General features: G+C 56.6%; 59 protein-coding genes and 1 pseudogene (1 of these 60 cut by a window edge). 21 read left to right on the forward strand and 39 right to left on the reverse strand.

What is annotated here, in order from left to right; translation table 11 throughout:
- Positions 1-958, reverse strand: partial view of a class I SAM-dependent RNA methyltransferase gene (locus tag GPK94_RS07005; RefSeq protein ID WP_193538650.1) — the 5' portion only. The gene continues 167 nt to the left of window position 1, outside the view; 958 of the gene's 1125 nt are visible here — the first part of the coding sequence; its start codon is at positions 956-958; its stop codon lies off the left edge, out of view.
- A 538-nt stretch (positions 959-1496) separates the two neighbouring features.
- Between GPK94_RS07005 and GPK94_RS07010 the strand changes: the two genes are divergently transcribed.
- Complete coding sequence (locus GPK94_RS07010) at positions 1497-1955, forward strand: NfeD family protein (RefSeq protein ID WP_101691798.1); 459 nt, start codon at positions 1497-1499, stop codon at positions 1953-1955.
- 57 nt (positions 1956-2012) lie between these two features.
- Positions 2013-2927, forward strand: coding sequence for an SPFH domain-containing protein (locus GPK94_RS07015; RefSeq protein ID WP_101691797.1), 915 nt, complete (start codon positions 2013-2015; stop codon positions 2925-2927).
- Between the two features lie 60 nt (positions 2928-2987).
- Here GPK94_RS07015 and GPK94_RS07020 read toward each other — a convergent pair whose 3' ends face one another.
- On the reverse strand, positions 2988-4259 hold the full coding sequence (locus tag GPK94_RS07020) for a hemolysin family protein (RefSeq protein ID WP_215655319.1): 1272 nt from the start codon (positions 4257-4259) through the stop codon (positions 2988-2990).
- 463 nt (positions 4260-4722) lie between these two features.
- Between GPK94_RS07020 and GPK94_RS07025 the strand changes: the two genes are divergently transcribed.
- Complete coding sequence (locus GPK94_RS07025; protein WP_193538629.1) at positions 4723-5148, forward strand: hypothetical protein; 426 nt, start codon at positions 4723-4725, stop codon at positions 5146-5148.
- A gap of 122 nt (positions 5149-5270) precedes the next feature.
- On the opposite strand, the gene GPK94_RS07030 is transcribed toward GPK94_RS07025, so the two are convergent.
- Positions 5271-7358: a glycosyltransferase family 87 protein gene (locus GPK94_RS07030; RefSeq protein WP_215655321.1), complete on the reverse strand. Its 2088-nt coding sequence runs from the start codon at positions 7356-7358 to the stop codon at positions 5271-5273.
- 310 nt (positions 7359-7668) lie between these two features.
- Between GPK94_RS07030 and GPK94_RS07035 the strand changes: the two genes are divergently transcribed.
- Both GPK94_RS07035 and GPK94_RS07040 read left to right on the forward strand, forming a co-directional pair.
- On the forward strand, positions 7669-8439 hold the full coding sequence (locus tag GPK94_RS07035; protein ID WP_186963476.1) for an SDR family oxidoreductase: 771 nt from the start codon (positions 7669-7671) through the stop codon (positions 8437-8439).
- Between the two features lie 13 nt (positions 8440-8452).
- Positions 8453-8785: a hypothetical protein gene (locus tag GPK94_RS07040; protein ID WP_101691793.1), complete on the forward strand. Its 333-nt coding sequence runs from the start codon at positions 8453-8455 to the stop codon at positions 8783-8785.
- Between the two features lie 277 nt (positions 8786-9062).
- Here the strand turns inward: GPK94_RS07040 and truA are convergent, their stop codons facing one another.
- Together truA and GPK94_RS07050 are read right to left on the reverse strand one after the other, a co-directional pair.
- On the reverse strand, positions 9063-9800 hold the full coding sequence (gene truA / locus GPK94_RS07045) for a tRNA pseudouridine(38-40) synthase TruA (RefSeq protein ID WP_215655323.1): 738 nt from the start codon (positions 9798-9800) through the stop codon (positions 9063-9065).
- 70 nt (positions 9801-9870) lie between these two features.
- Entirely contained in the window at positions 9871-10110 is a 240-nt protein-coding gene (locus GPK94_RS07050; RefSeq protein ID WP_101691791.1) for a polya polymerase, read from the reverse strand.
- A gap of 317 nt (positions 10111-10427) precedes the next feature.
- On the opposite strand from GPK94_RS07050, the gene GPK94_RS07055 reads away from it, so the two are divergent.
- The gene (locus GPK94_RS07055) at positions 10428-10631 is read left to right on the forward strand and encodes a hypothetical protein (protein ID WP_101691790.1); all 204 of its coding nucleotides are present in this window, start codon (positions 10428-10430) and stop codon (positions 10629-10631) included.
- A gap of 74 nt (positions 10632-10705) precedes the next feature.
- On the opposite strand, the gene ptsP is transcribed toward GPK94_RS07055, so the two are convergent.
- The 8 genes from ptsP to GPK94_RS07095 all read right to left on the reverse strand — a co-directional run bounded on the left by ptsP (position 10706) and on the right by GPK94_RS07095 (position 17209).
- The gene (gene ptsP, locus GPK94_RS07060) at positions 10706-12328 is read right to left on the reverse strand and encodes a phosphoenolpyruvate--protein phosphotransferase (protein WP_101691789.1); all 1623 of its coding nucleotides are present in this window, start codon (positions 12326-12328) and stop codon (positions 10706-10708) included.
- Between the two features lie 66 nt (positions 12329-12394).
- Positions 12395-13249: a PTS system mannose/fructose/sorbose family transporter subunit IID gene (locus GPK94_RS07065; RefSeq protein ID WP_215655325.1), complete on the reverse strand. Its 855-nt coding sequence runs from the start codon at positions 13247-13249 to the stop codon at positions 12395-12397.
- Positions 13239-13997 carry a PTS sugar transporter subunit IIC gene (locus GPK94_RS07070; RefSeq protein ID WP_101691787.1) on the reverse strand — a complete coding sequence of 253 codons (759 nt, stop codon included), beginning with the start codon at positions 13995-13997 and terminating at the stop codon, positions 13239-13241. Before GPK94_RS07070 ends, GPK94_RS07065 begins: the two co-directional genes overlap by 11 nt.
- A 134-nt stretch (positions 13998-14131) precedes the next feature.
- Positions 14132-14605, reverse strand: a complete 474-nt coding sequence (locus GPK94_RS07075; RefSeq protein ID WP_101691786.1) for a PTS sugar transporter subunit IIB — start codon at positions 14603-14605, stop codon at positions 14132-14134.
- Positions 14602-15015: a PTS mannose transporter subunit IID gene (locus GPK94_RS07080; protein WP_101691785.1), complete on the reverse strand. Its 414-nt coding sequence runs from the start codon at positions 15013-15015 to the stop codon at positions 14602-14604. Before GPK94_RS07080 ends, GPK94_RS07075 begins: the two co-directional genes overlap by 4 nt.
- A 33-nt stretch (positions 15016-15048) precedes the next feature.
- The gene (locus GPK94_RS07085) at positions 15049-16101 is read right to left on the reverse strand and encodes a zinc-binding dehydrogenase (RefSeq protein ID WP_215655328.1); all 1053 of its coding nucleotides are present in this window, start codon (positions 16099-16101) and stop codon (positions 15049-15051) included.
- A 17-nt stretch (positions 16102-16118) separates the two neighbouring features.
- A complete protein-coding gene (locus GPK94_RS07090) occupies positions 16119-16892 on the reverse strand; it encodes a fructose-bisphosphate aldolase (protein ID WP_193538619.1) in 774 nt (257 codons plus the stop codon).
- A gap of 59 nt (positions 16893-16951) precedes the next feature.
- Positions 16952-17209, reverse strand: a complete 258-nt coding sequence (locus GPK94_RS07095) for an HPr family phosphocarrier protein (RefSeq protein WP_180956748.1) — start codon at positions 17207-17209, stop codon at positions 16952-16954.
- Positions 17210-17516: 307 nt separating this feature from the next.
- Between GPK94_RS07095 and GPK94_RS07100 the strand changes: the two genes are divergently transcribed.
- Positions 17517-19163, forward strand: coding sequence for a PucR family transcriptional regulator (locus GPK94_RS07100; protein WP_215655330.1), 1647 nt, complete (start codon positions 17517-17519; stop codon positions 19161-19163).
- Between the two features lie 332 nt (positions 19164-19495).
- On the opposite strand, the gene GPK94_RS07105 is transcribed toward GPK94_RS07100, so the two are convergent.
- The 15 genes from GPK94_RS07105 to GPK94_RS07175 form a co-directional block, all read right to left on the reverse strand.
- The gene (locus GPK94_RS07105) at positions 19496-20245 is read right to left on the reverse strand and encodes a DUF364 domain-containing protein (RefSeq protein WP_215655332.1); all 750 of its coding nucleotides are present in this window, start codon (positions 20243-20245) and stop codon (positions 19496-19498) included.
- Positions 20242-21045: an ABC transporter permease subunit gene (locus GPK94_RS07110; RefSeq protein WP_101691780.1), complete on the reverse strand. Its 804-nt coding sequence runs from the start codon at positions 21043-21045 to the stop codon at positions 20242-20244. The genes GPK94_RS07105 and GPK94_RS07110 overlap by 4 nt, the downstream gene beginning before the upstream one ends.
- On the reverse strand, positions 21029-21850 hold the full coding sequence (locus tag GPK94_RS07115) for a substrate-binding domain-containing protein (protein ID WP_215655334.1): 822 nt from the start codon (positions 21848-21850) through the stop codon (positions 21029-21031). The genes GPK94_RS07110 and GPK94_RS07115 overlap by 17 nt, the downstream gene beginning before the upstream one ends.
- A gap of 47 nt (positions 21851-21897) precedes the next feature.
- Positions 21898-22575 carry a Crp/Fnr family transcriptional regulator gene (locus GPK94_RS07120; protein WP_215655336.1) on the reverse strand — a complete coding sequence of 226 codons (678 nt, stop codon included), beginning with the start codon at positions 22573-22575 and terminating at the stop codon, positions 21898-21900.
- Positions 22576-22838: 263 nt separating this feature from the next.
- Positions 22839-23597 carry a class I SAM-dependent methyltransferase gene (locus tag GPK94_RS07125; RefSeq protein ID WP_215655338.1) on the reverse strand — a complete coding sequence of 253 codons (759 nt, stop codon included), beginning with the start codon at positions 23595-23597 and terminating at the stop codon, positions 22839-22841.
- Positions 23598-24284: 687 nt separating this feature from the next.
- A complete protein-coding gene (locus GPK94_RS07130) occupies positions 24285-24644 on the reverse strand; it encodes a hypothetical protein (protein ID WP_087334825.1) in 360 nt (119 codons plus the stop codon).
- A gap of 116 nt (positions 24645-24760) precedes the next feature.
- Positions 24761-25150 (reverse strand): recombinase family protein, encoded by a 390-nt coding sequence (locus tag GPK94_RS07135; RefSeq protein ID WP_215655340.1) that lies wholly within the window; start codon positions 25148-25150, stop codon positions 24761-24763.
- Positions 25151-25192: 42 nt separating this feature from the next.
- On the reverse strand, positions 25193-25504 hold the full coding sequence (locus tag GPK94_RS07140; protein ID WP_215655342.1) for a hypothetical protein: 312 nt from the start codon (positions 25502-25504) through the stop codon (positions 25193-25195).
- Positions 25504-25728, reverse strand: a complete 225-nt coding sequence (locus GPK94_RS07145) for a hypothetical protein (protein WP_087936973.1) — start codon at positions 25726-25728, stop codon at positions 25504-25506. Before GPK94_RS07145 ends, GPK94_RS07140 begins: the two co-directional genes overlap by 1 nt.
- Positions 25721-26605, reverse strand: a complete 885-nt coding sequence (locus GPK94_RS07150; protein WP_215655344.1) for a hypothetical protein — start codon at positions 26603-26605, stop codon at positions 25721-25723. Before GPK94_RS07150 ends, GPK94_RS07145 begins: the two co-directional genes overlap by 8 nt.
- Positions 26602-27165, reverse strand: a complete 564-nt coding sequence (locus tag GPK94_RS07155; RefSeq protein ID WP_087937003.1) for a metallophosphoesterase — start codon at positions 27163-27165, stop codon at positions 26602-26604. The genes GPK94_RS07150 and GPK94_RS07155 overlap by 4 nt, the downstream gene beginning before the upstream one ends.
- Entirely contained in the window at positions 27162-28406 is a 1245-nt protein-coding gene (locus GPK94_RS07160) for a hypothetical protein (protein ID WP_022288938.1), read from the reverse strand. Before GPK94_RS07160 ends, GPK94_RS07155 begins: the two co-directional genes overlap by 4 nt.
- Entirely contained in the window at positions 28403-28753 is a 351-nt protein-coding gene (locus GPK94_RS07165) for a hypothetical protein (RefSeq protein ID WP_087937020.1), read from the reverse strand. Before GPK94_RS07165 ends, GPK94_RS07160 begins: the two co-directional genes overlap by 4 nt.
- Positions 28750-29469, reverse strand: a complete 720-nt coding sequence (locus tag GPK94_RS07170; RefSeq protein ID WP_022289420.1) for a metallophosphoesterase — start codon at positions 29467-29469, stop codon at positions 28750-28752. Before GPK94_RS07170 ends, GPK94_RS07165 begins: the two co-directional genes overlap by 4 nt.
- A 160-nt stretch (positions 29470-29629) precedes the next feature.
- Entirely contained in the window at positions 29630-30007 is a 378-nt protein-coding gene (locus GPK94_RS07175; protein ID WP_022289419.1) for a helix-turn-helix transcriptional regulator, read from the reverse strand.
- 140 nt (positions 30008-30147) lie between these two features.
- Here GPK94_RS07175 and GPK94_RS07180 point away from each other — a divergent pair, with 140 nt between their 5' ends.
- The 7 genes from GPK94_RS07180 to GPK94_RS07210 all read left to right on the forward strand — a co-directional run bounded on the left by GPK94_RS07180 (position 30148) and on the right by GPK94_RS07210 (position 36128).
- Positions 30148-30507: a helix-turn-helix transcriptional regulator gene (locus GPK94_RS07180; RefSeq protein ID WP_022289418.1), complete on the forward strand. Its 360-nt coding sequence runs from the start codon at positions 30148-30150 to the stop codon at positions 30505-30507.
- Between the two features lie 144 nt (positions 30508-30651).
- A complete protein-coding gene (locus GPK94_RS07185) occupies positions 30652-31257 on the forward strand; it encodes a recombinase family protein (RefSeq protein ID WP_101691772.1) in 606 nt (201 codons plus the stop codon).
- Positions 31250-33130: a recombinase family protein gene (locus GPK94_RS07190; RefSeq protein WP_148337054.1), complete on the forward strand. Its 1881-nt coding sequence runs from the start codon at positions 31250-31252 to the stop codon at positions 33128-33130. Before GPK94_RS07185 ends, GPK94_RS07190 begins: the two co-directional genes overlap by 8 nt.
- Entirely contained in the window at positions 33131-33937 is an 807-nt protein-coding gene (locus tag GPK94_RS07195; RefSeq protein WP_204246273.1) for a hypothetical protein, read from the forward strand.
- Complete coding sequence (locus GPK94_RS07200; protein ID WP_087936991.1) at positions 33927-34325, forward strand: hypothetical protein; 399 nt, start codon at positions 33927-33929, stop codon at positions 34323-34325. Before GPK94_RS07195 ends, GPK94_RS07200 begins: the two co-directional genes overlap by 11 nt.
- Positions 34306-35259, forward strand: a complete 954-nt coding sequence (locus GPK94_RS07205; protein WP_215655346.1) for a hypothetical protein — start codon at positions 34306-34308, stop codon at positions 35257-35259. Before GPK94_RS07200 ends, GPK94_RS07205 begins: the two co-directional genes overlap by 20 nt.
- Complete coding sequence (locus GPK94_RS07210; protein ID WP_130848597.1) at positions 35259-36128, forward strand: DUF6551 family protein; 870 nt, start codon at positions 35259-35261, stop codon at positions 36126-36128. The genes GPK94_RS07205 and GPK94_RS07210 overlap by 1 nt, the downstream gene beginning before the upstream one ends.
- 43 nt (positions 36129-36171) lie before the next feature.
- Here the strand turns inward: GPK94_RS07210 and GPK94_RS07215 are convergent, their stop codons facing one another.
- From GPK94_RS07215 to GPK94_RS07255, 9 genes are all read right to left on the reverse strand, one after another.
- Positions 36172-37428: a type II toxin-antitoxin system HipA family toxin gene (locus GPK94_RS07215; protein WP_148337060.1), complete on the reverse strand. Its 1257-nt coding sequence runs from the start codon at positions 37426-37428 to the stop codon at positions 36172-36174.
- 3 nt (positions 37429-37431) lie between these two features.
- Positions 37432-37752: a helix-turn-helix transcriptional regulator gene (locus tag GPK94_RS07220; protein WP_071430674.1), complete on the reverse strand. Its 321-nt coding sequence runs from the start codon at positions 37750-37752 to the stop codon at positions 37432-37434.
- 69 nt (positions 37753-37821) lie between these two features.
- Positions 37822-39465, reverse strand: a complete 1644-nt coding sequence (locus tag GPK94_RS07225; RefSeq protein WP_195640796.1) for a recombinase family protein — start codon at positions 39463-39465, stop codon at positions 37822-37824.
- Entirely contained in the window at positions 39422-40327 is a 906-nt protein-coding gene (locus GPK94_RS07230; protein ID WP_215655348.1) for a recombinase family protein, read from the reverse strand. Before GPK94_RS07230 ends, GPK94_RS07225 begins: the two co-directional genes overlap by 44 nt.
- Before the next feature lie 17 nt (positions 40328-40344).
- Positions 40345-41886, reverse strand: coding sequence for a recombinase family protein (locus GPK94_RS07235; RefSeq protein ID WP_215655351.1), 1542 nt, complete (start codon positions 41884-41886; stop codon positions 40345-40347).
- A 194-nt stretch (positions 41887-42080) separates the two neighbouring features.
- Positions 42081-42239, reverse strand: coding sequence for a hypothetical protein (locus GPK94_RS07240; RefSeq protein WP_215655352.1), 159 nt, complete (start codon positions 42237-42239; stop codon positions 42081-42083).
- Between the two features lie 553 nt (positions 42240-42792).
- Positions 42793-43200: a hypothetical protein gene (locus GPK94_RS07245; RefSeq protein WP_215655354.1), complete on the reverse strand. Its 408-nt coding sequence runs from the start codon at positions 43198-43200 to the stop codon at positions 42793-42795.
- Positions 43201-43692: 492 nt separating this feature from the next.
- Positions 43693-44427 (reverse strand): ImmA/IrrE family metallo-endopeptidase, encoded by a 735-nt coding sequence (locus GPK94_RS07250; RefSeq protein WP_215655356.1) that lies wholly within the window; start codon positions 44425-44427, stop codon positions 43693-43695.
- Complete coding sequence (locus GPK94_RS07255) at positions 44424-44681, reverse strand: hypothetical protein (RefSeq protein ID WP_195494783.1); 258 nt, start codon at positions 44679-44681, stop codon at positions 44424-44426. Before GPK94_RS07255 ends, GPK94_RS07250 begins: the two co-directional genes overlap by 4 nt.
- 201 nt (positions 44682-44882) lie before the next feature.
- Between GPK94_RS07255 and GPK94_RS07260 the strand changes: the two genes are divergently transcribed.
- The 5 genes and pseudogenes from GPK94_RS07260 to GPK94_RS07280 all read left to right on the forward strand — a co-directional run bounded on the left by GPK94_RS07260 (position 44883) and on the right by GPK94_RS07280 (position 48055).
- Positions 44883-45296 carry a helix-turn-helix transcriptional regulator gene (locus GPK94_RS07260; protein WP_215655358.1) on the forward strand — a complete coding sequence of 138 codons (414 nt, stop codon included), beginning with the start codon at positions 44883-44885 and terminating at the stop codon, positions 45294-45296.
- A 67-nt stretch (positions 45297-45363) separates the two neighbouring features.
- Positions 45364-45873 carry an ImmA/IrrE family metallo-endopeptidase gene (locus GPK94_RS07265; RefSeq protein ID WP_215655361.1) on the forward strand — a complete coding sequence of 170 codons (510 nt, stop codon included), beginning with the start codon at positions 45364-45366 and terminating at the stop codon, positions 45871-45873.
- A 32-nt stretch (positions 45874-45905) separates the two neighbouring features.
- A complete protein-coding gene (locus GPK94_RS07270; RefSeq protein ID WP_130870522.1) occupies positions 45906-46220 on the forward strand; it encodes a carboxylate--amine ligase in 315 nt (104 codons plus the stop codon).
- 64 nt (positions 46221-46284) lie between these two features.
- Positions 46285-46686, forward strand: a pseudogene (locus GPK94_RS07275) (DNA methylase); the annotation flags it as partial.
- A gap of 727 nt (positions 46687-47413) precedes the next feature.
- Positions 47414-48055 (forward strand): hypothetical protein, encoded by a 642-nt coding sequence (locus tag GPK94_RS07280; RefSeq protein ID WP_215655363.1) that lies wholly within the window; start codon positions 47414-47416, stop codon positions 48053-48055.
- 363 nt (positions 48056-48418) lie between these two features.
- On the opposite strand, the gene GPK94_RS16420 is transcribed toward GPK94_RS07280, so the two are convergent.
- Positions 48419-48757, reverse strand: a complete 339-nt coding sequence (locus tag GPK94_RS16420) for a helix-turn-helix transcriptional regulator (RefSeq protein ID WP_075703393.1) — start codon at positions 48755-48757, stop codon at positions 48419-48421.
- 125 nt (positions 48758-48882) lie between these two features.
- On the opposite strand from GPK94_RS16420, the gene GPK94_RS07290 reads away from it, so the two are divergent.
- Together GPK94_RS07290 and GPK94_RS07295 are read left to right on the forward strand one after the other, a co-directional pair.
- A complete protein-coding gene (locus GPK94_RS07290; protein ID WP_101691742.1) occupies positions 48883-49242 on the forward strand; it encodes a hypothetical protein in 360 nt (119 codons plus the stop codon).
- 92 nt (positions 49243-49334) lie between these two features.
- Positions 49335-49712 (forward strand): hypothetical protein, encoded by a 378-nt coding sequence (locus GPK94_RS07295; RefSeq protein ID WP_148337085.1) that lies wholly within the window; start codon positions 49335-49337, stop codon positions 49710-49712.
- A gap of 44 nt (positions 49713-49756) precedes the next feature.
- Here the strand turns inward: GPK94_RS07295 and GPK94_RS07300 are convergent, their stop codons facing one another.
- Complete coding sequence (locus tag GPK94_RS07300) at positions 49757-50962, reverse strand: hypothetical protein (RefSeq protein ID WP_215655365.1); 1206 nt, start codon at positions 50960-50962, stop codon at positions 49757-49759.
- Between the last annotated feature and the right edge of the window lie 670 nt (positions 50963-51632).

Below are 51632 nucleotides of genomic sequence, written 5' to 3' on the forward strand. Positions count from 1 at the left end.
GGTAGAGCTCCTCGGCCTCCTGCTTCTCCAGGATGCGCTCGCCGTAGGGCGGGTTGGTGACGATGCGCCCGTATGGGTCGCTCCGGTGGAAGGTGCGGGCGTCGGCCACCTCGAAGCGGACCAGGTCCTCCACGTCGGCCTTGACCGCGTTGTCCCGGGCGATGGCCACGGCGGCGGGGTCCATGTCCCCGCCCCAGATGTCGTAGTGCCCGTCAAACTCCTTGTCCATGGCCTCGTCGGCCCCCTCCATCCACACCTTGGCGGGGAGCCAGTCCCACTTCTGGGCGGCGAAGGAGCGGCTCAGGCCGGGGGCCCGGTTCTTGGCGATGAGGGCGGCCTCGATGGGGATGGTGCCGCTGCCGCAGAAGGGGTCGCAGAAGGGGTCCCTCCCCCGGTAGCGGGAGAGGAGCACCATGGCGGCGGCCAGGGTCTCCCGCAGGGGGGCCGCCACGCCCACCGCCCGGTAGCCCCGCTTGTGGAGCCCGGCGCCGCTGGTGTCCAGCATGAGGGTGACCTCGTCCTTGAGGATGGAGAACTGGATCTGGTGGAGGGCCCCGGTCTCGGGGAGCTTCTCCAGGCCGTACTTGGCCCCCAGGCGGGCGCACACGGCCTTTTTCACGATGGACTGGCAGGCGGGGACCGAGTGGAGGGCCGAGTTCAGGGAGTGGCCCTTCACCGGGAAGGCGCCCTCCCGGGGAATGAATTCCTCCCAGGGCAGGGCGCGCACCCCCTCAAAGAGGGCGTCGAAGTCCCCGGCGTAAAAGCGGCCCAGGACGATCAGCACCCGCTCGCCGGTGCGCAGGTTCAGGTTGACCCGGGCGATGTCGGCGGGGGTGGCGTCGCAGAAGACCCGGCCGTTCTCGGCCCGGACGTTGGGCAGGGAGAGGCGGCGCAGCTCCTCCGCGGCCAGGCCCTCCAGGCCGAAGAGGGTGGGGACGACAAGTTGCAGGTTGGTCATCATCGAGACATACTCCATTTCCTATACAAAATACAAATACCGGTCTGTCAATTCAAGTGCACTCTTTTGATTTCAGGCACTATCGCCTCGCAGAGTTCCGCCGGGCGCAGACGGCGGAAGAGGGTCAAATCGTGTTTTCCGGCGGCGTGTACGTCGGAAAACACTCTGCTCAGGCCGCAAGTGTGTGGCCCTTCGGGCCATGCGCGCGGCGGCCTGCATCCCCTCGAAAAAATGCTTGCATTTTTGAGAAGCGTGTCGAACCCAGTTCGACACGCAGCTATGTTTCCCGTCCAGTATATCTGATTTTCCCCCGCAAGGCAAACCCTTTTGGACCGCGGACGCGAAAAGAGGCGATTTCACGCGCCCGGATGGGCCCAAGGGGGCAAAGCCGTCCAAAATCCGCCCCAACCGCCCCGGAAGGGCTGTGGATTTTCCACAGGGAATATGGTATGATACCACCAAGGTTTCCGGAAATCCCCGGCAACCCCCATTCCGCTCCGGTCTCCCCGTTCCGGAGCCCATGAAAGGAGGGACGCGTATGCTCCCAACCATTCTCTGGCTGGTGGCCCTGGTGGTCTTTCTGGTGGTGGAGGGCCTCACGGTGGGCCTGGTCTCCATCTGGTTCTCTGCCGGTGCGCTGGCCGCGCTGCTCCTCTCCCTCGGAGTGGAGAACATCTGGGCACAGATCGCCTGCTTCCTGGCGGTGTCCGCCCTGTGTCTGGCGGCCTTCCGGCCCATGGCCCTCAAGTACCTGAACCCCTCCCGGCGCACCCCCACCAACGCCGACCGGGTTCTGGGCATGGAGGGCGTGGTCACCCAGGCCATCGATAACCTCCGCTCCACCGGCACGGTCCAGGTCCGCGGCATGGACTGGTCGGCCCGCAGCGCCGGGGAGGAGACCATCCCCGCCGGTACCCGGGTGCGGGTGGTGCGCATGGAGGGCGTCAAGCTCTTTGTGGAGCCGGTAGGCGCCCCTGCCGCTGTGTCTCAGCCCTAAGTCATCCCCCTGTTCCCAAACCACATTGGAAGAAATGCGTAAGAGGAGGAATTGTACATGTTACCCATTATTCTGAGTATCCTGGGCGTCCTGATCCTGCTGATCCTGGTCATCAATATCAAGTTCGTACCCCAGTCCAAGGCCTACGTCATCGAGCGCCTGGGCGCTTTCCACGAGGTCTGGGGCGTGGGTCCCCACTTCAAGGTCCCCTTCTTTGAGCGGGTGGCCAAGGCGGTCTCCCTCAAGGAGCAGGTGGTGGACTTCGCCCCCCAGCCGGTCATCACCAAGGACAACGTCACCATGCAGATCGACACCGTGATCTACTTCCAGATCACCGATCCCAAGCTCTACACCTACGGTGTGGAGCACCCCATGAGCGCCATTGAGAACCTGACCGCCACCACCCTGCGCAACATCATCGGCGAGCTGGAGCTGGACCAGACCCTCACCAGCCGTGACATCATCAATACCAAAATGCGCACCCTCCTGGACGAGGCCACCGACCCCTGGGGCATCAAGGTCAACCGGGTGGAGCTCAAGAACATCATCCCGCCCAGAGAGATCCAGGACGCCATGGAGAAGCAGATGAAGGCCGAGCGCGAGCGCCGGGAGTCCATCCTCCAGGCCGAGGGTCAGAAGCAGTCCCAGATCCTGGTGGCCGAGGGCGAGAAGCAGTCGGCCATCCTGCGGGCCGACGCGGCCAAGCAGGCCGCCATCCTGGAGGCCGAAGGCAAGGCCGAGGCCATCCTCAAGGTGCAGCAGGCCCTGGCCGACTCCATCGAGATGCTCAACAAGGCCAACCCCAACGACCAGGTGGTCAAGATCAAGGCGCTGGAGGCCTTCCAGGCCGCCGCCGACGGACGGGCCACCAAGATCATCATTCCCAGCGAGATCCAGGGTCTGGCCGGTCTGTGCGCCAGCGCCAAGGGCGTCTTCGACTCCATGGAGCCCAACCCCCCCGCCAAGAAATAACCCCATACGCGCACAAAGGGCGTGCCGGAACTCCGGCACGCCCTCGTTTTCTTTATTTTTTTATTTTTCCTTTTCCACGAACTCGGCGTCCTCCTCGGGGAGGACCTCCACCCGGATCTCCATGACCCGGCGGTGGTCCACCCGGGTGACCGTCACGTCCAGGCCCTCGGCCTGGAAGCGGTCCCCCTCCTCGGGGACCCGGCCGATCTGTTCCATGACCCAGCCGGAGACCGTATTGGCATCGCACTCGCCCCGGATGGAGAAGAGGTCGAAGAGATCGGTGAGGTCGGCGTTGCAGGAGATGAGGTAGCTGCCGTCCTCCTGCTTCTTGAACTCCTCGATGACCTCGTCGTGCTCGTCCCAGATCTCGCCCACCAGTTCCTCCACGATGTCCTCCAGGGTGACCAGGCCCTCGGTGCCGCCGTACTCGTCCACCACGATGACCATGTGGGCCTTCTCCTTCTGGAGGATGCGCAGCAGGTCCGAGATCTTGGTGTTTCCGGTGGTGTAGAGCACGTTGCTCATAAAGGAGCTCACATCCTCCCGGCCGCGGAAGCGGGCGGCGTGGAAGTCCTTCTCGTGGATCACGCCCACCACGTCGTCGATGTCCTCATGGTAGACCGGAATGCGGGAGAAGCCGCTCTCGGCAAAGACCCGGGCGATCTCGTCCATGGAGTCGGTGTCCTCCACCGCCACGATGTCCACCCGGGGGGTGAGGATCTCCTCCACCTCCAGGTCGTTGAACTCGATGGCGGCCCGGATGAGCTGGCTCTCGTGCTGGTCCAGCCCGCCCTCGGTCTCGGCCTGGTCCACCATGGTGACCAGCTCCTCCTCGGTGATGCCGTCGTTGGAGGCGTTATGGAAGAGCTTGGAGAGCAGGCGCTTCCACTGGCTGAAGAGGAAGTTGGCCGGGGTCAGCACCACCATGAAAAAGCGCAGCAGGGGCGCGGAGAACATGGCGAAGGCCTCGGGGGACTCCTTGGCCAGGCTCTTGGGGGAGATCTCGCCAAAGATCAGGATCACAATGGTGAGCACCACGGTGGAAACGGCGGGGCCGCTCTGTTCGTCCAGCAGCTTCACGAAGAAGAGGGTGGACACGGTGGTGGCCGTGATGTTCACGATGTTGTTGCCGATCAGGATGGTGGAGAGGAGCTTGTCATAGCTCTCTGCCAGCGCTAAGGTGCGGGCGGCCCGCTGGTCGCCGTTGTCCGCCCGGCTCTTGAGCCGGATGCGGTTGAGGGAGGTAAAGGCCGTCTCGGTGGCGGAAAAGTAGGCCGACATGGCCACCAGGATCACGATTGCGATCAACATTCCAATACTGTCACTGCCCATAGGGGAACTCATCAACTCCATTTTCATCATAAGATTGGTTTTCGTCTCAACGCAGGAAAGGACAGCCCTATCTCACCATCGGAGTAAGGCTGTCCTAAAAATCGCTCGATTCTGTTGACACAAGGGAGGTTCGTCCACCTGGGCTCACCTGCTCCTTCCACACAGATTGGATGCGCCTGCATCATTGTGAGACAGTATAGCATATTCCCCTCCAAATTGCAAGCGGCCCGCCCCGATTCCGCTTTGTAAGCTATTTTTACAGAAAGAAACCATTTTCATTGTGTTTTTGCCCAAAATAAATACCAGTTATTCAAAAATAGACGGCGTAGTCCACAAGAATTTCTTCCATACTTCCCCCCTGTCGGGGGGTGTGCTATAATGACTTTCAATATAGAGGAAACACTCGCCTCCCGCCGTTTCTCCCGGGCGGGGGAACCAATCTCCGAAAGGGACGTGAACTGGTATGAATCGACTTTTTACCCTGCAATCGGCGCTGCTGACCCGTCTGGGGTCCGGGGAAGAGGCAGCCTGGACCGCCCTGCACATGGCCAGCGCAGGGACCATCGCCTGGAACATGGCCGAGGAGCTGGGGGACGACCCCTGCCTGGCCGCCTGTGCCGCGTCCCTGAAGATCTGCGCGGGCGTCTTCTCCGACGGGGAGGATCTGCGCAGCTTCCTCCACCTGCTCGCCCGCTTCAGTGACAGCGAGTGCGAGTCCCTGGCCGCCGTGGTGGCGGGGGAGTGCGCCGCTCCCCAGGACGCCGCTCTGGCCGACACCGCCCAGAGTGCCCAGGTGGTCGCCGCCCGGCAGTACGGCCAGCCCTTCGCCGACGAGGAGGAGCAGGCCCGCTATCACCGCTGGACCCACCGCCACGCGCTGTCCTTCTAAAAAACATTGCCCCGATATACCGAGAGCCTGTTGCAGAAGTTTTCTGCAACAGGCTCTTTTTCTGTCACTCATGTATGCTCCATGCCGCAGAGGCCTCTCAAAAATGCTTGCATTTTTGAGAATCAGGCTCCTGTGTGGATCTCCATATCCGGGTGGACCTGGTGGATGAGGTCGGCCAGCTCCTGTTTTTCCTCCGGCGTGGGCTCCCGCAGCTTTTCGAAGAAATAGACCGTGATGCCGTCACTCTCCAGCACGAAGGTCTCATCCAGCTTCCGGTAGGCCCCGGCGATGGCCTCCCCCTCCAGCAGACAGTGGGCGGGGGCCCAGACCACCTGCTGGTTCTCCTCCCCCAGGTGGAGCTGGATGGGATCGGCCACGGCCAGGATGTCGCAGGTGTAGATGCTGTCCCAGAAGCCGTCCCGCTGGTCCACGGCGGCCAGGTTGACCAGATACTCGTCCCGGTCCACGTCGGACACCCGGGGCAGGTTGAGGGAGTCCTCCGCGTTGACCAGGGCGCTCTGGTTCAGGACGAAGGAGGAGGCCAGCACCCCCACCTTCTTCCCCTCCGCTCCGAACTCGTCCAGGCGGCGGATGAGCTCCACCATCTCATAGGCGTCCTCCCGCCGGGGCGGGGCGTAGGAGAAGGTGGGCAGCATCTGAATGAGGGGATAGTCCTGGATGATCCCCGACTGCACCCGGGGCAGGGCGGGACTCAGGGCGGTGGGGAGCACGATGGCCGCCGTCAAAATCACGCCCAGTCTTCCCCGTCCGGCCAGGTAGTGGAAGCCCAGCAACAGCAGGCAGGCCAGGGCCGGGGCGTAGAGGAGCAGGTGCTGCTGTCCGTGGGACTGGACATGGACGAAGAGGAAGGCGCACACCGCCGGCTCCAGCAGGAGGAAGAGGGCCTGCCGCCGGGTGGCCTTCCCCCGGCACAGCCACAGCCCCAGGGCCACTGCCGCCAACAGGAGGAAGAGCCCGTAGTACCGCTGGAGGATGCGCACATCCACCCCCAGTCCCAGGTCATAGGCGGCGTACATCTGGGCGTAGTCGGCCAAGAGGCGCCCCGAGACGAAGGTCTGGAGGAAGTAGAGCAGCGGGAAGACGAAGCCGCACAGGTACCCCAGCACCGGGGCCGGGGAGCGGCGGAAGGCGAGGGCCTCCACGCACAGGACCAGCAGGAAGGCCAGGGCGTAGAAGGCGTACCACCGCCGCAGCACCACCGCCCCGGCGGCCAGCAGTCCGATCAGCAGATAGCGGGAGAAGCGGCCCTTCCCCGGCTCCTTCAGGTGGAGGAGGAGGGCCCCCAGAGCCACCGCGGTCCCGGCGATGTCCACATAGCCGGTCACCGAGGTGTAAAAGAGGGAGGGCAAGGCCAGCATCCCGGCGGCCGGGAGCCAATAGCCCCGGGGGCGCAGGCTGCGGGCGTACCCCCAGATGAGCAGCAGGGTGGGAAAGAGGCAGAAATTCCCGATGGACATGAGATAGACCAGCCGGGAGGGCCCGAAGAGCAGGGCAAAGGGGACGCACAGCAGGCCGATGGTGTCGTTGTAGTCGGTGGTAAAGATGGACTCATACACCCGGCTCAGGGCGGCGGCCACCCCCTGGTCCCGGAAGGTCTCGGCCAGGGAGTAGGTGCTGCGCCAGTAGATGGCGCTGTCCCAGCTGTAAATGGTGGCGCTCCCCCGGGCATAGGCGTAGACCAGCAGGTTGACCAGCCCCCACAGGACCAGGATGGCGCACACATCCCGCCGGGAGAGGCCCCGCAGCCACGCCCCCGCCCCGCCCAGGCACTCCCGCAGGGCGAAGAGCAGGTGCAGGAGGAAGAGGGCCAGCAGCACCCCGCCCCCTGCCAGGACCAGCAGGTTCATCCCCCGGGAGAGGGCGATCCCGCCCCCCTCCACAGCCCGGTCCAGCACCAGCCCCCGGAAGCGCAGGGCAAAGACCACGCACAGGGGGTAGAGGACCCACCCCGCCCGCTGCCCGCCGAAGGCGTACCGGGCCAGATGGCCGTTCACCAGGGGGGCGCACAGCCCGCCCAGCAGGGCCAGCAGGGGCCCCAGGGCCAATGCCGCCCCCAGCGGCAGGGTGATGCCCCGGGCCTGGACCAGAAAGGCCGCCAGGCGCACCCCCAGGAAGAGGCCGGCGGCCAGTCCTCCCAGGGCATAGCATGCCCGGGCGGCCCAGGGCGTCTTTTCCGCTCTCTCGTGCATGGAAGTCCCTCCTCGGTGACAGATGGCCCCCCGTCCGGCGGGACGGAGGGCAAGATTGCTTCTATTATAGCAAACTCTCCGGCGAGAATCAGCCCCCTTCCCCGGCAAAAAGGCCCCCTCTCTTTGTGAAAAAATAAATTAGACGAATCGTGAAAAAAATCACAGATTCGCCCGGCTTCTTTTTGGATGTTTTGACCGTTTCCTAGATTCTCTTCTCCATTTTATTTGTAATACTTCACAGTTTACTTTTTGTACTTTTGACATCAAACTTATTGTTAGATAAGAAAACAAATTGTTAGGATGAGTATCTATGGGCATCTACGTCATCACCGGCGGCTCCAGCGGCATCGGCAAGCGCACGGTGGAAATCCTGAAGGAGCGGGGCCATGAGACCGTCAACATCGACCTGAAGGACGGGGACATCAACGCCAACCTGGCCACCCCCGCCGGGCGCTCCGCCGCGCTGGAGGAGCTGCACCGCCGCTACCCGGACGGCATCGACGCCATGATCTGCAACGCGGGGGTCAACCGGAACATTCCCCTCATCATCTCCCTGAACTACTTCGGAGCCACCGAGATGGCCGCGGGAGCCTTCGACCTTCTGAAGAAAAAGGGCGGCAGCTGTGTGGTCACCTCCTCCAACTCCATCGTCCAGGGCGCGGCCCGGATGGACGTGGTGGGCATGCTCAACAACCAGGCCGACGAGGCGCGCATCCTGGAGCTGGTGAAGGACTATGACCCCCGTGCGGCCCACTCCTTCTATGCGGCCACCAAGTACGCCCTGGCCCGCTGGGCCCGGCGGATGAGCGCCAGCTGGGGGGCCCAGGGGGTGCGGCTCAACGCGGTGGCCCCCGGCAACGTCCGCACCGCCATGACCGACGGCCTCTCCCCCGAGCAGCGCGCGGCTGTGGAGGCTCTGCCCGTGCCCGTCAACTATGAGAGCGGCGAGCTGATGGACCCCAGTGACATCGCCAACGCCATCGCCTTCCTGGCCTCCCCCGAGGCCCACGGCGTCAACGGCGTGGTGCTCTTTGTGGACGGCGGGACCGACGCGCTGCTCAACTCGGAAAAAGTGTATTGAGGAGGGACCTGCTATGATCATCGCTGATTTTGTCCGCGCCCTTCAGGCAAAGGATCACAAGGCCATGGCCGCCTGTTTTGCCGACGAGTGCCGCCTGTTCGACTACTGCCCCCTGCGCATCAAGAATGAGAACTACTACATCTACGGCCGCTGGGCGGTGGAGATGTTCTACCACAACAAATTCGTCCTGGGCGGACTGTCCGTGCTGGACCCCCGCATCGTGGACGAGCGCACCGTGAACCTCTACATCAACTACGGCGGCCAGGTCAACCACGCTCTGGCCACCATCGAGAGCTATGACCCGGTCTCCGGTCTCATCCGGGAGCTGGTCATCCGTCCCGCCTGATAAAACAAAGCGTGTCGAAAAACTTCGACACGCTTCTCAAAAATGCAAGCATTTTTTCGAGGGGATGCAGGCCGCCGCGCGCATGGCCCGAAGGGCCACACACTTGCGGCCTGAGCAGAGTGTTTTCCGACGTACACGCCGCCGGAAAACACGATTTGACCCTCTTCCGCCGTCTGCGGACGGCGGAACTCTGCGAGGCTCCTGCATCTAAAATCGCAGAAATCCATTTTATCGACGGCCTGAAGCCCGCCGGACTTTTCCGTCCGGCGGGCCTATTTTATGGATATTCTACTTCCACCAGGGTGAGCCCCTGGGGCGGGGCGGTGGGACCGGCGGCGGAGCGGTCCCGGGCGGCCAGAATGGCCGCCATCTCCTCAGGGGCGCGCTTTCCGGTGCCCACCTCCAACAGAGTTCCCGTGAGGATGCGCACCATGTGGTAGAGGAACCCGTCCCCGTGGAAGGTGAGGTCCAGGTCGTCCCCCCGGCGCACAATCCGGATGGCGTCCACCGTGCGCACGGTGGACTTCTTGAAGCGCCGGTTGGAGCAGAAGGAGCGGTAGTCGTGCCGTCCGGTCAGGACGGCGGCCGCCCGCTCCATGGCCGCCAGGTCCAGCGTCTCCTCCACCCGGAGCTGGTACTTCCGGCGGAACACGTCGGGGGCATCCCCCAGGCGGATGGCGTAGCGGTAGGTCTTGCCCACGGCGTTGAGCCGGGCATGGAAGCGCTCCCCCGCCGGTTCCACCCCGATCACGGCGATGTCCTCGGGGAGATAGCGGTTGAGATAGGCGCGCACCTCCCCGGGCTCCCATGTGCCCGGCAGGCGGACGCTGGCCACCTGGCCCAAGGCGTGGACCCCCGCGTCGGTGCGCCCGGCGCCGTGGATCTCCACCGCCTCCCCCGCCATGCGGGAGAGCACCCCCTCCAGCTTGCCCTGGATGGTGTTGCCTGTGTTGCCCTGGCGCTGCCAGCCGTCGTAGCGGGTGCCGTCGTATTGGATGGTGAGCTTCAGATTCATGGTCGTTCCCTCCGGCAAAAAGGCCGCACCTGCGGATCTCTCCGGCAGGTGCGGCCCTCCTGTGCGTTGTTTACTCCGCGTTCAGCTCGTGCAGGAAGTTGATCAGGCGGATCTGGTCGTTCTTATCGTTGGCGAAGAGCTCCAGAGAAGAGCCGGACTCCTGGATCAGACGGCCGATGGCGATGTACTGAGACATGGAGGACTTCAGGTTGAAGATATCCCCCTCCAGGGACTTCAGGTAGACCTCGTGCTCGCAGGAGTTGACCACGTCGATAAACTTCTGGACATCCTTAATATTGGTCAGGCGCATGAAAAATTCCCTCCTTTATTGAATGGTTCTATCGCAGGCTGTAAAACAGATTTTCACCGGCTTTAGTATAGCATAGATCCCCCCGCCCGGCAACGGTACGATGTGGAAAATAAACTGGCGATTCTTGCCCTTTTCTGAACTGTTTTTCACAAAGCCGCGGCTTTTTGGATGGATTTTCCTCCATCCGGTGCCCTTCTGCCCGCCTCTGGGAGGAGGGCTCTCCTTCCGGTTCTGAATTTCCCTTTCCCGGCATAGGATACATCGACAAGGGCCGTCCCCGCCGGGGACACGCCGCTGAAACAGAGGAGTGTATCGCTATGAATGTCACGTGCAAGCAGACCATTCCCCTCCTGACCCGGGTGGTGGTGACCGCCGGCGCCTGTGTGGGCTGCCGCCCGGCCATCCGGCCCGAGGGCACCATCGTGGAGGTGGGGGAGGAGGGCGTGTTCCGGGTACTCTTTGAGGACGGCACCCGCCGTTGGTATCGGGCGGAGGAGCTCTCCCTCTCCCGCCCCCGCTGACCCGCTCTCCCGCCGCGCAGACGCGCCCCCGGTTCCGCTGGTTTGGAACCGGGGGCGCACTTCTTTTTTCAGGATCACTGCCCCATCTGGCACACCTGCATCCGGGTGCGCAGGATGGCGCCGGGACTCATGGACAGCTCGTCGATCCCCAGGTCCAGGAAGGTCTGGAGGAGGGACGGGTCGGCCCCCAGCTCGCCGCAGATGCCGATCCAGATGCCCGCCCGGTGGGCGTTCTCGGCGGCCATGGCGATGAGGCGGAGCACCGCTCGGTGCTCCGGGTCGTCAAAGCAGGCCACGCTGGCGTTCTGGCGGTCCAGGGCCAGGGTGTACTGGGTCAGGTCGTTGGTGCCCACGCTGAAGAAGTCCACCTGCCGGGCCAGCTCCTCGCTGAGGAGGGCGGCAGCCGGGGTCTCGATCATGATGCCCAGCTCCACATCTCCGGCATAGGGGATGCCCTCGGCGTCCAGCTCCCCCCGGACGGCGGCGGCCGCCTCCAGGACGGAGCGCACCTCGGCGGGTGAGGTGATCATGGGGAACATGATGGCCAGCTTCCCGTAGACCGACGCCCGGTACAGGGCCCGCAGCTGGGTGCGGAAGACCTCCGGTCGGGTCAGGCAGATGCGGATGGCCCGCATGCCCATGGCGGGGTTCTCCTCGGGAGGGAGCTGGAAGTAGTCGGCCTGCTTGTCGGCGCCGATGTCCAGGGTGCGGATGACCACCCGCTTGCCCCCCATCCGCTCCAGCACGTCCCGGTAGGCACTCAGCTGGGTCTCCTCATCGGGGTAGTCGCTGCGCTGGAGGTAGAGGAACTCGCTGCGGAAGAGACCGATGCCCTCGGCGTCTCCCGCCAGGGCGGCCTCGATGTCCTCCGGGCCGCCCACGTTGGCGCACAGCTCGATCTTCCGCCCGCCCCGGGTCACGCTGGCCCGGCCCCGGTAGCACTCGGCCTCCGCCCGCTCGGCGCAGGCGGCGCTCTGCCGGGCCTCAAATTCCGCCCGGACCGCCCCGTCGGGGGCCACGACCACCTCGCCGGTGCTCCCGTCCACCGCCACCTCCCGGCCCTGGGAGAGCAGCTCCAGGGAGCGGCCCAGGCCCACCACCGCCGGGATGCCCATGGTGCGGGCAAAGATGGCCGTGTGGGAGTTGACCGAGCCGCCCGCCGTCACGAAGGCCAGCACCTTGCTCCGGTCCAGGCGGGCGGTCTGGCTGGGGGCCAGGTCCTCGGCGGCCAGGACGGCCGGCTCAGTGAGGACCAGGGCCTCCTCCTCCGTCCCGTTCAGGATGTGGATGAGCCGCGCGCCGATGTCCAGCACGTCGGCGGTCCGGCCCTGCATATAGTCGTTGTCCATGGCGGCGAAGGCGGCGGCCGCGTCCCGGGAGGCCTCCTGCACGGCATAGGCCGCGTCGGCTCCGTCACGGATGCGCTCCTCCACCCCCTCGCAGAAATCCGGGTCCTCCAGCACCATCTGGTGGATCTGGAAGAGCAGGGCGTTCTCCTCCCCCAGGGTCTCCAGCGTCTGCTGGTAGATCTCCTCCAGCTCCACGCCGGCCTGGGCACGGGCCGCTTCAAAGCGCGCCAGCTCCTCCTCGGGCACGGCGCCGCTCCTGGGCCGGAGCTCGGCCGGGCCGCTCCCCAGGCGGTGGATGGGGCCGATGGCCACGCCACGGCTGACCCCCTGTCCATGTAATGTGGTCATAGTCCATGTCCCTCCTGTAAAAACGAGCCGGACGGCAGGTCTGCCGCCCGGCTTGCTCGGTTTCGATCAGAAGATGCCGACCATTCCGCCGACAAAACCGATCACGACCAGACCCAGCATGATCTGGATGGAAGTGAACTTCTCCTTCCGCAGCAGAGCGTAGACGCCCAGGGTCACGCCCAGAGGCAGAAGACCCGGCATGATCGCGTCAAAGAGCTGGCTCTGCAGATCGAAGGCCTGCTCTCCGATGTTGAAGGCGATGGCGGTCTTGAAGCTGACGGAGGTGGCCACCAGGCCGCCCATGACGGTACAGCCCAGGATGCCCGCCGCGCCGATGAGCTGCTTCATCCGGCCGCCGGCCAGCATGGCGGTGATGGCGCTGCTGCCCAGGGAATAGCCCTTCATCCAGCAGTTGTAGGCGATGAGCATCAGGATGATGGGCAGGCCGATGAGGACCAGCAGGGGCCCGAAGAGGTTTCCGGTGCTGCCGAAGCTGATACCCAGAGCCACCACCAGGGGGATGATGACGCCCTGGTCCAGCGCGTCGCCGATACCGGCCATGGGGCCCATCATACCGGTCTTGACGGCGTTGATGGCCTCGTCGCTGATCTCGGCTCCGTTGGCCCGCTCCTCCTCCATGGAGATGACGGCGCCGTGGATGACCGCGCCCACGTTGGGGTTGGTGTTGAAGAAGGTCAGGTGGCGCTGAAGGCCGGCGATCTTCTCCTCCCGGTCGGGATAGAGCTTTTTGATGATGGGCGCCATGCACATGGCGAAGGCGCCGCCCTGCATGCGCTCGTAGTTGTAGTTGGCGTGAGAGAAGAACTGCCACAGCCAGTAGGAGCGGCGGATGTCCTTCTTGTCCAGATGGACTTTCTTATCGGCCGCCTGGACCGCATTGTTTTCCACATTAGCCGCCATAGCTCGCATCCTCCTTCTGATTCATCTGCATGTAGATGAGGGCAAAGACCAGTCCGAACATGGCCACGCCCACGATGCTGATCTGGAAGTAGGCCACCAGCAGGAAGCCCACCAGCAGGAAGGGCATGGTCTCGTTCTTCAGGATGGCACGCAGGTTCAGGCCGATGCCCAGGGCGGGCAGCAGGCCGCCCACCACCTCCAGGGCGTGGAGGATGTTGGTGCCCTGCACCACGTTCAGGAAGCTCTCCATCAGAGGCACGCCGGCCATGAGGATGACCACGGCCACGATGACCTTGAAGACCAGCATCATCACGGCGCTGGGCAGCCAGTTCATGAGCATGACGCCCTTCTCATCGCCCTTGGCCGCATAGCTGTCGGCCCAGTGGACGAAGAAGGAGTCGATGGTCATCTTGCCGACCCACCAGATGGTGCCCAGCAGGCCCAGGGGAACGGCGATGGCCAGAGCCACTTCGGTGCTGACGTTGGTGGCGATGGCCAGGGCGGTGCCGATGTAGCCGGCCACGGCCATGTCGGAGGGCATGGAGCCGCCTACGTTCAGGTGGCCCAGATAGATCAGGTTGATGGTGGCGCCGATGATGGTGCCCGTCACGGGATCGCCCATGACCAGGCCCGTCAGGAAGCCTGCCACAATGGGACGCTGGAGCACGTAATATCCTTCACCGAAGAACCAGGGTGCGTCGGAGAGATAGTAGAGCACTCCGATAATCAGGGCTTGCAACCAACTCATAACAAATGACCTCCTCTTTTCATTCGCTCAGAATCCGGGACAATCTATCAGTACGGCGGGCAACGCCCTCCTTTCGTCCCCCGCCGTCGGTTCCCCGCGGAGTTTTCATGGGCGCGCAGGAGAAAATACAGGTGTTACAGCTTGACCTTGTCGATCTCGATGCACTTGCCGTCGGGCACGATCTGGCAGAACACCCGCACCCCCTTGGCGGCGATGGCCTGGAGCTGTTCCAGCTCGGCGGGAGAGACCTGGATGTTGCGCAGGATCATCTTCCGGCCGGCCACATAGCCCATGCCGCCCAGGTTGAGCTCCTTCATGGGGGCGCCGCCCTCCAGCAGGCGCTGCATCACATCGGGGGTCTTGGCCAGTACGATGGTGCGCAGCTCGGGGGGATCGTTGGCGATGGCCTCCAGGGCCTGCTCCACCGTGTAGATGTGTACGTCGTAATCCCGGGGGACCGCCATCTTCATGACCTGACACAGGAACTGGTCCTGGGCGGTCTTGTCGTCCACTACGAAGATCCGGGTGGCCTGATAGACCTTGCTCCACCCCGTCATCACCTGTCCGTGGATCAGGCGGTCGTCAATGCGGTAAAATACCACGCTCATACGGTTCCCTCCCTTTCTGCGATGACCTGCTCGGCGTTGACAAAGCCCTCCCGTCCGGCCTCGGTGGCCGCTGCGATGAGCTCCCCGGCCTCCATCTCTTCCCGGAGGGTGAGCAGCTCCAGCAGGGCGGGCAGATTGTAACCCGACAGGGCGTGCACATGGTGCTTCATCACCATCAGCATGGCGGTGTTGGACGGCGTGCCGCTGGGCAGGTCGGCCAGGATCAGGGTGTGATCCGGGTCTCCGAAGGCGTCGATGGCCTGCTCCAGCTTGAGGGAGAAGGTCTCCACCGTGTCGCCCGGGTAGAGGCCGAACACCTCCAGGTTCTCCTGGGGGCCCAGGATCATCTCGGCCGCCTCCCGCACACCGGCTGCAAAGGCGCCATGGCTAATCAGAATCAAATTGATCACGCTGTTTCGTTCCTTTCCGCTTCAGGGATACGGTCAATCCCCGCTCAAATCGATGAGGACCCGGTAGGTCTCCGGGCTGGAGGCCCGCTCAAAGGCGGTCTGGCAATCCTCCATGGCATAGCGCTCGGTGATGAAGGGCTCCACATCGATCAGATGATACCCCAGAAGCCGGGACGCTGTCCAGAAATGTCTGGCGGTGGGGCTGTAAGAGCCGGTGATGCGCTTTTCACTGTAATGGATCTTGTTGGGGTCGATCTGGATGGGTCCGCTGGGATGGAAGGAGCCGTAATATACCATACGGCCCCGCTTGGCCAGACATTCCAGATAATCCTGGGCCAGAGAGAGCACGTTGACGGTGTAGAAGCACACGTGGGCGCCCCGGCCGCCGGTCAGCTCCAGGATGGTCTGGATGGGATCGCACTGGGTGGGGTCCACCACCACGTCGGCCCCCATCTTTTTGGCCATTTCCCGCCGGGCGGGGTCGGGCTCCACCAGGATGGTGCGGGCGCCCCGCTTCTTGCACAGCACATTGTGGAGCTGACCCATGATGCCGCCGCCCACAATGACCACGTCCTCGCCGAAGTCCACCTCGCCCTGGTCCAGGCTGCCCAGGCAGCAGGCCAGCGGCTCGGCAAAGGCGGCCACCGAGAGGTCGGCCTCCTTGTCCGGCAGGGCATAGACCCGCTCGGAGCCGATGGCCAGGTACTGGGCGAAGCCTCCCGTGCCGGGGATACCGTCATAGAACCGTTTTTTCGCGTTGCCGGTACACTCGTTGTCATGGCCCCGGTAGCACTGCTCGCACTGTCCGCAGCTGTCGAAGGTCTTGACCACGACCTTGTCCCCCACCTTTACGTTGGCGAAGGTCCCCTCGCCGATGGCGGCCACAGTGCCCGAGATCTCATGGCCGGGCACGAAGGGAAGGGCCACGTCGCCGCCGGAGAAGATCCGCTGCTCCCAGGTGCAGATCAGCGCCTTCTCCACCCGCACCAGCACCTCGCCGGCGGCGGGGACGGGGGTATGGAGCTCTTTGACCTCCGCCTTGCGGGGCTCGGTCACGACAATAGCTTTCATGGTTTCCGGAATCATGTCGCTTCCCTCCTCTCTTACAGGCCCTGGATGTCGGCGGCCCGCTTGCCGTTGTGGACCAGATCCACCAGCGCCCGGGTCACGGCCTCGGGGTCGGGATGCTTCCACACGTTGCGGCCGATGGCCACGCCGGCCGCACCCACCGAGATGGCCTGCTCGATGCAGACGAAGAGGTCGGAGAGCTGGCTGGTCTTTTCCCCGCCCAGCACCACCACGGGCTGGTAGGAGGCCTCGATGACCCCCCGGAACTCCTCGGGCGTGCCGGTGAAGGTGGTCTTGATGATGCTGGCGCCGTACTCACAGCCGGTCCGGGCGGCCAGGCGGACGTTCTCCACCGTCTTGGGCACCTCATTGCCAAAGCCGCCGGGGAGCATCTCGGCCATAACCGGCATCCCCCAGGCCCGGCCCTGGGCCGAGAGCTCTGCCACGTTCTTCATGCAGTCCTGCTCGGTGGGGGTGCCGGGGAAGCCGTTGCAGGCCACCGCGTCGGCGCCCAGGCGCAGGGCGTCTTCCACCGAGAAGAGCATCCGGGGATGGCCGTTGGCGGCGCTGGGGATGGCGGAGTAGCCGCCGTCGCAGCGGAGGATCAGTCCCACATGGCGCAGTATGTCGGCGTACTTGCTGGCGATGCCGTAGGTGGTCAGCACGGCGTCGGCGCCGCCGGCCACGATGGCCTCCAGGATCTCACCGGTCCGGTCCAGGGCGGGGTTGACGTTCATCCCCATGCCGTGGTCCATGGCCACAATGACGGTGCGGCCGTCTTCCCGGAAAATCTTACCCAGTCGTCTCATAGTCACATTCCTCCTATTCCCGTCTTCCGGGGAAGGGCTCCTCCCTCCCCGCGGTTTGTTTACAGATTTTCCTCACAGATTTGCCTGAGCTGAGGAAACACCGTCTCCTCGTCCGGCCCCTCTACGGTGAGGGTAATGGTATCGCCCTGCTGAATGCCCATGCCCATCACTGCCAGGATGCGGCTGACATTGACCCGCTTATCGCCCTTGCAGACCTCGATGACCGACTCACACTGCTTGGCCAGCTTGACGAACATTCCGGCGGGGCGGGCGTGCATGCCCAGACTGCTTTTGACCGTATAGACATATTCTTTCACTGTGATTCCCCGTTTCTTTCCAATCAGAGGCCCCCGGCGGTCTTCTTCCGGTTGGTAGGACCAACCTAAGGGCTGTCTTGGTTCACATGCTCCATTATAACTGGCACTTTCCACCAAAACAATGTGGTCTGACACCAATTTGATTCGTGCAATTTTGGGGAGCGTTCACAAAAGCGACGGAAAACACCCGGTTCTTCTCTTGCCTTTTCAGTGAAAAAGACTATAATGATTGGGTGTCAAACCGGCCGTATAAAGGGAAAACGTGCCCGTCCGGCCTTTTTTTACCCAGACAGAGGAGGTACCAGCCATGCACCGAACACCCACCGCCCCCGACCCATCCCTGGATTTTACCCTGGGAGACCTCCTCCAGCTCAGCGCCATGGAGGGGGCCCTTCTGCGCGCCGGTGCGGATCAGACCGGCCGCGCCATTCTCCGCGCCAATGTGATCGAGGGGGCACAGCTCTCCGACTGGGGCGAGGCGGGGGACTGTATCATCAGCTCGGGCTATGCCTTCCGGGGGCAGGATGAGCTGCTGCTGACCCAGCTGCGGCGCATCCGGGACAAGGGGGTGGCCGTCCTGTGCCTCAAGCCCACCCGCTTCCGCCAGGGACTGCCCCAGGCGGTGGTGGAGGAGGCCCAGGCCCTGGACTTCCCCCTGGTGGAGCTGCCCATGACGGCCATCTTCTCCAACATCGTGCAGGAGAGCATGGAGGCCCTCTTCCAGCGGGAGACCCACTCCTTCCAGGTCATCCAGGACAAGATGGAGCGATTGCTGGGGGTCTTTCTCCGCTCGGACGACCCGGAGCAGACCCTTCTGGCCGTGGAGGAGGTCATCGCCAACCCGGTGATGATCTTTGACGAGGAGAATGAGCTTCTGGTCTCCCCCCAGAGCCGCTCCCTCCTGCTGGAGCCCCTGCAGGACGACATCATCCGCCAGCTCTACAAGCGCACCAACCGCCACACCCTCACCATCCGGCGGGAGGGAAAGAGCGAGCAGGTCCCCGTCCACTTCTTCGACATCGGCGGCCCCACGGGCATCCGCATCATCATCCCGGAGTACTACGGTCCCCTCAGCCCGGTGGACCAGCAGGTCATCAACCGGGTGCGCCACCTGCTGGCCGCCGAGATGAAAAACGCCCTGGCCCTGAAGAAGCTGCGCCGGAAGTACAAGCAGCAGTTCGTGGAGAACTGGCTCTTCGGCCGCCTGGGGGACGCCATCCACATCTGCGTCTCCGCCCAGAGCGACGGGTATCCGGTCCGGGCTGACCAGTCCTACTATGTGGCCATCGTCAACCTGAACACCACCCGCTCCGCCGGGCGCTTCCGCAGCCAGGACGTGAACGTGATCCGCCACATCATCCGCAACCTGGACTCCAACATCATGTTCACCGTGCTGGAGGGGAAGCTCATCCTGGTGGTGGAGGACCGCCCCGACGCGGCGGCCTCCCTGCGGGAGCTCTCCCTCCTCACGGAAAAGCTCAACTACATCATGGACAAGGGGGACATGAGTTTCTGTCTGAGCAGCGCCTATCCGGTCCAGGACCTGCCCAAGGCCTACCAGCAGGCCCGCACGGTGAGCAGCATCAGCCAGCGCTGCGGCATCCGGGATCATATCATCACCTACGACAAGCTGGGCATCCTCTACCTCCTGGCCCTCCTGCCCGAGGACGAGGCGGTGGAGCAGTACCAGAACAAATTCCTCCGCCCCCTCCGGGAGTACGACGCCAGCCACCGCACCGCCCTGTTGGAGACCCTGCGGGTCTATCTGGAGGCCGGGTGCAACACCCAGAAGACCGCCCAGCTCCTCCACAGCCACTACAACACGGTGGTCTACCGGGTGACCCAGATCGAGCGGCTGCTGGGCCTGCCCATCCACGACGTGGAGACCCAGCTCCAGCTCCGGGTGGCCTACAAGCTGGACCAGCTCCGCTCCGCGCCCCCCGCCGAAGGATAGCAAAACCGCCCCCGGTTCCGCTTTTGGGAACCAGGGGCGTCAGCGTGTCGAAGAACTTCGACACGCTTCTCAAAAATGCAGGCATTTTTGAGAAGGGGATGCAGGCCCCTTCATGCACTCGCTTGCGCTCGCACACTTGCGGCCTGAGCAGAGTGTTTTCCGACGTACACGCCGCCGGAAAACACGATTTTGACTTTTTTCCGCCGTCTGCGGACGGCGGAACTCTGCGAGGCTCTTGCAGCGCCAATCGCAGATGTACACTTTTTTGACAGTCTGACGCCCTCTGTTCCGCTCATGGGGAACAGAGGGCGTTTCCATTTCATCTTATCATCTTATTTCATGCTCTCGTCGGCAAAGCAGGCCCGCTTCAGCCCCAGGATGGGGGCGGCGCCCGACAGGGTGGTGCCGAAGAAGACCACCTCTTTGTCCAGGTCCAGGTAGTCCACGATGGTGCCGTTGCACAGGGTGCTGCCGGTGCAGAGCACCAGATCGGCCCAGGCCACCGTCTCCTCCCGGCACTTCTCTCCCGAGAGCACGGGGCAGCCGTCCTTCTCCTTGCCGATGTTGTCCGGGTTCAGGTCCAGCACCCGCAGGGGGAACCGCTGGGAGAGGGCCCCGATGAGGGCGGGCTGGAAGCCCACCAGGGCGATCTTGGGGGCGCCGTAGGTCTCGGCCACCCAGTCGGCCATGTGCCGGGCGCAGAACTCCGGGCCGCCGTCCTTGCAGTGGACCGTGTTGTCGGCCCGGCCCAGGGCCTTCATCACCGCGTTGAGGGAGGCGATAAAGAGCCCCCGGGCGTGGGGATCCCCCTCCAGATCCAGGGACAGGATGTCCCGGAGGGTGCCCTCAAACCGGGCGGGGGCGTCGGTAAAGGCCTGTCCCATGGCACCCCGGAAGGTGGCCATGAGCATGACCTCCTTTCCGGTGAGGATGGGGAAATCGGTGCGCTGGGTGTGGCCGATGGCCTCCTCGGGGGTGAGACCCCGGGCGTTGATCTCCACCCGCTCGGCCTCCATTCCCTCCTCCGCCAGTACCCCCTCCAGGGAGCGGCGGAGGGTCTCATAGAGCTCCTTTGACGTCATAGATAGTCGCTTCCTTTCCGTCCGGCCAGGCGGCTCACCCCCTGCACCGACAGGGAGAGGAGCAGGAGGAGGAGCGCCGTGGCCAGCGCCAGATCATTCTCGCCCGTGGAGATGTGGAGATAGATGCTCCCGGGCAGGGTTTCCGTCTTCATCCGGGTCACCCCCACCAGCATGAGGGTGGCCCCAAACTCCCCGATGCCCCGGCTCCAGGCCAGCAGCACCGCCGAGGCAAGGCTGGGCACGCACAGGGGGAGGGTCACATACCGGAAGGCCTGCATCCGGGTGGCCCCCAGGGTCTGGGCGGTGAGGGGGAGCTCCGGGTCCACCCGCTCAAAGGCCTCGGCGGCCAGGTGAATCACAAAGGGCAGGTTGATGAGCAGGTGGACGGCCACGATCCCCTTGGGGTCAAAAACGATGCGTAGCCCCAGCTCCTTGAGGGCCTTCCCGGCGGGGGAGGACCACACCGTCAGCAGGCACAGACCCAGCACCAGATAAGGCAGGGACAGGGGGAGCTCCAGCACTGCCCGGGCCAGTCCCCGGCCGGGCAGCTCCCGGCAGGCGAGCAGGTAGGCGCAGGGGATGCCGATGAGCACGCACAGCAGGGTGGACACCGTGGTGGTCCACAGGCTCAGCCACAGGGCAAAGCGGGTCTCCCGCTGCCCCAGGGCCTCCCCCAGATGGGGCAGTCCCCCGGCCACCACCGCCCACAGGTTGACCGCCACATACCCCAGCACCGCCAGCAGCAGCACCAGGCTCACCCATTCCAGGGGGTGAAAGGGGGTCTTACTCCGCCAGCTCATAGCCGCAGCCGGTCCAGATGGAGCGGGCCGTCTCCCCGGCCAGGAACTCCTCCAGGGCATCGGCGGCCTCCGGGTCGTCCGAGCAGGTCAGCCGGGCGGCGGGGATGGTCTTGATGTAGGCTTCCATCTCCTCGCTGGGCACGATCTCGGCCTCCCCCTCCTTCACGTTCTCCTTCCAGACCACCACCGCGTCGCACTCATCGGCGGCCAGGGCGGTGGTCATGGCGGGGGCGGTGGTGGTCTGGGAGACGATGTCCACCTGATCGGTCAGGCCGAAGTCAGCAAAGACCTGCTTGGCGATCTTTCCGATGGGAGTGGCCTCCGGGTCGCCGATGACCACCCGCACCCCCTCCCCGGCCAGGTCGGCGGGGGAGGCGATCCCCTTGGGATTGCCCGTCTGCACCGCGATCACCGGGATGTGGCGCACCAGGGGGGTGGAGTCCTCCACCAGCTCGGCCACGGGCTTGACCTCCTGCTCCGAGCCGGCGATGAAGAAATCTCCCTCCTGGGCGGTGTTGATCTGGGTCTGGATCTGGGCGGCGTTGGCATAGGTCACCTCCACCGTGCAGCCGGTCTCCTCCTCAAAGGCCTGGGCGATGGCGGAGAAGGGCTCCTTCATGCCCGCCCCGCAGAAGATGAGCAGGCTGTGCCCCTCCAGGCTCTCCCCGGCGGGAGAGGCCGTGGGCGTGGCAGCCGGTGTGGCGGGCACGGTGGACGGCGTGGGGGACGCAGCCGGGGCGGAAGAACAGCCGGCCGCCAGGGCGGCCAGCAGAGCGGCAGAGAGCAGAGCAGAACGCAGTTTCATGGAAAAACACCTCCGTTGTTTTCCACGAGTATACCAGAAGGACTCCCTTAAGTATGTTGTCCGGGCAACTTTTCGCCGTTTTTCTTTCGGAGGGTAAAGCGATTCTTGCGCACGGTGAGCCACCCCTCCCGCTCCATCTCCTTGAGGGTGTGGGAGAGGACGCTGCGGTTGAGGCAGAGGTAGTTGGCCAGGGCCTCCCGGTCAAAGGGGATGGTGAAGGTGTCGCTCCGCTGGCGGCTGGCCTGGGCGGTGAGGTATTTCAGGATGCGCGCCCGGGCGCTCTTCACCGAGAGGGCGTCGATCTTGTAATATTTCTTCATGTTCTGGTTGCCCACGAAGAAGAGGAGGTTCTCCAGCAGGGCCAGCCGCAGCTCCACCGGCAGCCCCTCCCCCCGTAGCTCCTCCCAGGGCACCCACCACACCCGGCAGGGCTCTTGGGTGTAGACCGTGTAGGGACAGGTGCGCCGTGGGGTGCACAGCACCTCCCCCGCCACCAGATAGCCGGGCAGGAGCTGCTGGTAGAGAAATTCCGCCCCGTTCTCCTCCAGCTTGGCCGCCCGCATGGTCCCCTCCAGCAGGATCCCCAGGCGGGCGAGGGTCTCCCCCGCCTGAATCACGATGCGCCCGGCGGGGAGTTCTTCCACGGTACCCGCCAGCCGCTCCAGGGCCGCGCCCGCCGCGCCCCGGAACAGGACGCACTCCTTCAATTGCTCCAGATCCTCCACAAAACCGCCCTCCTCCGGCGTTCGGATAAAACAAAAAGCGACTTGTCTCAAAACAAGGCGCTTTTCTGTATGGCATGTCTTAACAAAAAAGATATTTGAGGTAACCATATCCTCTATAGGCCTGGCTATAGTAAGTTGTGGCCACACTCCCGGAAAAGTAGCAGAACAGCGGGCAACCGTCAAGGCTGAAATGAACGGGTTTACACCTGGCCTTGACTGCCGCCCTCCGTCCCGCTGAACAGGCAGACAAGGCGGCCAATCCCTCAAAGTGCTTGGCCGCACTCATAGATAAACATTTCGCACTGGTCATTAACAGCGGGTTCTTTCTGATAATTGGAATAGACGGATATGCTCTTAAAGCCGCACCTCCGCAGATATTCGTCCATCTCCCCGTATTGGTACAGGTGTGTCTGAAAATCCATGGTTTCACTTTGCAGCAATTCCGCTCCGTGATAGAGTTCGTAAATGGACGGAGAAAACTGCGTCTGGCTTTTTTCGTCGTAGTGGTTTTTCCCTTTCAGGATCAAGTCATATCCCTCTTTTGTTTTCACCGAAACATTTACTTTGTAGTCACTGTCCTCTTCACATCGGTCAAAGACGGTATCAACCGCAAACACAAATTTCCCGCCGGGAGCCAGCAATTCTTTCATCTTCTGCAAAATTCCTTGGCACATACGCATGTTTGTAAACAGTGAGATGGAGCCAGAGGGAATAAAAATATAATCAAACTGTTCCTGTACGGCATAGTTGATGATGTCCGCCTGTATCGCTTTTGCGTCCGGCGCTTTCTGCTTTAATTTCGCCAGCATTTCTCCTGACAAATCCATCCCGCTGATGTCAAAGCCACGCTTTAAAAACGGAACCAAAAACCGTCCGCTGCCGCACAGGGGTTCCAAGATTTTCTTTCCCTTTTCTGCATAGGAAAGATAAAAGTCCAATTCGTCTTGTGGCGCTTGTTCATGTAAGATTTCGTACATTTCAGTACACAAGCTGCCATAATAGTTTTGTTTTAATTCACTCATTCTATTCCTCCAGAATTGCTTATAGGAACAGTACCTCTATATCCTGCACAGATATAAGGTTTTCATCATTCACACCTGCAAATTCCGCTTTAACACTCTGTACTTATTATTGTACCACAATTCTGAGAGCGTGGAAGCAAGCTGTTTTTTTAGGCCGATTTCCCACCTTTCGGATATACGGGACGGGCAGTCATTTAGGTGTAGGCTTGCACATGGACGATAGCGCAGGGCAGGTCAAAAGCATTATGAAAGCTAAAATCTACATCGGCCATAAACGAATTGTTTACTGATGAACATATTCCCGATGATACACTCAAAGAAAAAGGGCCGAAAACCGATAGTCGTTAGTTCAAGTTCTCACCAACGCTCGAAAAGCGCAAAAAAATATCTTTCAAACTGGGCCCTGTTTTTGGGTACGAAAAAAGCCCACAAACGTCTTGTTTGCGGGCTTTTTCGGCCTTATACTTTTTGTTAAGGCAATATGGAGCGTAAGACCAATTGAGATATTTGCGGAAATCCATGACTTTCAAGGCTTTGCGGGTCTTCACCCATTATTTTTTTGCCGTTTTGCTGCGATGGCTGCGGATTTTCCACCCGAGGGTCAATTTTAGTGTTCGACCAAAAAAGATGTCCGCTTTATCCATGCCGAAAAATTGACTGAGGGAAGCGCCTGCTTCATCGGACACATCATCCAAGGAGTTCGTCCAGCAGGTAGTTGTATTCCGGCAGCTGATCCGTGTACTCTTTCATCCATTCCCGCATAGCTCGCTTTTCCAGATTGGTGGCTTCCGTGTAATCCTCGCTGTGCCCTTCCTGCTCCATAAAGTCGTATGCGAGATTCTGATAGATCTCTTTCACCAATGTTTCGGGATCTTCCAGTCGTGTTACATCGGAGTCATCAATGGAATCCGCCGCAGGCAGGCCAAGCAGAACATACCCGAACTTTTTCGAATAGACCACATCGAGCAATTCAGAGCCTTCAATGTAGTTCTGGAATACCCCAAGGACCCTCTCAAGCTCACTTTTCTTTTCCTCTAATGAACTCATGGCAACATCTCCTTCCGCCGGAATGAGCAACTTTCCCGGTCTGGTGTATGTGGTTCTTTTATTATACCGCATTTTCTTTGGCCGTGGAAGAGAGGTGGGACGGGAACTTTTCCCAATCACATGGTCTGTTCCATCGTTGCCACCCGGAAATAACCATGAGAATATGCGGGGGCCAGATCAATTTCGCCATCTGGGCAATAGACCCGGACTCCTGCTGCGGTCAACTTTTCTCCAATTGCCGCCAAACCTTCGGCGTCACGAGCCAGACGGTCGCCGTTCATCACCAGCACACGGTCATAGACTCCATGTCGTGCATCACGGATCAGCGTTCGAATGCTCTGTCGGTTTGCGTCCAAGCCGCTCTCATATTGGAGCATCTCTGCGGAAATCGAAAAGCCAAGCTGGCCGGCGAGGCTTCGGAGTGCGGTAAGCTGCTGGTTCATGGCGAGACGGTTGCTTTCCGTGGACGCTCCATCCACCCGGCAGTAAAGGCAGCACTTAGGCATCTGATTTGACCTCCTTGAACGAATTTAGGAAGAAGCTACCGCTCAGCTCTGACATTCATCCCGGATGAAATCATACAGGGCTTCCGGTTCCTTCAGGCACCACTTAGTTTTTTCATCATCGGTCCAGACTTCATAGTCCGGGGCGGCATCGTAAAGCCACCAGCTGATATAGTCGTACTGGTCGTTGATCGCTTCCTTCAGCACATCCAGCAAGGCGGCAAGAAGCAGCGCTCCGCCCTCAAAGACGAAATGTCCATCTCCCATCATGGCGAGTGCCTTACTGAACTGTTCGTCTCGATCCTTTTGCGCTTGGATCTTTCGCAGGGCTTCGCAGAAGGTTTCCCTGGATAGCATCAAAGTCCCCCTCCCGGTTTTCCCCTCTCCGCTTCCTGTTCGGCTTTCCATTTCAGAAGCAAGGAGATGGCCAGTTCCTGGGTCGCGGGATCGGCGCAGAACTCAAAGAACTTCACAATCAGCATTTCTGGCGTCAGCCCCATAGGAGCGATTATCTTTTCCAGTTGTTCCAGAAGCTCCGCGTCCACCTGGATCTCCACGAGCTCATATCGCTTTTCATCCATGGTGCGTTTCCTCGTCTTCCGGAGATTCCTTCAGCAGCTCGTCCAGCCGCTGTCGGAACAGCTCCTGGAGCTCCTTCCAGACCTGCGGTTGTTTGAGGGGCGCCATCGGCTGGTTCAGTTCCCGCTCCAGATCGGCGACAGCCACCGAAAGCGTCTTTTCATCGAACAACTGGTAGTGGCGACGAAGATACTGGACGACCGCCGCACTCTCCTCATCTTCGCTGCGCATGGCATAGCGGAGGGCGCTGTTGATGACACAGGAAAAGTCATCCACATAGTCAAGGTTGAACCAGGAGGCTGGGCAGAGAACCAGGTCATCTTTGCCTTCCTCGGTGATCACCAGCCCAATGTCCTCGCGGCTTATCCTTTCCAGCACGGTGTCCAGGTCATCTGCCAGTGCTTGGCGTGAGATGCGTTCCATGCTTTCCAGAGGTTGTAAAATCGGCATCCTTTCCTTCCTCCTATCGTCTTCTTTGATTTTGCCAGATGTGAGCACCCGACTCAAGCTGTGCCACAATCGAGGATATGGCTCCTGTTCTCCATATCGGTTTAAATGTGCGCGGATCTCTGCCACAGCGGTGAAACGGGTAGCTTCGTCCAGACGGCTCAGGTTCCGGCAGGTGAATTCCGCGACTATGCCGGGCATATAAGTGTGCCGCCCCAGACTGTACTGGATCGCTGCCAGAACGATATGCCGCAGCCCTCCATCTAAAATGGGAGCGAGGATTCTCACGGAGAACAGCAGCCCGGTGCTTCCTTTTTGGGACTGGAGAGAGAGGCCGTTTCGCTCGGCTCGTTCCATCGTGTGCGTCCAGTCCTGCCGTGCGATGAAACCGGCTACAGGAGCCACCTCATAAAAGCCTTTTTTATGTCTCACGGCTGCACCTCAAGCCCGGCTTTTGACTGACCTTTATACAGAAGATTGTTGGCCTCCATCTCCTCAAAGGTGACCGGCTCGAAGTGATTGACATCCACTCCGGCATTCAGCATTCTCTCGTTTGCCTGGATGAGCGGCCAGTAATCCGCGTCGGTATTGCCGTGGATGTGGCCAAAGACCATGTAGCAGCGCATGATGTGAGGCCAAGACATCATGGGGTAGTGACAAAGTGTGTACTGCCGCTTCCCGTCTGCGACATACAGCAGGTTATTGACGCTTTCAAAGAATCGTTCTGTCTGACAACTCCTGATCCATCCCCTGTCATGATTCCCAAGGATGAGATGTTTCTTCCCCCGCAGCCGCCGCAGGTATTCCTCCGGCGGCTTTTGGCTGCGGTAGATCAGGTCGCCGAGGATATAGACAGTATCCTTCCCTGTGACCTTGTGGTTCCAGTTTTCGATGAGAGTTTCGTCCATCTCCTCGATACTGGAAAAGGGCCGATTGCAAAGGCGGATGCAGTTTTCGTGACCGAGATGCAGGTCAGAGGTAAAGAAGATCATGGGGTTTCACCCTCCTTCTTCATCCTGGGAACTGGGATTGGCTGCCATCGGCAGTATTTTGCAAGTTCATCCTGACGCTCCCGAGGCAGGTTCATAAAATCGACAATGCTCTCTCCCGGAAACCTGTCGTGGCAGTAGGCGGGAAAGACTCCCTCCGGCACGATGCCGATGGACTCCGCTCCGGTCAGGCGGGCCTTCAGTTCCTCTGTGTTTCGGATGCATACGGGAACGCCTGCCCGATAAAGCGCCAGGAAGAAACGGACCGCCTCAATCGTCCGGGTCTCCGCAAGACCGGCCACCACCAGATAGTAGCCATGCGCATCTTGGTGTACGATGCAGTCGATGTGGGTGCTGTTGCCGCCCCGGCATACCTCCCAGGGGTGACCGGTGCGGGGACGCTCCTTCAGCCACCGTGCAAAAGCTTCGGGGGAATCTCCGTCCAGCTTGGACAGTCCCTCGTCCCGCCCATCGGCGTGGAGAGCGTACTGCTCTTTTTCCGATTTCTCCGTTCCAGTGTATCCCATGGCCCGATAGCCCAGGGCACAGAAGTGATAGAATTCGTTTGCGGTCACGGATGGGAGCCGCTTGTTATTTTCCAAAGGATACCCAACCGCCGAGGTGAGAAACTCCTCCACCTCCTGCTGGGAGAAGTCCTGGAAGAACTCCTCCTTCCACTGTGGGAATACCCTCCACAGATCCCGGCGCAGGATGGTTCCGGTTCGATGCCAGATGGGCAGCTCCCGCTCCACCAGTTCCTGATAAGAACCGGTTTCCACCATCTGAACGGTGTCCCGTACCGCACCCTCCAGCCAGGCGGTGAATGGGGCGATGTCATAGGGGAAGGCGCGCTCTTTGCGGCTGTCCACCTCCAGCACATGCCGATGCCCCAAGAATATTGCCCGATACCCGATCTTCTGATCCTCGCCGGCGGCAAAGTGGAACCACGCTGCCTCCTCCGGGAACTCGGAATGCCACCAGGTTTCAAACTCCTCAAAGCTCTCCACCTGGCCGTCCGCCCGCAGCTCCTCAAAGCTGCCGAAGTCTTCAATGGTACCTCGCTCCGCACGGAGCCATAGTTCCCAGCTTGTGTTCTCCGGGCCTGGCTCCAGCCGGTGGAGAAGGCGGAAGATCCGGTCGATGGCCGCATAGGATGTCTCGTCATAGGTGAAGGAGCAGTTGATGTTTCGGTATTCCACCCGACCCAGCCAGTTGATGTAGTGCTTGATCTCCGGCGCTTTCATGTTTCCACCTCCTCAGTATCCGTATCCCCATCCTCCGTTTCCTCAAACTGGAGCCGGAAGAGGGCAGTGTGCTCTCCCACAAGAGCGGGGTATTTGTAATAGACATGGCGGCAGAGGGTTTTGTACAGTTCGAGGAGCCTCGGATTATCTCCGAAGTCCACAAGCCCGTCCATGATTCGCTCGATCTCCCGCTCCTCGGTGATCCTGCCGTTCAACACCTGTTCTACCAAACGGCTGTATTGCTGATATGCGGCGTCCATTAGGCGGGAAATCTCCTGGACGATCTCACGGATTGCGGCAAAGCACGCCTCCTGCTCCTTGGCCTCCGGCCTTTCTTCCTCTGTCATAATGTGTCCCCTCCCGTCAAGAGCTGCGGCGCAGCCTCCACGCTGTGGAAGAGGAAGTGCATCCGGTCGATATGCTTGTCAATATGCCAGTGTCCACAGAACCAGTGGTCGTATTTGAGTTTCCGCTCGATCTCCTCCAGCCATTTCTCGGTAGAGTCGTCCACGGTACTCTGGTCGATCATCGGAAGAAAGGCCTCGCGAGGCTCATACGGATAGGGACAGGTGTGGGAGAGGACGGTATCTACCTGCCACCCGCAGGCGTCCAGCGTCTGGATAACCTTGTCCTTGATCTCCTGGGAAGGCTGCTCATCCGGCCACCAGCCGTAACCTCTGGCCAGCCGGTAGAATTTGTCCACGCTGTAAGCTCCGCCGATGACCAAATGTCGGAGACCTTCCAGATCAAAGATCTCACCATCCATAGCAAACAGCAGGCGGGGAAAGGCTTCCTCTACCCAGACTGTCCCGCCGTTCCACTGCTTCGTGCGATAGGAAGGGATGCTGGCCGGCCGGATCTCATGGTTGCCGTGGATGCAGAGCATCGTCGGCTTTACGGCGGCAAGAACTCTCTTCATCTCTGTGTCTCGCCGGTTTCGGTAGTAGTTCGCTCCTACATCTCCAAGCAGAACCAGAGTATCCTGCTCTGTCAGCTTCTTGCTGTCGCAAAACTGTATGACCTCATAGGGGTCTCCGTGGATATCACCCGTGTAATAGATCATTGGTCATTCCACCTTTCTTTTCTCATTATACCAACTCGGAAGACCCATATCCGGGACTTTCCAAAAACATATCCACTGTTCCAAAAATATATCCACCTTTACTGGCATAGATCGACCGGCAGTCAATGCTCGTGACTTCCGGTTGATTGCTTTCTCAGGTTCAGACGGTAAAATCAAAGTTATCTGGTTTACCGTATCTGCCTTGATGCTCTTTCAAGGAGGCTTTCAGCGATTTTATAACATCCAGGAGAATCATCATCTCATAGGTACTGCAATCCGAAAGGAGCAGGGCGATTTCTTCGCTGGCGCACCGTTCAGTGCTGATGATTTGCTCCATCAAAAGCCGGTCGGGAGATACGCCCAAAGCATTGGCGATAAGCACAAAGGTGTCAAGGCTCATGCTCTTGATCCCGCTCTCTATGTAGCTGATGTAAGATGGCGTTTTATCCACCAGTTCAGAGAGCATCGCTTGCGAAAGGTGGTTGCGCTGACGGACTTCACGGATGTGTTTTCCAATGACTTTGTAGTTCAGGCTCATAATAAGACCTCCAAAAAATTTTGCAGTCTTATTATAGTGTTTAGATTATATCATCAACTCGACCTTATATCAATTTCACCCCAAGTTGATATACTCTTAGAAATAGATAATCTGGAGAATATATTTGAGGGGGGAAGCCGATGACGGAACATGATTTGACCGAGAGCCAGTTGGTCGGCTCCCGTATTCGAGATGCGCGGATCAATCGCCGGATGAGCCAGGCCGATCTTGCTGCAAAGGCCAATATCTCGCTGCCCCATGTCAGCAATATCGAAAAAGGCAAGACGAGCATGAAGTTGGAAACCTTTATCCGAATCATCGAAGCCCTGCAAGTGTCTGCTGATTCCCTTCTTCGGCCCGATGTGCCGGAGGTGAGAAGCCTATACCAGAGCGAGTTTGACGAGCTGCTGGCCGACTGCTCTCCCAAGGAGCTGGATTCCATCCTGAAGATTGTTCGTGAGTTGAAATCCACTATGGCCAGACGGGATGACAATACCTGAAAAATTGCGAGCTGGAATTGCCGGCTCGCTTCTTTTTTTCTCATCTATCGACCAGAAGTCAAGGTGTTGACTTCTGGTCGATTTTGTTATTAGTCTGCAGATTATATAATGGCCTGGAAGAGAAATAACACAGGGGGAGCAAATATGTCAGATCTGGCCGTTCAAAATAGAGAGTCAGAGCAGGAAGTTATGCCCTCATTTGATTTCCTGCTGGAAAGGGAGACGGAACGAAACACCCTTTTAGCGGAACATCGTGCCTGGTTAAAGGAAATCAAGCGGGAACGCCCGCTTCCCAAAACACATTACCGTGTGGCGGTATACATCCGCTACTTCAACCAGACCCGCTATGAGGACTATCTCTCAGCTCATAAAAAGCAATTTCTTGATACACTGGCTCTCTGCCCAAACTGGAAGTTTGTCGGTTTCTATGTGGACGAGGGCAGCACTGCGCCCAATATGGAGAACGCTCCGGAGTGGTCAAGGCTCCTTCAAGACTGCTACGAGGAAAAGGTCAATCTGATCATTACCCAGAAAGCAAGCAATATCTCGAAGAAGCTCTCCGAGCTCTCTTTCTGTACGCGCCTCTTGGCAGCACTCCCAAAGCCAGTGGGCGTTTACTTCGTTTCGGAGGATATTTATACGCTGGCTTCCTATTACCAGGAGGATCTACACGACCCCTACTTTTTGCCAGATCCCGGTTGGAAGATACTCCCTGATGACGAACCCCGGAGGGAAATGCTGCATGATTGACAAGTCCACACGCAAACAGCTTGCGGAACGGAAAGAACGGGTCCGCCGGCGTATCAACACAAAAGTTGACCCGGAGAACTATGAATTCATTCCGGCTAAAAAGCCCATCGACTATTACGATAATGATATAAGGCAGCGGGTCGCCGTGTATGCCCGTGTCTCCACAGACAATGTCCAGCAGACTTCCTCCTATGAGCTGCAAAAGAAATACTATGAAGATTTTGTTGTGCATCATCCCAACTGGACATTGGTCAAAATCTATGCGGATGAGGGGATTAGCGGAACTTCTCTGGCTCATCGGGACGAGTTCAACAGCATGATCGCCGATTGCCGCAGCGGGAAAATCGATATGATCATTACCAAAAGCGTGTCTCGCTTTGCCCGAAATGTGGTGGACTGTATCAGCATGGTGCGAATGCTTGCGGAGCTGCCCAGTCCCGTCGGAGTGTTCTTCGAGAGCGAATGTATCTTCTCCCTCAAAGACGATTCCCAGATGGCGCTTTCGTTTCAGGCCACCATGGCTCAGGAGGAGTCTCACATCCGCAGCCGGAGCATGGAAACCTCCTTGCGGATGCGGCTGGACGGAGGTCTGCCATTGACGCCCAAACTGCTGGGGTATTCTCACGACGCAGATGGAAACCTGGTCGTCAACCCGGATGAAGCCCCCACGGTAAAACTCATCTTCTATATGTATCTGTATGGATATTCCACCTCCGACATTGCGGCGGCGCTCACCGAGCTGGGCCGAAAGACTTATCTGGGAAATGTCAAGTGGACATCCAACTCCATTGTCCAGGTCCTTCGCAATGAGCGGCATTGCGGGGATGTACTGACCCGGAAGACCTTCACCCCCAACTATCTGAACCACAAGGCCAGAAAGAATCGGGGGGACAGACCCCAGAGCCTTTACCGGAACCACCACGAGGGCATTGTTTCCAGAGATGATTTCATTGCGGTTCAGCATCTTCTGAACAACTCCAAGTATGGCAACCGCTCCATCCTCCCGGAGCTGCGGGTGATCGACAGCGGCCTGCTCAGAGGGTTCGTGACCATCAATCCCCGCTGGGCTGGATTTAAGCCGGCGGATTATTACCAAGCGTCCGCCAGTATCCATCCGCCCGATGAGCAGCAGGCGGATGCATCCCTGCCCTCGAGCATCACATTGGTTCCGGGAGATTTTGATATGAGAGGCTTTGAAATCGCCCGCAGTGAATTCTTTGATAATTATCACCGTCCCTATGTACTGTTTCAAGATAAGAGAATCAAGTTCAGCACCACATGTGTTCGGTCTTTTGGGAAAGACAACCATGTGGAGCTGCTGGTCAACCCTGTGGAGATGAAGTTCGCCGTCCGTACAGCGGCGAAAAGCAGCCGCAACGCAGTCGTGTTTTCCAAGCTGTCAGACGGAAAGTATCAGCCCAGGGATATCGCCGGTGCGGCCTATGTAGAAACGCTTTTTCAGTTATTCGGCTGGAGTCCGGATTTAAAATACCGGATCGCCGGAGCGCTGTTTCAAACTGAAACTGAATCTGCGTATATTTTTGATGTCAATGATGCGGAAGCGTTTATTAAATCGTACCTGCTTTCCGGTTCAAAAAGCACGGAACAGGCAAAGGAGCCTGTACAGCCCCTTTCTGTCTCCGGCAAACGGGTGCGGGCAGTCCCGGAGGAGTGGATCGGCTCTTTTGGCAAGCAATATTACCTCCACCAACAGTCTTTCCCGCCCGTCTGCGATCAGAGTGAGGAAGACTGGAAAATCCGCATGGAGGGCCAGTTGTATGAAACCGGGCAGAAACTCCGCGTGACAGGATTTGACGTGCTGCGTGACTATATCTGTCAGGAACTCGGTCAGTACGGGAAGGAGGAATCCTAAATGTTCGAAGAAAGTCGGGAAAATACCGGCGGTGTAATCGCCGGAATGCTTCGTTCCCTGGAGGACGGGCATTTGGATATTGTTCCGTCTGCTGAATTAAAAAAAGCGGAACTGGCAGCTTCTCCCGCAAACAGCAGTAGTGATGAGGTCCTGGAGATGGCCGGTGACTTTAACTACGATGGCTACCAAGTGGTACGCCGTGAGTTCTTCGCCCATATTAATGAGCCGTCTGTAACTTTCAACAATTACAAATTTTATGTAAATACCGCCTGCCTGAACCGCTTCCCACAAGTTGATTATGTGCAGGTATTGGTCAATCAGGAGAGCAGGATCTTGGCGATCCGTCCCTGTCGGGCGGAAGATCGGGATGCCTGCGCCTGGTGCACCAACGGCTCCGGCAGACGTAAACCGAAACAGATTACCTGCAAGATTTTTTTCGCCAAAGTGTTTTCACTGATGGACTGGAATCTGGACTATCGATATAAACTCCTCGGGCGGATAATCCATGCCAAGGATGAGTGGCTCATCGCATTTGATCTCACAGCGACCGAAGTGTATCAGCGGGTGCAAAAAGACGGCCAGAAGCCCAAGTCTTCTCGAACTCCCGTGTTTCCGGAGGGCTGGAAGACGCAGTTTGGACTCCCGTTCCGGGAACACCAGAAATCTATGCAGGTAGACATTTTTGAAGGATATGCTGTATATGGGTTGCGCGATAACATAGCTCCTGCTGCATCAGAGCAGTCAGACGAGGCTGCCTCTGATACTGGTAGTAAGTCCGTTTTGGGAGGACAAGGACATGAATCATGAAAATCAATTGCAGGCTTACTTAACGCTGGACCCTGCGCGAAACCGGATTCGAATCCACAGGCAAACGATTCGTCTCTTGAAGAATCCTGCGTATGTGCAATTCCTGGTAAACCCTGAAGAGCTGTATATCGCCGTTCTCGGATCGGACAAACCTATTTCAGGCGGGACCGCAAACAAGGTTCGGATGTCAAACACATCCCAGCAGTCTATAGAATTCTATAGTACGATCCTTATTAAAAACTTTTCCGAACTGCTGGGTGGCTTTGACCTGAGATTTAATTACCAGCTGACCGGTGAGATCGATCAAGTCAACCGGGTCGCATATTTTTCCCTCAAAACCGTCAAACAGCTGGAACGCAGGAGGCTACATGACAGAGAAAGCATTTAGGCAGCTTAACATCGATCCGGAATTCAAAAACTTGATTCGTCCACTTCGCCGGGAGGAATACCGGCAACTGGAGCTGAATCTGGTCATGGAAGGATGCCGGGAAGATATCATCGCATGGAATGATACCATCGTCGACGGTCATAATCGCTATGAAATATGCAATAAAATGCGCATTCCTTATGGAGTCAAGGAGCTGGATTTTCCAAGCAGAGATGCTGCCATCGCCTGGATCTGTGCGAACCAACTTGGGCGCCGCAACATCTCAGAAGAAACCAGGAAATATCTGATTGGGAAACAATATGAAGCGGAAAAGAAAGTACAGCGAAATAGGAATGGCTATAATCAGTACCGTCCGAACCCCAACATTACTGTGGGGAGAGGCCGCCCAATAGATGAAGAGAGTGGCCGGCGAACAGCAGCCCGGCTGGGAAGGAAGTATCATGTGTCCGGCGCAACCGTACAGAAATATGCGAAATACAGTGCAGCATTAGATACCATTGAACAAAATGCTCCTGAGCTTGTTCCGCACATTCTTTCCGGGGCATATAAGATTTCTTTCGAAAATATCGTTGCTCTATCAGAAATGGAACCCGAAGAATTGAAAGCACTTAGTAAAAAAATCGAAAAAAATCCCTATGCGTTTGCTCGTTACAGTGAATCGAGACGATGCCTTTACTCCGACGCTTCTGCCAAGCCCGGTACAGCGGCGGCAGAACAGCCGGCAATCAAGACGATGCCCGCCTATGACCCGGATGCGGAAGTTGCTGGACTTACTCTTACGATCCCCTCCTGGATGAGCTCCATCGACCGGACAAAGTCCATGGCACATTTGGAAGCGATCTCACCTGCTGCAAGACAAAACCTCTTGGCGGCGTTGACTGAATTAGAAGGAAAAATCCAGGAAATGCTCAATGCAATTGAGGTGGAATCCTAATGGAAGATTATAGTATGTTTGTTCCCAATGTTCACTTCGAACAGATTCCCATCAAGAACCTCGTATCCAATCAGGAGTACCAGAGGAATATTTCCGAACAGCATGTGCTGAATGCTGCGGCACACTTTGATCTGTATCAGATCAACCCCGTGAAGGTAAGCCGTCGAAATGGGGTCAACTATGTCTTCAATGGCCAGCACACGGTGGAGATCGTCGCCCTGGCCTCTGGCTCTCGTGAAACGCCAGTCTGGTGCATGATATACGATGATCTGAACTACGAGCACGAGGCAGATATCTTCGCCAACCAGATGAAGTTTGTCAAACCGCTCCGTCCCTATGAAGTGTTTATGGCAAATGTGGAAGCCGGGAATCAGGAACAGCTTATGATCAAAGATCTGGTAGAGTCTTATTCTCTTTCCATTGGCCAGGTCAGAAACTATGGCGTTGTCTGTGCTGTCTCCACGCTTGAAAATATATATGAGCGGTTCGGTTACCATGTACTTGATCGAACACTCAGACTCTGCGTAGGCACCTGGGAGGGCGATATGAATTCGCTGTCTGCCAATATGCTCAACGGAATTGCCAGATTGGTCTACACGTTCGGCGATGCCCTGAAAGATGAGACCTTTAAGGAAAAAGTGGGGGAAATGTCGGTCAAGCTGCTTTCGAGAACAGCCAAGGAACGACGCCCCGGTTCTATGGGCTATGCTGAGGCGATGCTTCTGGCCTATAACCGCAAATGCAAATATCCGCTCAAATGGACCAAGCTCTACGAGAAGAATGTGGGGAACAATGAAGGACTGGACATTGATACGGATATGGACGAGGATGAGGGCGAGGACTCTTTTGAGGGAGTCGCCAAAGAATAAGCAAACGGACGGTTCCACCAGGAATCGTCCGTTTGTGATCTTATCATGGAAGGGAAAAGGCAGGGCGCATATACTCTATCGCTCCTCGGCTGAGACCATACTGCCCGGCCAACTGTTCCCAGTGTCCGGATACTGTTTTGCAGACCTCCTCTGCAGCCTGTTCCGCTTCCTGAGGGGCCAGGCCGAAATAATCGGCTACTTCCAGAGCCAGTTCCAAGTCAATGGTGTTATCATACTCACTCACATTGAGGGAAAGCCGGTCCCCCGAGGGGACTGGGTTCACATCATAGAGAGGGGCCAGCCGCCAGCCGGTGGGTGTCAGAAGGAAACCATGGTTGCGCAGGTGGTCGTCAGTATTGGATACCGCCATGCTGAACACGATCCGCTTCCACAGCTCGACCAGATCCTGCCGGGGTGATGCCCCGTTGGCCCGGATGAACGCCGCCAGATCCAGATAGCTGCTTCCGTCCGCTGCAGAGGCTCCATCGGTCTTGCCCAGCAGGGTCATGGCGGAGGCGAAGTGGATGCGGCGGCTGCCGTTTCGGTCAAATCGCTTGACGAGAAAGGTACTGCCGGTCTTGGAGAACGTCTCCAATTTGGATTCCGGAACATCCAGTCCGCAGAGCCGTGCCAGGTCATGGACGACCTTCTCCCACGCGCCGCTGTTATATTCATCATGCTTGGAAGGGAACTTGGCAATCCACAAGGCGCCATCTGTGGCCTGCACCGTAGCTTTGGGTCTTGCGCCTCCCAAGGAGGAGCCGGGGGCCAGAAGCTCACGCAGCCATTTTTCATTCAGGCCGCTCTCATCATTCTCGAAAGCGATAGAGGCGTTTTCCAGCGTCCGAAGGTTTACCCATGGAGGCGTCGCAAACGCTTTATCGTTCGAAAGAAATTCGCCCCCTTCTTCCAAGCTGAACCGCAGCGCACCCATACGGGATTCATCGTAGACCCCCAACAGGAAGTCGCTCTCGGTGAGCTTACGGGGCTTGCGGTCCTCTTTGCGAGCGTCGATGGCCTCCTTGCGCTTCATCAGCAGACGCCCCCAGCGATCCGGACAGGAGTCGGAAAACAGGCCAAAGAGCTGCTTGTTCAGCGGCACATACTGCCGCCCGCGGTAGAGAGCCAGATCCGGGTCCAGAGAGAAGGAACTCTCGGCGGATGACAGCCAGGCCGGATCATACTCAAAGGAAAAGGTCTCCTGTCCGCGGACGAAGCCGCAGCGCAGCCGCCCCAGCAGAGTGGGTGCCTCTCCACGCCAATTTTCATATACATAGATGGTCTTTTCGTCCTGCGCCATGGGCTACTCTCCTTTCTTGGGCGCCCGCCGTCTGGTGGGCAGCGCCAGATCTTGCAGCTTCCTGCCGAATTCATCATCTTTTGCAATAAGCAGCAGGTCGCTGTCCATATTGTTTAATGCGTGCAGCACAGCGGCATAGGAGCCGATGGATACCGTAGGGGTGCCTTTCTCAATGGATATAAGAGTGGCTCGGCTGATCCCGGCACGCTCTGCTACCAATTCCAGGCTCAACTTCCTGCGCAGGCGGGCCAGGCGGATCTGCTCACCCATCTGTGCCAGGATCTCCCGTGTTTGCGGCATGATGACCGCAGCTTTTTTTGCCATGCACAATCGCCTCCTAACATAAATTATATTATATTATTTCAGCGATTATGTCAATTATATTTGAAGTTATCAATTTTCTTTTTCCAGGCGTTCTTCGATAAGGTACCCTCCTCCGAAGATAATGTCCAGTCTCCCGTCGGGATACACCTTCACACACTCAATCATTTGGTGGACGATGGTATCGTCGTACTCCATCTTTTTGGATGCTCGGTCGGCGATGATCTGCTGTAGTTGAAGGATTCGGCTGTCATTCACCTGATCGGAAGCAAGTGCTTCTTCGAGTTTCTGAATCCGTCCTTGCAGGAGTTCAATGGTATCGGAAAGTTCTTTGAATTCAGCTTCGTGACTCTCGATACCCTCTCCGCTTTCCACGCTCTCATTGATAAGAGATACCATTTTCCGATTCAGCCCATCTATTTTTCGCCGGAGCAGGTCGATCTCATCTGTGCCTCCGGTTAGACCGATTGCTTCACCAATGGTTGCCCGCATGAGTGCCATATAAGTGGACTCGTCTTCCTCGTTGAATCGGTTGATTGCCCGAACAATAGCGGCGTGGAGGGCGGTCTCATCTACCGTGAGCGAGGTTTTGCAGTAGCGCTTTCCATAGTCTAAGCGGCTGATGCAGCGCCAGACAACTCGCTTTTTTCCTCGGGATGTCCAGGTCACGCGCTTATATCGACTTCCGCATTCGGCGCAGATCATCACATTGGATAGTGCGTACCGGGAGTATTTTCCGGTGGCTGTGGTAGCCGTTTTGGTGGAATTTGGCTCCCGGCTCATCCGCCTGGCGAGTTCTTCCTGCGTTTTGTGAAAGAGCTCTCGGCTGATGATACCAACATGGCTATTCTGTACATAGTACATGGGTGCCTCACCGGTGTTTTTGCGGCGAACCTTGCCAATACAGTCAATTGTGACCGTCTTTTGAAGGATGCTGTCCCCGCAGTATCGTTCATTCCGGAGAATACCCTTAATCATGCTCGCAGAGAAGGAGAATCGTTTTCCTGGTATCTGGAGATTTTCTTCTCTGAGTTTGGTTGAGATCCGGTTGATGGTTTCACCTGACAGGTACATATTAAAGATCCTCTCCACGATGGATGCCTCCTCCGGGACGATCTCCGGTTCTCCGTCTGCACCCTTGCGGTATCCCAGAAGGCACTTATAGTTGAATATGGGCTTGCCCTCCTGAAATCGCTTACGAAAAGTCCAGGTGACATTCTTGCTGATGCTTTCGGATTCAGACTGTGCGAACCCTGCGTAGATGACCAGATAGAGTTCGCTGTCGATTTGCAGTGTGTCTATATTTTGCTCCTCGAAGTAGATGCCAATCCCTCTTGCCCTGAGCATTCGGACATGGTCCAGGCAGTCCACTGTATTACGGGCGAAGCGGGAAACGGATTTCGTGATGATATAGTCGATTTTCCCAGACAAGCAGTCGTTGATCATCTTCTGGAACTGGGGGCGCTTATCTGCACGTGTCCCGGAGATGCCCTCATCTGCGTAGAGTCCGGCGAACTCCCATTCGGGCTTAGCGGCAATCATCTCGGTATATACCTTTTTCTGGTTGGTATAGGATGTGAGCTGCTCCTCGCTGTCGGTGGATACCCGGCAGTAGGCAGCAACCCGCCGCTGATGATACTGCTCCCTGTTGACGATCAGAGAGCGTTTTGGCTCAATAACCGATATTGTTTTCTTGGGTATCTTGGTTACATTCATTTTCTTCATCTCCGATCTCGACATCGGTTTTGGTATGTAGGATCACCTTTCCTCCGCTGCCAAGCGTCAGGTAGGCGGCGATGTCACTAAAGTAGGCCGGGCTGAATTCCTCCTGGGGAGTCATCAGACTTACCCGCTTTCGGGCGATGGATGCGGCGATCTGCAGATGGGTATCGCTCTCAGCATAGAGCCGCTCTGCCATTTCAATTGTTTTGACGATAATCAGTGCATCGCTGGGGTCATCCCGCTCCAGCTCGGCATCAATTTCCCGGTTGATTCGCTGGGCTTCCGCCGACAGCTCTTTTCGCTTTTTGGGGCGGGGGATGAGCAGATAGCTATTGGCGATGATGCGGTTCATCAGGATTGTCACCTTTTCCAACAGGTGTGTATCGGAGATCCGGATGCGCTGACCGCAATCAGGATTGGTGCAATCCCAACTCTCCCGAATCCGGTGCTTGCTGCTCACCCTTCGCCGCATAGGGGCGCCGCACTCCGCACATCGGACCAGATCCCGAAGCAGGTCGATCCCCTCCAGATTTTTCTCGAAGGTGTTCCGCTGGCGGGCTGTTTTCACGGCAGCCGCCTCCTCATACTGTTCTTCCTCAATGATCGGGTCATATTCCCCATCGCCAATGTATTTGGCGTTTCCGATGATTCGTGCGATACGAGCTTTATCCCACACATCCGTTCTCTCACTGTAGGGGATCTTCCTCTCAGTCAGCAGCTCGGCAATACTTTGGAGGGATGCGCCGTTGATGTAGGCGCTGAATATCTTGCGGATGACCGTAGCTTCATCCTGTGCGATGACTGTCCTTCCATTTCTCATGGTGTAACCGTATGGGATATAGCGTATCTTCTTCATGGCGAGGTTCCTCTCTGTCAGAGCATTTCTGTGAATCTCAGCCCGCCGATGAGGGTGACTGTCATTTCATCTCGGCGGCTGATACTGATGGCCTGAACGATCTCAGTAAACAGCTTCTCATCGAAGCGGTCCAGTGGTTCCTCGAGCTCTTCCAGCAGCTTTTTCAGCCGCGTCAGTTCCTCTATCATTTGGGTAATGCCCGAGGAGAATTCACATTGGCGCTCCCGCTTCAGCCGGCGCAGTTGGTCGTTGATCTCCTGCACCTGGGCCTTGTGGACCTCGTCCTTGAGGTATCCCTTTGCATGGAGCTGCTCCACCATCACCAACTTGGCGTTCAGATCTGCAATGCTCCGGCTGATCTCCCTTGCGGCCGTGTTTTTCTGTTTTCGCTTCAGCTCGGCGGATTCCAGACGGAGTAGCGTCTGACCCAGGATGTCGTATTCAGAGAATCGAAGCTTATTGACCATGGCGACGAAGGCATCGTAGATTCTCTCCTCGCTGTAGTAGTTTGAGCTGCACTGGGTACGATCCTGAATGTGTCTGGAGCATCCCCACTTTACTGTCCCGGAAACCTGCCTCCTGCGAAAATACGAGCCGCACACAGAACACTGAATGCGGCTCGTAAGAGGATAGATATTTTGCGTTGTGGATTTTCCAAAGACATCCTGTCGCTTTTTCAGGAGGAGCTGGACCTTGTCAAAGGTATCTCTGTCAATGAGTGGAGCGTGGGTCATGGAGGCATAGAACATATCCTCCTGACCTCGATTTCGGAACTGTTTGAAAGGGACTGTGGTGTCGCGGTAGGTTTTCTGGTATTTGCAATCGCCACAGTACCGCTCATTTCCAAGGATGTATGCCACCTTGGTGGAGCGCCAGGTGGATTTCCCGGTTTTGGTTTTGATGCCGCGGCTGTTGAGATTCCGGGCGATCTCCGATGTAGACTGGCCGCTCAGGTAGTTTTCGAACATCATGCGGACGATGGCTGCCTCCGGCTCATAGACCACCAGCGCCTTATCCACCAGCCGGAAGCCGTAAGGAGCGTTGCTGTCCACATATTCCCCCGCCTGCATCCGCTTCATGATGGAAAGCCGCTGGTTCTGGGAAATCGCTTTGGATTCCTCCTGTGCGATGGCAGAGAAGGTATTGAGCAGCATCTCATCTCCGAGGGCCAGAGTGTAGATTCCCTCTTTCTCAAACTGCACCCCCACGCCGAGCAATTTCAGCTTCCGAACATATTCCAGAGACTCCTTGGCGTTTCGGGCGAAGCGGGAGACGGATTTGGTGACGATCAGGTCGATTTGGTGCTGTTCGCACATCTTGATCATTCGCTGGAATTCGGTGCGGTTCTGTGCGTTCATGCCAGAGAGCCCTTCGTCAGCGAATATCTCCACCAGTTCCCACTCTTTTTTTCTCTGAATGAGGCTGGTATAGACCCGGATCTGGTTGGTGTAGGAGTTCTGCTGATCAGCCGAATTGGATGATACCCGGCAATAGGCGGCAACTCGAACTTTGCGGATTTCCTGCCTGGTGATGGGCGAGATGAGTTTGACCTGCGGCATCAGCAGAATCCCCTTTCTGGCTGAATTTTGGATTGTACTACATTTTGGTACAATCCACTTTTCCGGCTCAAGCAACATTATATTCAACGACAAGACAAAGTCTATTGAAAGAACCGTTGAAATGTCAAAATCTACATAGTCAACATGACACGATGCCTTGTTTGCATCATTTTGGGCGGTTTGACTCTAATCTCTTAATCTGCGATGACGAGATCGGAGCCGGTGAGTTTCTGGTAGTAGCGCTTTGCTCGCTCGTACTCGGCCAGAGTAATCACGCCACCTTCTCGCATCGACTTCAGCACGGCCACAATAAACAGGTAGTTTGCACTCTTGGTTTGCGACACAGCAATCATGATGTGATCCCTCCTAATGATGAATATGAATTGATACCACAAAAATAGGGGTCACCCGCTTTGGTTGTGGAAGCCTCGGCTTTCCTACTACATGATGGGCGACCCCCATTGCTTCTGATATCAAGACAATTGAATGTCTTTATTTTGCCTGTATTCGACACTACTTCCCCAGGCAGGGCGGTCAACTAAACTGCGGTGGGCACCGCACTCCGGGAATCAAACCCCTCCGAGGATCTCTCCGAGCTGCCCCCATTGCTTGAGGCTGTGGCTGGGCAGGGGTACCATTGTAGGCAGATGAGGTCTTGGCGAAACAGGCTGCCATGCCTGCTTTTGGATCGGAGGACCCGCTGGGCACCTTATTGGCCGTCATTGATAGGAGAAAAAGAAAAGCATTTCCTTTTTGTCTCCTACAGGTGGTCATCGCGCACCGTCCGCATCGCTCGCTCATCGCTGATGTTATTTAGCTGCCGGATATTCAGTTGAAAAGGTTCAATGAAGGCGTCTTAAGGCCCCTTCACTTTACAACGGACATATTTGCAGCAAACCACAACCATCAGCCAAAAATATTTTTTGCTTTTTTCTGAATGAGGCGGATTGCATTCTGGACACTCTGATAGCTAACACCCATTTGGTCGGCATAAGCTTTGTAACTGATCCCGTTTAAGATGCAGGCTTGATAAATACGATATTGGGTAGGGGTAAGGCTCTCGCGCAGAATTCTCTCCAGCATTTTTGTGGCTATTTCTTCCGTATAATCTCTGGTGTCGGCTAACCAGATAGAGTCTGTCACATTTTCGGGAAGCAAATCCAGAGAGAGAACCGTTGGAACAGCTTTCCCTTCTCTAGATTGTCCCTGCTCCGGAGATAAGGTGCGCCGGAGTCGCTTCTCCTCTGAACGTAGAACCTGCATGACGGAGCGTTCCACCTCTGTTATCTCACCGGTAGCCTTGATCCGAACCATGCATTTTCCTTCTGCTGTGGTCCATAGATCGTAATCGAATTCAACTGGGGTCCTCGGGATACTCATTGTCTTGTCCTTTCCGCTGGCATGAGGCCGCGGGAAGGCAAGACAACAATAGAGCCGCATGACGGTGGTCGTTCTGTCCATGCCGATAAACAGAGTCTTTCGACTCAGTCCATGCGGCATCAGGATGACTTCACCTATCAGGCGGCTCCACAGCTCAGCTATGTGATTCAGTTTTTATTTCGTTCTCCCTCTAACGAAGGCAAAATACGATTTTTCTCATGCTCAAAACATCGAAGACGGTGATCTTTCCGCACTTTTTGCACTTTGTTTCGACATGACCTCTTGTGTCCTCATATACGACGATAGAGTTATGTTGGCAGTACGGACATTTGATATATCGCGGTTTTTGCGCCGCAATTGCCTCCCGTGCCCGGATAATTTTGCTCAACATTTCTGCGGAAGGCTCTGTAATGCGAATATTTTTACTCATGCCCACACCTCCAGTGGATCAACAAACTCTACATACGGACGCTCTTGTAGATACCCAAGCTGCCGGAGACGAATCACGGCGGCAGACTTGGACACGCCAAGTGCATGACAGAGAAGTGAAAGTACCAACTTGTCCGCATATGAAAACCTCCCTTCATAGCTTATCAGTGTGCGATTTTGAGCGAAAAACCGCATGGCCCGATTTATCTCTGCCTGGGGCATGAGCAGGGCGGCCCCCAAGGCATTGGCCTGCCACTCGTTCCAGTCCTCTCTGCTCTTTAGGTCTCGTAGGGAGTAGGATCGCCGATCCGAGTAGAATCCACGGCACTTTTGCTGGGACTCCTCGGACTCCATCTGAAACAGGATTTGATGTGCGCACTCATGCGCCAAGGTAAAGCGGCGCTTGCCGCACAACTTTTTGACCTTGCCGGCCTCCAGAAAGCTGGAATCCAGAAGAATTTGATTTTGTTTGAGTTCGATGGTACGAACTACTCCCATTTCCTCAATGATGTATTCGGCATCAGCATAACTGGTCAGACCGCAGATACACCCATCTGCGGACAATCGGGCAAATCGAACGCTTAACCCCAGGTACTCGCGAGCGAACTGGTCGATGGGTGTTGCGCGAACTTTATTATTCCTTAGGGCATTGCTGCCGCAGTAGAAGAACTTGTTGAAGTCCTGAATTACAGCTGCACCGATATCCTCTATTTGGCGTAGAGAAAGAATCATTGACTTGCCTCCTTTGCTTCCACGAACCATTTGTTTCCTTCGCTGAACAGGAAGGTTTCTTTACCGTGGATCATGACAGTATATCGGATTCCACCTCCGCTCACCCGGGAAGAAGCGGCTCTGCACTTGTACTTCAGCCGGTCAATTTGATAGATACGACCATTTGTCCAGCGGATGAACCGGGGATGAACCACACCGTTTTGGTCTACATCAAGATTGACAGAGACATACTCTTTTCTGCATTGTACCTCCATTACAATATCCTCCGTTTTCTTTCCGGATGTACGAACATTTTTTCGTGTTTTAGATTGACAAAAACTCTGTTCGTGTGTTAACATCTAAATGCGAACAGAGTTTCGTGCTACATTTCCATTATATCCAGAACAAATTTTCGTGTCAATCCCGAATTGTGAAAAAGTGTTCGTATTAATGGCAAAAAAGAAAGAGGTGCCTTTATGGGATTTAAAGAACGTCTGAAAGAAAAGCGACTTGAAGCTGGATTAACACAGGCAGAACTTGCAGAAAAAGTTTCTGTAACAACGCGAACGATTCAGAATTACGAGTTAGGTTCAAGGAAACCTGGCAACATGAAGGTAATTGGTGATATAGCTACCGTCCTGGGTACAACCGCAGATTACCTTCTCACCAGTTCGGATATCTATTCCGTGGAAGCATATCAGAAGGGTGGCGCAAAAGCGGCGCGAGACATCGACGAGTTGGTCAGTGAGGTGACTGGCTTATTTGCCGGCGGTCAGCTTTCTGAAGATGCACTTGAGGGTGCGATGCGTGCTCTCAACGATGCCTATTGGATGGCCAAGGAGCGAAATAAGAAATTTACGCCCAAAAAATATCGTCAGCAGGTAGAGTAAGGCCTATCTGTGGGGCCTAAGCTGTGAGATAATAATGATGAACATCCGCAGGTCGGAGGTGGGCTTCATGACCAGTAAAATGCTCTCCAAAGTCGGCACATCTCTGGTGCGCCGCTTCGGAACACGCGATCCTTTCCAGATTGCAGGAGAATTGGGAATTTCTGTTCTTCTGCGTGAGGATTTTGGCTCTCTAAAGGGAATGTACCGCGTCATTAAACGCAATCGGTTTATATTTTTGAACAAGGATCTGGGAGACAGAATGCTTCGTATTGTCTGTGCGCATGAGCTTGGGCACGACCGGCTCCATCGAAAGCTGGCACAGGCAAACAGCCTACATGAATTCATGCTGTATGACATGACCACACGGCCAGAGTATGAGGCGAACATTGTTGCAGCAGAAATTCTGATAGACAACGAGGAGCTGCTGGACTACATCTATACTTATCAATATTCTGCCGAGCAAATCGCCAAGGCAATGGACACAGACATCAACCTGGTCGCCTTAAAAATAGCACACCTAACAGAACTCGGATACGATTTGCGGCCGGTGAATCATAGAAGTGATTTTTTAAGGTAGTGGCGAAAGTGCTGCTAGGAAGGGGTTTCTCCATGAAGTACAAGTTGTACCGTTCTTTTGGAAATTTAGATAAAGACGTTCGTAGGCATGAGCTAGTTGCTGTGGAGTATGGTACGAATCTGGAAGCAGTGACGGATGCCCTTATTCATGCGGTATCCGATGATCTGGCGGGAACACCTGAATACGCGAGTTATAAAACCGCTGCTTTTGCACCAGCTCCAGTCAAGGAGTTTCGTCGTGTTCGGAGGTACGACTATGAAATGACAGGAATTGTATATCCACCTTATGCGGACAAAAACATCCTGATTGACTACGGTATTATTGAGGAAAGCGAACTCGAGAAATAATATTGCCCCCAATTTCAAGTGCCGTTTTGCGTTAAAAAGCGAGAATCCAAGGAGGCGTCTTACCATGAAGCAAAGGTTCTATTTCGCAATTGACCTAAAGAGCTTTTATGCCTCCGTCGAATGCCGGGAGAGAGGTCTCGATCCTCTGGACACCAACTTGGTCGTTGCCGACGAGAGCCGTACCGATAAGACCATCTGCCTTGCCCTTACTCCGTCCTTAAAGGCATATGGAATCTCTGGTCGTGCTCGGCTATTTGAGGTAGTCCAGCGGGTTAAGGAGGCCAACCGTGGCCGGCTTTACGATGCGCCAGGGCAACGATTTTCTGGCAAGTCTTGCTTTTTCTCTATTAAATGCCACACCGAGGCTGGAGATTGACTATCTAATTGCACCACCGCGTATGGCCTACTATATGGAATCAGCATACGCATCTACAGTATCTATCTGAAGTACATTACTCCAGAGGATAGTCTCTAGACCGAAGATAAGCGTTACTTTCTTTATTCCTGATGAGAAAAAGACTGGTGGTTCTTATACCACCCTTACCGGCAACCTAAAACGGGTTGACCTCTATGAGCGTCTCCTGGTACTGACAGATGGAAAAAAGATCCCGCAGGATGAAATTGCCGATATAAAAGGAGCCTGCTTTTATGGTGTTTTTTAGTTGCCACATCCTTTGCACCTATGAAGTCCTAATATACTGAGAAACAGCACTTAACCCCCAGGAGTCGGATATACGGTTCCTGGGGGCTTCGTGTTTTTTCATTTACCTCGTAGTTCGCGCTTGTACTTGTAATAGGTATTCCGGGCCAGGCCAGTCAAGCGCATACTCTCGGCATCACTGAGATTAAGCCGCCTTGATATTCTGAATTTGCCGCTCAATGCTTTGCTTTGGCTTTGAGGTCCGGCAGTAGCCATACCGCATCTTCATCTACCTCCATACATCGTTTTATTGTTGGGACTCGATGGTCTCAATATAGACCATCGTTTTAACTAGTACTATGATTTACGCCAAGATCGATCTTTCAGCAACAAAGATTGAGACACTTCAAAGGCAGGTTTATTTTGATACTGTGAGGGAGCGATTCAACCAGCAGTTCAATGACAAACGCGTGTGGATGCAGTACGATTGGAGCAACGGTGAAGCACTTTTGGTGTTAATAGTAGTCTGATGTCGTTCAAGGAGGTATGCACTATGAACATGAAAGATGCATTCCGTTTTCAAAACAAACTCAAAAACCTGATGTGTGAGGCCACCAGCATCCTGCAGGACCGGCGCAACATTGTCAAAGTCAAAACCACCCATCTGCGCAGTAAGGTCATGTCGGATGCCCTGGATGCCGTGGTGGAGGAGACTGCGCCCAGCGAGTATGCCGGGCACGCCAACGAGGTGGCGGCCTTCATCATGCTTTTGATGGAGGAGCGGGAGAATCTGAGCAAAGCCATTCATGCGGCCAAGAGCGGACTGGATCTGGATATGGACAGCGAGGTCGGCCTGAACCGGCAGCGCCAGGAACTGGCCGAAGTTTTCCGGCATATGACCACGCTCCGCAACAGCGAAAAGACCATCGCCGGCGGCGGATCTGGATGCCGCTTCAATGGTGAGGGCAACCAGGTTTCTTATCGGTGTGACGCTACCCAGGTCACCACCATCGACTTCGACCGGAACAAGATCCGGGGCATGGCCACGGCGCTGAGCAAGAAGGCAGACGAGATCTCCATGGCCTTGGATAAGTGCCTGGTCAATACCGAGGTGGCCTACGAAGCTCCTTTTGATATCAACGACAGCTTCGAGGAGATCCTCAACGACTTCATTGAAAAGGCGGCAGTTGCATAACTTTCCGAACCACACTTTCGGGTGTGGTGGGCGTGGCAGAATGGATAGGTCGTGATGATCGGTTCAGGCGCAGATGAATTATGAGGCTGCGCAACTCCGGCAGATTATGGACAGCATTTGCATGAATGTGAAATGAGCTCATAACTCATGATGAAAGGAACGCCAGGCGTTTCCCTCCGCGTTCAGCGCATTGCCGCCATTTCTTCCACACGTTTACCCTTAAATGCAGAATTCAATCTTACGCTCCCTTGGTACACATAGTAATGATGTGAAAATCTTTTTTCAAGTCGCTTGCTCACCTGGGGCAGGGCAGTGGCCTGGTTGGGCCACTGCAGGACCGAGGATGGACAGGCGGATAAGGGTCTAAGCGGTTTTGAAGTTCTGCCATGCCCACTGCACCTGAAGAAATTCTCCGATAAAATGACCTGAGCAGCAGACGGCTGCCTGCTGCTCGAAAGAGACGATATGAGAAGTGGGGATGATGATTTCATTCATTGGCACCTGGAGCAAAGCGCTCAGTGCGTAGAGATTATCTACGCTGGGAAGACTCTGCCCGCGCTGCCATTTGTAGATGGCCTGCGGCTCCTCAAATCCGAAATAGTGCTGGAGATCTCGGACTGTCAGGCCGCGATCCTTTCGGAGCCGGCAAATATTCGCTCCGGTGGCCACAGGATCGATCACAGGAAACTGAATCATGGACATATGGATCGCCTCCATTCATCAGGATGATTTCCGCCGCAGCGGAGTATTTCAGAATACCCGATATATTTCGGAATGGCAAGCGATTTTGAACATTTGTAATGAGATTGTCATATAGGAGGCGTTCGTTGAAACAAACAGACTTTTATCAGGATATTGAGCGGTTCTCACTGCTGAATGCCTACTACGCATACATGGATACAGATGCGTATCTGGCTGACCAGCTTTTTATCAAGCACCAGGTGCGGGTCCATTTTCGAGAGGAATATGCGCGGGATGGTTTTCCATACCGGGTCATCTTCTGCCATGTACGAAAGCGGGATCAGGAGCGTTTCCTTGCGGCACTGAATGAATTACCAGGTAAAATGATGCTGCTCGGCTATACAGACTATCTGGATGCCTGCCATGCCATTTGGGGGAACCGAAAATCGCATAATGAGAAGGAAGTGACAGACTGTGATGCAGTTCGTACCACTGAACAAGCGTAGCAAGAAGGCGCAGCGGGAATTTTACGCCCAAAAGCGCGGCTCCTGGCATGGAGTGAACCCAATTTCCCGGACTGTACAGAGCAGGAATGCTTATGACAGAGCAAGAGTTAAACAATCGGATTACCGAAATCCTGAAGGTATCTGAAAAAGATGCGCGGCTGTGTCAGACCTCGGGTGGACGTCGGACTGGCAGGCAATACCGGCGCATACAAAGGGTCAGACACGATGATCGACTTCTGTTTCTTATTCAACACAGCGGATATGCGCCAAACATAGGGTATATCATCGGAGATTATGAAGAGAAAACGACTCTGCTTCATTCCGGCCTTCACATCAAGTACATGAAATCCAGCAGTCGGCAGCAGTATCTGAAGCGGAGGGCGAATCGCAAGGTTCGTAAATATCACACTCTACCAAAGAAGGGCAACCAGTATCGCAAAGTGTTCGAATACTGGTGGACACTCTATTGAACAAGCAATGACACCGACAAAAATGAATGCGAAGTAAAGATCCGCTATTCTTTTTCGATGTCCTCCGCTTCATTTTTGGGCTTCAGGCTCAGTACAAAATCCGTCAATAGAACGGCATTGAGAGCCGCTTTCTGCGAAGGGTACTTGATGTACCAGCTATGGGCCACTCCGTTTCTGTTGGGAATACCATCCACGACATCATTAACACTGTAGCATTGGCCAAAAATCAGATTATTAAAGAAGTCACTGAACACCTCATCATAGCCGTTTTCATCCACTAAATCCTTACATTTTTCTTTGAATTTCTTCTCGTTTTTTCCTACCTTGGACTTGATAATCCCCTCCCACATGGTAGCCAGAAAGGGTATCACTAAGGCATACTCCTTTCGGAGATAAGCATCAAGAGTCTGGCCAAGTGCCTTTTTGAAATAAGGTTCGATCTCCGAATCGTTCCATTTCTTCTTGATACGCTTGATTTCGGCCTTGGTGTAGTGGGATAGGATGGCCGTATCTATCCGTTTTTCACATCGCTTGCTTACAGTTGCACCTATTTTACTGGAAGCGATGATTTCGTTTATCTCGTCAAACAGCATATCACCCGCCAGGGTAGAGGCGTATGGGAACCATCTGGCCTGATACATGACCTGCAGGTGCAGTTTTTGAAGCTCCCTGTATCGCTCCTCCTCCAGCCGACGTTCTGTGTCCCAGCGTTCCCAAATGCGGGTCAGCGGGGAGATGTCCACCGTCTGCAACCAATCCAAGAAGGGAGATTGAACAGTGGCAAGGGCGGAAGAATAGGCATCCAGCACACCTTGGATATTTGTCATATAGTTGGGGGGCTGAACTCTTTCGATGTTATTGGCGAACTGGAGTGCCGCTGTGTCTAACTGTAAGTTGGACATTTGAAGTGCTGCCAAACCCATCGGCTCGGCAAATCTTGTGGCTACTTCTGTGGCTGCCATAACTGTTGGATTCTGAGTAGCATCGAGTGCAGCAGTCAGTGTTCCTTCCGGCTGACGAGCCATCTCGGCTGCAGCTATTACTGTGGGGTTCAGCACGCTGTGAGCCGGAATCTGGCAATTCATGATTTGGCTGTTAATTGCGGATAACCGCTCCAGAGGCATCACCATGGCTTTGATGCGTTCCTGCGTCTCAAGAATAGGAGGTATATGTTTGGTGAGCCTTTGAGTTAGCTCAACTTGTTTTCTGAGTTCTTGAGGAATAGGATTGTATGGATTATGCTTACTCAAAGATTTCACTTCATTTCTTTTTATAGTTACCAGCATAAACACTGTATCTTTGTGCTTAGCTGCTTCTAGCTGCGGGCTCGCACTTCCGGCTTTTCAAGGTAAATATGACTTTACGATACTAAGTTTCATATTCGAAATGAACGATGAAGACAAAGACGATCAACTGTAACAAGTTGGTCGCTTTTGCCTTGATTGTGTTCGAGAGACAGTTAGTGTGCTGCCCGATGATGTTATTAGCATAGCGCTCTTATCTTGAGTATGTCAATGCCTCTATGCAGACGAAGCGTTCTCTCTTCATTGTGATTGATGGTAAACGATATATTGTATGATGAGAGGAAGATGCGAAACACATTGTAGAGGAATTGGAACGGCAGACCTTGCTGCGTGCGAACACGTTTTGCTGGAAAGAAAAAACTTAATCCTCCCCATGGATGCCAATATTACTCTAGTGCAGTCATTTGGGCCGCCAGTAACCAAATCACTGCGAGAACCAGTGCGACTACATTTAGTCCCGAGGCGGTGGTTTCCCGTGCACAGGCTATGACCTTCCTGTATCGAGAACGGACTTGATCAGCAAAACAAAATGATGATGGAGACCGCAGAAAATTCTGTGTAATCGACGTTCCTCGACAGTATGAAAATCTTCGACTGAGTCAAGAATGAGATCAAA

It is taken from the genome of Pseudoflavonifractor sp. MCC625, assembly GCF_018784545.1.
GTDB lineage: Bacteria > Bacillota > Clostridia > Oscillospirales > Oscillospiraceae > Pseudoflavonifractor_A > Pseudoflavonifractor_A gallinarum.

Excerpts from the sequence above, each read along its gene's own strand:
- GPK94_RS07260 (WP_215655358.1), top strand. The coding sequence starts at position 44,883 with ATGGGATTTAAAGAACGTCTGAAAGAAAAGCGACTTGAAGCTGGATTA.
- GPK94_RS07220 (WP_071430674.1), bottom strand. The coding sequence starts at position 37,752 with ATGGCAAAAAAAGCTGCGGTCATCATGCCGCAAACACGGGAGATCCTG.
- GPK94_RS07295 (WP_148337085.1), top strand. The coding sequence starts at position 49,335 with ATGACAGAGCAAGAGTTAAACAATCGGATTACCGAAATCCTGAAGGTA.
- GPK94_RS07010 (WP_101691798.1), top strand. The coding sequence starts at position 1,497 with ATGCTCCCAACCATTCTCTGGCTGGTGGCCCTGGTGGTCTTTCTGGTG.
- GPK94_RS07210 (WP_130848597.1), top strand. The coding sequence starts at position 35,259 with ATGGAAGATTATAGTATGTTTGTTCCCAATGTTCACTTCGAACAGATT.
- GPK94_RS07030 (WP_215655321.1), bottom strand. The coding sequence starts at position 7,358 with ATGCACGAGAGAGCGGAAAAGACGCCCTGGGCCGCCCGGGCATGCTAT.
- GPK94_RS07270 (WP_130870522.1), top strand. The coding sequence starts at position 45,906 with ATGAAGTACAAGTTGTACCGTTCTTTTGGAAATTTAGATAAAGACGTT.
- GPK94_RS07200 (WP_087936991.1), top strand. The coding sequence starts at position 33,927 with ATGAATCATGAAAATCAATTGCAGGCTTACTTAACGCTGGACCCTGCG.
- GPK94_RS07205 (WP_215655346.1), top strand. The coding sequence starts at position 34,306 with ATGACAGAGAAAGCATTTAGGCAGCTTAACATCGATCCGGAATTCAAA.
- GPK94_RS07050 (WP_101691791.1), bottom strand. The coding sequence starts at position 10,110 with ATGCGCCTGACCAATATTAAGGATGTCCAGAAGTTTATCGACGTGGTC.
- GPK94_RS07215 (WP_148337060.1), bottom strand. The coding sequence starts at position 37,428 with ATGGCGCAGGACGAAAAGACCATCTATGTATATGAAAATTGGCGTGGA.
- GPK94_RS07070 (WP_101691787.1), bottom strand. The coding sequence starts at position 13,997 with ATGAGTTGGTTGCAAGCCCTGATTATCGGAGTGCTCTACTATCTCTCC.
- truA (WP_215655323.1), bottom strand. The coding sequence starts at position 9,800 with ATGAATCTGAAGCTCACCATCCAATACGACGGCACCCGCTACGACGGC.
- GPK94_RS07180 (WP_022289418.1), top strand. The coding sequence starts at position 30,148 with ATGACGGAACATGATTTGACCGAGAGCCAGTTGGTCGGCTCCCGTATT.
- GPK94_RS07140 (WP_215655342.1), bottom strand. The coding sequence starts at position 25,504 with ATGCTATCCAGGGAAACCTTCTGCGAAGCCCTGCGAAAGATCCAAGCG.
- GPK94_RS07130 (WP_087334825.1), bottom strand. The coding sequence starts at position 24,644 with ATGAGTTCATTAGAGGAAAAGAAAAGTGAGCTTGAGAGGGTCCTTGGG.
- GPK94_RS07015 (WP_101691797.1), top strand. The coding sequence starts at position 2,013 with ATGTTACCCATTATTCTGAGTATCCTGGGCGTCCTGATCCTGCTGATC.
- GPK94_RS07190 (WP_148337054.1), top strand. The coding sequence starts at position 31,250 with ATGATTGACAAGTCCACACGCAAACAGCTTGCGGAACGGAAAGAACGG.
- GPK94_RS07170 (WP_022289420.1), bottom strand. The coding sequence starts at position 29,469 with ATGATCTATTACACGGGTGATATCCACGGAGACCCCTATGAGGTCATA.
- GPK94_RS07125 (WP_215655338.1), bottom strand. The coding sequence starts at position 23,597 with ATGAGTGAATTAAAACAAAACTATTATGGCAGCTTGTGTACTGAAATG.
- GPK94_RS07025 (WP_193538629.1), top strand. The coding sequence starts at position 4,723 with ATGAATCGACTTTTTACCCTGCAATCGGCGCTGCTGACCCGTCTGGGG.
- GPK94_RS07255 (WP_195494783.1), bottom strand. The coding sequence starts at position 44,681 with ATGGAGGTACAATGCAGAAAAGAGTATGTCTCTGTCAATCTTGATGTA.
- GPK94_RS07110 (WP_101691780.1), bottom strand. The coding sequence starts at position 21,045 with ATGAGCTGGCGGAGTAAGACCCCCTTTCACCCCCTGGAATGGGTGAGC.
- GPK94_RS07160 (WP_022288938.1), bottom strand. The coding sequence starts at position 28,406 with ATGAAAGCGCCGGAGATCAAGCACTACATCAACTGGCTGGGTCGGGTG.
- GPK94_RS07075 (WP_101691786.1), bottom strand. The coding sequence starts at position 14,605 with ATGAGCGTGGTATTTTACCGCATTGACGACCGCCTGATCCACGGACAG.
- GPK94_RS07105 (WP_215655332.1), bottom strand. The coding sequence starts at position 20,245 with ATGACGTCAAAGGAGCTCTATGAGACCCTCCGCCGCTCCCTGGAGGGG.
- GPK94_RS07175 (WP_022289419.1), bottom strand. The coding sequence starts at position 30,007 with ATGAGCCTGAACTACAAAGTCATTGGAAAACACATCCGTGAAGTCCGT.
- GPK94_RS07165 (WP_087937020.1), bottom strand. The coding sequence starts at position 28,753 with ATGACAGAGGAAGAAAGGCCGGAGGCCAAGGAGCAGGAGGCGTGCTTT.
- GPK94_RS07235 (WP_215655351.1), bottom strand. The coding sequence starts at position 41,886 with ATGCCGCAGGTCAAACTCATCTCGCCCATCACCAGGCAGGAAATCCGC.
- GPK94_RS07020 (WP_215655319.1), bottom strand. The coding sequence starts at position 4,259 with ATGGGCAGTGACAGTATTGGAATGTTGATCGCAATCGTGATCCTGGTG.
- GPK94_RS07055 (WP_101691790.1), top strand. The coding sequence starts at position 10,428 with ATGAATGTCACGTGCAAGCAGACCATTCCCCTCCTGACCCGGGTGGTG.
- GPK94_RS07040 (WP_101691793.1), top strand. The coding sequence starts at position 8,453 with ATGATCATCGCTGATTTTGTCCGCGCCCTTCAGGCAAAGGATCACAAG.
- GPK94_RS07090 (WP_193538619.1), bottom strand. The coding sequence starts at position 16,892 with ATGAGACGACTGGGTAAGATTTTCCGGGAAGACGGCCGCACCGTCATT.
- GPK94_RS07225 (WP_195640796.1), bottom strand. The coding sequence starts at position 39,465 with ATGAATGTAACCAAGATACCCAAGAAAACAATATCGGTTATTGAGCCA.
- GPK94_RS07280 (WP_215655363.1), top strand. The coding sequence starts at position 47,414 with ATGAACATGAAAGATGCATTCCGTTTTCAAAACAAACTCAAAAACCTG.
- GPK94_RS07155 (WP_087937003.1), bottom strand. The coding sequence starts at position 27,165 with ATGATCTTCTTTACCTCTGACCTGCATCTCGGTCACGAAAACTGCATC.
- GPK94_RS07135 (WP_215655340.1), bottom strand. The coding sequence starts at position 25,150 with ATGCCTAAGTGCTGCCTTTACTGCCGGGTGGATGGAGCGTCCACGGAA.
- GPK94_RS07085 (WP_215655328.1), bottom strand. The coding sequence starts at position 16,101 with ATGATTCCGGAAACCATGAAAGCTATTGTCGTGACCGAGCCCCGCAAG.
- GPK94_RS07265 (WP_215655361.1), top strand. The coding sequence starts at position 45,364 with ATGACCAGTAAAATGCTCTCCAAAGTCGGCACATCTCTGGTGCGCCGC.
- GPK94_RS07240 (WP_215655352.1), bottom strand. The coding sequence starts at position 42,239 with ATGATTGCTGTGTCGCAAACCAAGAGTGCAAACTACCTGTTTATTGTG.
- GPK94_RS07245 (WP_215655354.1), bottom strand. The coding sequence starts at position 43,200 with ATGGTTCGGATCAAGGCTACCGGTGAGATAACAGAGGTGGAACGCTCC.
- GPK94_RS07115 (WP_215655334.1), bottom strand. The coding sequence starts at position 21,850 with ATGAAACTGCGTTCTGCTCTGCTCTCTGCCGCTCTGCTGGCCGCCCTG.
- GPK94_RS07100 (WP_215655330.1), top strand. The coding sequence starts at position 17,517 with ATGCACCGAACACCCACCGCCCCCGACCCATCCCTGGATTTTACCCTG.
- GPK94_RS07250 (WP_215655356.1), bottom strand. The coding sequence starts at position 44,427 with ATGATTCTTTCTCTACGCCAAATAGAGGATATCGGTGCAGCTGTAATT.
- GPK94_RS16420 (WP_075703393.1), bottom strand. The coding sequence starts at position 48,757 with ATGTCCATGATTCAGTTTCCTGTGATCGATCCTGTGGCCACCGGAGCG.
- GPK94_RS07230 (WP_215655348.1), bottom strand. The coding sequence starts at position 40,327 with ATGAAGAAGATACGCTATATCCCATACGGTTACACCATGAGAAATGGA.
- GPK94_RS07195 (WP_204246273.1), top strand. The coding sequence starts at position 33,131 with ATGTTCGAAGAAAGTCGGGAAAATACCGGCGGTGTAATCGCCGGAATG.
- GPK94_RS07035 (WP_186963476.1), top strand. The coding sequence starts at position 7,669 with ATGGGCATCTACGTCATCACCGGCGGCTCCAGCGGCATCGGCAAGCGC.
- ptsP (WP_101691789.1), bottom strand. The coding sequence starts at position 12,328 with ATGACCACATTACATGGACAGGGGGTCAGCCGTGGCGTGGCCATCGGC.
- GPK94_RS07145 (WP_087936973.1), bottom strand. The coding sequence starts at position 25,728 with ATGGATGAAAAGCGATATGAGCTCGTGGAGATCCAGGTGGACGCGGAG.
- GPK94_RS07185 (WP_101691772.1), top strand. The coding sequence starts at position 30,652 with ATGTCAGATCTGGCCGTTCAAAATAGAGAGTCAGAGCAGGAAGTTATG.
- GPK94_RS07065 (WP_215655325.1), bottom strand. The coding sequence starts at position 13,249 with ATGGCGGCTAATGTGGAAAACAATGCGGTCCAGGCGGCCGATAAGAAA.